47 protein-coding genes, 1 tRNA gene and 1 pseudogene (1 of these 49 cut by a window edge) are annotated in these 54,151 nt (G+C 72.5%); 30 read left to right on the top strand and 19 right to left on the bottom strand.

The genetic code is table 11. The features are described from left to right. The first annotated feature begins 130 nt into the window (after window positions 1-130). On the top strand, window positions 131-658 hold the full coding sequence (locus ACFWIA_RS09050) for a peptidylprolyl isomerase (RefSeq protein ID WP_387001906.1): 528 nt from the start codon (window positions 131-133) through the stop codon (window positions 656-658). Window positions 659-868: 210 nt separating this feature from the next. Then, on the top strand, window positions 869-1,768 hold the full coding sequence (locus ACFWIA_RS09045) for a rhomboid family intramembrane serine protease (protein ID WP_387001905.1): 900 nt from the start codon (window positions 869-871) through the stop codon (window positions 1,766-1,768). A 357-nt stretch (window positions 1,769-2,125) separates the two neighbouring features. On the opposite strand, the gene crgA is transcribed toward ACFWIA_RS09045, so the two are convergent. After that, a complete protein-coding gene (crgA, locus tag ACFWIA_RS09040) occupies window positions 2,126-2,380 on the bottom strand; it encodes a cell division protein CrgA (protein ID WP_385489228.1) in 255 nt (84 codons plus the stop codon). Window positions 2,381-2,534: 154 nt separating this feature from the next. On the opposite strand from crgA, the gene ACFWIA_RS09035 reads away from it, so the two are divergent. From ACFWIA_RS09035 to ACFWIA_RS09015, 5 genes are all read left to right on the top strand, one after another. Continuing rightward, entirely contained in the window at window positions 2,535-3,317 is a 783-nt protein-coding gene (locus ACFWIA_RS09035; protein ID WP_387001903.1) for a DUF881 domain-containing protein, read from the top strand. 263 nt (window positions 3,318-3,580) lie between these two features. Further along, window positions 3,581-3,757 (top strand): hypothetical protein, encoded by a 177-nt coding sequence (locus ACFWIA_RS09030; RefSeq protein ID WP_387001902.1) that lies wholly within the window; start codon window positions 3,581-3,583, stop codon window positions 3,755-3,757. Beyond that, window positions 3,754-4,392, top strand: coding sequence for an aminodeoxychorismate/anthranilate synthase component II (locus tag ACFWIA_RS09025; protein ID WP_387001900.1), 639 nt, complete (start codon window positions 3,754-3,756; stop codon window positions 4,390-4,392). Before ACFWIA_RS09030 ends, ACFWIA_RS09025 begins: the two co-directional genes overlap by 4 nt. Next, window positions 4,389-5,966: a class E sortase gene (locus ACFWIA_RS09020; RefSeq protein WP_387001899.1), complete on the top strand. Its 1,578-nt coding sequence runs from the start codon at window positions 4,389-4,391 to the stop codon at window positions 5,964-5,966. The genes ACFWIA_RS09025 and ACFWIA_RS09020 overlap by 4 nt, the downstream gene beginning before the upstream one ends. 32 nt (window positions 5,967-5,998) lie before the next feature. Continuing rightward, complete coding sequence (locus ACFWIA_RS09015) at window positions 5,999-6,769, top strand: class E sortase (protein WP_387001897.1); 771 nt, start codon at window positions 5,999-6,001, stop codon at window positions 6,767-6,769. 88 nt (window positions 6,770-6,857) lie between these two features. On the opposite strand, the gene pknB is transcribed toward ACFWIA_RS09015, so the two are convergent. The 6 genes from pknB to ACFWIA_RS08985 form a co-directional block, all read right to left on the bottom strand. After that, window positions 6,858-8,942 (bottom strand): Stk1 family PASTA domain-containing Ser/Thr kinase, encoded by a 2,085-nt coding sequence (gene pknB, locus ACFWIA_RS09010; protein WP_387001895.1) that lies wholly within the window; start codon window positions 8,940-8,942, stop codon window positions 6,858-6,860. Between the two features lie 169 nt (window positions 8,943-9,111). Further along, window positions 9,112-10,581, bottom strand: a complete 1,470-nt coding sequence (locus tag ACFWIA_RS09005; RefSeq protein ID WP_387001893.1) for a peptidoglycan D,D-transpeptidase FtsI family protein — start codon at window positions 10,579-10,581, stop codon at window positions 9,112-9,114. Then, complete coding sequence (locus ACFWIA_RS09000) at window positions 10,578-12,005, bottom strand: FtsW/RodA/SpoVE family cell cycle protein (protein ID WP_385489210.1); 1,428 nt, start codon at window positions 12,003-12,005, stop codon at window positions 10,578-10,580. The genes ACFWIA_RS09005 and ACFWIA_RS09000 overlap by 4 nt, the downstream gene beginning before the upstream one ends. A gap of 26 nt (window positions 12,006-12,031) precedes the next feature. Continuing rightward, window positions 12,032-13,624, bottom strand: a complete 1,593-nt coding sequence (locus tag ACFWIA_RS08995; RefSeq protein WP_387001891.1) for a Stp1/IreP family PP2C-type Ser/Thr phosphatase — start codon at window positions 13,622-13,624, stop codon at window positions 12,032-12,034. A 128-nt stretch (window positions 13,625-13,752) separates the two neighbouring features. Continuing rightward, complete coding sequence (locus ACFWIA_RS08990; RefSeq protein ID WP_385489205.1) at window positions 13,753-14,265, bottom strand: FHA domain-containing protein; 513 nt, start codon at window positions 14,263-14,265, stop codon at window positions 13,753-13,755. A 10-nt stretch (window positions 14,266-14,275) separates the two neighbouring features. Beyond that, window positions 14,276-15,151 carry an FhaA domain-containing protein gene (locus tag ACFWIA_RS08985; protein WP_387001889.1) on the bottom strand — a complete coding sequence of 292 codons (876 nt, stop codon included), beginning with the start codon at window positions 15,149-15,151 and terminating at the stop codon, window positions 14,276-14,278. Between the two features lie 753 nt (window positions 15,152-15,904). On the opposite strand from ACFWIA_RS08985, the gene ACFWIA_RS08980 reads away from it, so the two are divergent. After that, a tRNA-Leu gene (locus ACFWIA_RS08980) sits at window positions 15,905-15,988 on the top strand. A gap of 173 nt (window positions 15,989-16,161) precedes the next feature. On the opposite strand, the gene ACFWIA_RS08975 is transcribed toward ACFWIA_RS08980, so the two are convergent. Continuing rightward, complete coding sequence (locus tag ACFWIA_RS08975; RefSeq protein WP_387001887.1) at window positions 16,162-17,055, bottom strand: NAD(P)-dependent oxidoreductase; 894 nt, start codon at window positions 17,053-17,055, stop codon at window positions 16,162-16,164. Window positions 17,056-17,380: 325 nt separating this feature from the next. Between ACFWIA_RS08975 and ACFWIA_RS08970 the strand changes: the two genes are divergently transcribed. After that, window positions 17,381-18,091, top strand: coding sequence for a TetR/AcrR family transcriptional regulator (locus tag ACFWIA_RS08970; RefSeq protein WP_387001885.1), 711 nt, complete (start codon window positions 17,381-17,383; stop codon window positions 18,089-18,091). A 104-nt stretch (window positions 18,092-18,195) separates the two neighbouring features. On the opposite strand, the gene ACFWIA_RS08965 is transcribed toward ACFWIA_RS08970, so the two are convergent. Both ACFWIA_RS08965 and ACFWIA_RS08960 read right to left on the bottom strand, forming a co-directional pair. Further along, window positions 18,196-19,638 (bottom strand): MFS transporter, encoded by a 1,443-nt coding sequence (locus tag ACFWIA_RS08965; protein WP_387001884.1) that lies wholly within the window; start codon window positions 19,636-19,638, stop codon window positions 18,196-18,198. Between the two features lie 282 nt (window positions 19,639-19,920). Next, complete coding sequence (locus ACFWIA_RS08960) at window positions 19,921-22,182, bottom strand: heavy metal translocating P-type ATPase (RefSeq protein WP_387001882.1); 2,262 nt, start codon at window positions 22,180-22,182, stop codon at window positions 19,921-19,923. A 216-nt stretch (window positions 22,183-22,398) separates the two neighbouring features. Here ACFWIA_RS08960 and ACFWIA_RS08955 point away from each other — a divergent pair, with 216 nt between their 5' ends. Continuing rightward, window positions 22,399-23,379, top strand: a complete 981-nt coding sequence (locus tag ACFWIA_RS08955; protein WP_387001880.1) for a hypothetical protein — start codon at window positions 22,399-22,401, stop codon at window positions 23,377-23,379. Window positions 23,380-23,483: 104 nt separating this feature from the next. On the opposite strand, the gene ACFWIA_RS08950 is transcribed toward ACFWIA_RS08955, so the two are convergent. After that, window positions 23,484-24,143 carry an FMN-dependent NADH-azoreductase gene (locus ACFWIA_RS08950; RefSeq protein ID WP_387001879.1) on the bottom strand — a complete coding sequence of 220 codons (660 nt, stop codon included), beginning with the start codon at window positions 24,141-24,143 and terminating at the stop codon, window positions 23,484-23,486. Window positions 24,144-24,477: 334 nt separating this feature from the next. Here ACFWIA_RS08950 and ACFWIA_RS08945 point away from each other — a divergent pair, with 334 nt between their 5' ends. The 4 genes and pseudogenes from ACFWIA_RS08945 to ACFWIA_RS08930 all read left to right on the top strand — a co-directional run bounded on the left by ACFWIA_RS08945 (window position 24,478) and on the right by ACFWIA_RS08930 (window position 27,974). Next, window positions 24,478-24,810, top strand: coding sequence for a winged helix-turn-helix transcriptional regulator (locus tag ACFWIA_RS08945; protein WP_387001915.1), 333 nt, complete (start codon window positions 24,478-24,480; stop codon window positions 24,808-24,810). Window positions 24,811-24,994: 184 nt separating this feature from the next. Then, window positions 24,995-26,458: a DUF2252 domain-containing protein gene (locus tag ACFWIA_RS08940; RefSeq protein WP_387001913.1), complete on the top strand. Its 1,464-nt coding sequence runs from the start codon at window positions 24,995-24,997 to the stop codon at window positions 26,456-26,458. A 91-nt stretch (window positions 26,459-26,549) separates the two neighbouring features. After that, window positions 26,550-27,416: pseudogene (locus tag ACFWIA_RS08935) on the top strand (hypothetical protein); the annotation flags it as partial. 228 nt (window positions 27,417-27,644) lie between these two features. Next, a complete protein-coding gene (locus ACFWIA_RS08930; RefSeq protein WP_387001911.1) occupies window positions 27,645-27,974 on the top strand; it encodes a rhodanese-like domain-containing protein in 330 nt (109 codons plus the stop codon). Window positions 27,975-27,995: 21 nt separating this feature from the next. Here ACFWIA_RS08930 and ACFWIA_RS08925 read toward each other — a convergent pair whose 3' ends face one another. Genes ACFWIA_RS08925 through paaA form a run of 5 tightly spaced genes read right to left on the bottom strand, consistent with a single transcriptional unit; the run spans window position 27,996 to window position 31,672 of the window. Further along, entirely contained in the window at window positions 27,996-29,051 is a 1,056-nt protein-coding gene (locus ACFWIA_RS08925) for a 2Fe-2S iron-sulfur cluster-binding protein (protein ID WP_387001877.1), read from the bottom strand. Further along, window positions 29,051-29,635, bottom strand: a complete 585-nt coding sequence (gene paaD, locus ACFWIA_RS08920) for a 1,2-phenylacetyl-CoA epoxidase subunit PaaD (protein WP_387001874.1) — start codon at window positions 29,633-29,635, stop codon at window positions 29,051-29,053. Before paaD ends, ACFWIA_RS08925 begins: the two co-directional genes overlap by 1 nt. Further along, entirely contained in the window at window positions 29,629-30,375 is a 747-nt protein-coding gene (gene paaC / locus ACFWIA_RS08915; RefSeq protein WP_387001871.1) for a 1,2-phenylacetyl-CoA epoxidase subunit PaaC, read from the bottom strand. Before paaC ends, paaD begins: the two co-directional genes overlap by 7 nt. Then, window positions 30,372-30,662, bottom strand: a complete 291-nt coding sequence (paaB, locus tag ACFWIA_RS08910) for a 1,2-phenylacetyl-CoA epoxidase subunit PaaB (protein WP_387001869.1) — start codon at window positions 30,660-30,662, stop codon at window positions 30,372-30,374. The genes paaC and paaB overlap by 4 nt, the downstream gene beginning before the upstream one ends. Beyond that, entirely contained in the window at window positions 30,659-31,672 is a 1,014-nt protein-coding gene (gene paaA, locus ACFWIA_RS08905; RefSeq protein WP_387001866.1) for a 1,2-phenylacetyl-CoA epoxidase subunit PaaA, read from the bottom strand. The genes paaB and paaA overlap by 4 nt, the downstream gene beginning before the upstream one ends. Window positions 31,673-32,034: 362 nt before the next feature. Between paaA and ACFWIA_RS08900 the strand changes: the two genes are divergently transcribed. From ACFWIA_RS08900 to ACFWIA_RS08890, 3 genes are all read left to right on the top strand, one after another. Then, complete coding sequence (locus tag ACFWIA_RS08900; RefSeq protein WP_387001864.1) at window positions 32,035-33,402, top strand: DUF5819 family protein; 1,368 nt, start codon at window positions 32,035-32,037, stop codon at window positions 33,400-33,402. After that, window positions 33,399-34,763, top strand: coding sequence for an HTTM domain-containing protein (locus ACFWIA_RS08895; protein ID WP_387001863.1), 1,365 nt, complete (start codon window positions 33,399-33,401; stop codon window positions 34,761-34,763). Before ACFWIA_RS08900 ends, ACFWIA_RS08895 begins: the two co-directional genes overlap by 4 nt. A gap of 81 nt (window positions 34,764-34,844) precedes the next feature. Then, the gene (locus tag ACFWIA_RS08890) at window positions 34,845-35,636 is read left to right on the top strand and encodes a TrmH family RNA methyltransferase (RefSeq protein ID WP_387001861.1); all 792 of its coding nucleotides are present in this window, start codon (window positions 34,845-34,847) and stop codon (window positions 35,634-35,636) included. A 29-nt stretch (window positions 35,637-35,665) separates the two neighbouring features. Here the strand turns inward: ACFWIA_RS08890 and paaN are convergent, their stop codons facing one another. After that, window positions 35,666-37,357 carry a phenylacetic acid degradation protein PaaN gene (gene paaN, locus ACFWIA_RS08885; RefSeq protein WP_387001860.1) on the bottom strand — a complete coding sequence of 564 codons (1,692 nt, stop codon included), beginning with the start codon at window positions 37,355-37,357 and terminating at the stop codon, window positions 35,666-35,668. A gap of 146 nt (window positions 37,358-37,503) precedes the next feature. On the opposite strand from paaN, the gene ACFWIA_RS08880 reads away from it, so the two are divergent. Both ACFWIA_RS08880 and ACFWIA_RS08875 read left to right on the top strand, forming a co-directional pair. Then, on the top strand, window positions 37,504-39,018 hold the full coding sequence (locus ACFWIA_RS08880) for a 3-hydroxyacyl-CoA dehydrogenase (protein WP_387001858.1): 1,515 nt from the start codon (window positions 37,504-37,506) through the stop codon (window positions 39,016-39,018). Then, window positions 39,015-39,605 carry a TetR/AcrR family transcriptional regulator gene (locus tag ACFWIA_RS08875; protein ID WP_387001856.1) on the top strand — a complete coding sequence of 197 codons (591 nt, stop codon included), beginning with the start codon at window positions 39,015-39,017 and terminating at the stop codon, window positions 39,603-39,605. Before ACFWIA_RS08880 ends, ACFWIA_RS08875 begins: the two co-directional genes overlap by 4 nt. A gap of 15 nt (window positions 39,606-39,620) precedes the next feature. On the opposite strand, the gene ACFWIA_RS08870 is transcribed toward ACFWIA_RS08875, so the two are convergent. Next, the gene (locus ACFWIA_RS08870) at window positions 39,621-40,166 is read right to left on the bottom strand and encodes an Lrp/AsnC family transcriptional regulator (RefSeq protein ID WP_387001853.1); all 546 of its coding nucleotides are present in this window, start codon (window positions 40,164-40,166) and stop codon (window positions 39,621-39,623) included. Window positions 40,167-40,377: 211 nt separating this feature from the next. Here ACFWIA_RS08870 and pdhA point away from each other — a divergent pair, with 211 nt between their 5' ends. The 11 genes from pdhA to ACFWIA_RS08815 all read left to right on the top strand — a co-directional run bounded on the left by pdhA (window position 40,378) and on the right by ACFWIA_RS08815 (window position 54,070). After that, complete coding sequence (pdhA, locus tag ACFWIA_RS08865; protein WP_387001910.1) at window positions 40,378-41,559, top strand: pyruvate dehydrogenase (acetyl-transferring) E1 component subunit alpha; 1,182 nt, start codon at window positions 40,378-40,380, stop codon at window positions 41,557-41,559. Beyond that, window positions 41,556-42,563 carry an alpha-ketoacid dehydrogenase subunit beta gene (locus tag ACFWIA_RS08860; protein ID WP_387001850.1) on the top strand — a complete coding sequence of 336 codons (1,008 nt, stop codon included), beginning with the start codon at window positions 41,556-41,558 and terminating at the stop codon, window positions 42,561-42,563. The genes pdhA and ACFWIA_RS08860 overlap by 4 nt, the downstream gene beginning before the upstream one ends. Then, window positions 42,563-44,131: a dihydrolipoamide acetyltransferase family protein gene (locus ACFWIA_RS08855; protein WP_387001848.1), complete on the top strand. Its 1,569-nt coding sequence runs from the start codon at window positions 42,563-42,565 to the stop codon at window positions 44,129-44,131. The genes ACFWIA_RS08860 and ACFWIA_RS08855 overlap by 1 nt, the downstream gene beginning before the upstream one ends. 57 nt (window positions 44,132-44,188) lie before the next feature. Continuing rightward, a complete protein-coding gene (locus ACFWIA_RS08850; protein ID WP_387001846.1) occupies window positions 44,189-45,118 on the top strand; it encodes an NTP transferase domain-containing protein in 930 nt (309 codons plus the stop codon). After that, window positions 45,115-46,581 carry a molybdopterin molybdotransferase MoeA gene (locus ACFWIA_RS08845; RefSeq protein ID WP_387001844.1) on the top strand — a complete coding sequence of 489 codons (1,467 nt, stop codon included), beginning with the start codon at window positions 45,115-45,117 and terminating at the stop codon, window positions 46,579-46,581. Before ACFWIA_RS08850 ends, ACFWIA_RS08845 begins: the two co-directional genes overlap by 4 nt. Then, entirely contained in the window at window positions 46,569-47,651 is a 1,083-nt protein-coding gene (locus tag ACFWIA_RS08840) for a potassium channel family protein (protein WP_387001842.1), read from the top strand. Before ACFWIA_RS08845 ends, ACFWIA_RS08840 begins: the two co-directional genes overlap by 13 nt. Before the next feature lie 9 nt (window positions 47,652-47,660). Further along, window positions 47,661-48,638 (top strand): NAD(P)H-quinone oxidoreductase, encoded by a 978-nt coding sequence (locus ACFWIA_RS08835; protein ID WP_387001840.1) that lies wholly within the window; start codon window positions 47,661-47,663, stop codon window positions 48,636-48,638. A 94-nt stretch (window positions 48,639-48,732) separates the two neighbouring features. Then, window positions 48,733-49,572 (top strand): hypothetical protein, encoded by an 840-nt coding sequence (locus ACFWIA_RS08830; protein WP_387001838.1) that lies wholly within the window; start codon window positions 48,733-48,735, stop codon window positions 49,570-49,572. 145 nt (window positions 49,573-49,717) lie between these two features. Continuing rightward, on the top strand, window positions 49,718-50,251 hold the full coding sequence (locus ACFWIA_RS08825) for a bacterial proteasome activator family protein (RefSeq protein WP_387001836.1): 534 nt from the start codon (window positions 49,718-49,720) through the stop codon (window positions 50,249-50,251). Between the two features lie 254 nt (window positions 50,252-50,505). Continuing rightward, a complete protein-coding gene (locus ACFWIA_RS08820) occupies window positions 50,506-51,759 on the top strand; it encodes an NAD(P)/FAD-dependent oxidoreductase (RefSeq protein ID WP_387001834.1) in 1,254 nt (417 codons plus the stop codon). A 214-nt stretch (window positions 51,760-51,973) separates the two neighbouring features. After that, window positions 51,974-54,070 (top strand): MMPL family transporter, encoded by a 2,097-nt coding sequence (locus ACFWIA_RS08815; protein WP_387001832.1) that lies wholly within the window; start codon window positions 51,974-51,976, stop codon window positions 54,068-54,070. A 17-nt stretch (window positions 54,071-54,087) separates the two neighbouring features. On the opposite strand, the gene ACFWIA_RS08810 is transcribed toward ACFWIA_RS08815, so the two are convergent. Next, window positions 54,088-54,151, bottom strand: the final stretch of a protein-coding gene (locus ACFWIA_RS08810) for a protein kinase (protein ID WP_387001830.1). It continues 1,580 nt past the right edge of the window; the window shows 64 of its 1,644 coding nt (coding positions 1,581-1,644); its start codon lies beyond the right edge, outside the window; its stop codon occupies window positions 54,088-54,090.

The following is a 54,151-nucleotide window of genomic DNA, read 5'->3' as shown; positions in this document are numbered from 1 at the left end:
GTTCCTGTTGGTGGGGGCGTGTTTTTTTTTAACACCCCCGGGGGGCCCCCGGCGCCCCGCGGGGGGGCCCCCCCCAGGCTCCGGCTCGTGCGAGGATCGATACGTCAGAGAAGACAACGGAAGGCAGATCGTGGCCGAGCAGCTTTACGCCACTTTGAAGACCAACCAAGGCGACATCGTGGTGCGGCTCCTGCCCAACCACGCGCCCGAAACGGTCAAGAACTTCGTCGAGCTTGCCGAGGGCAAGCGGGAATGGGTCCACCCCGAGACCGGCAAGCGGTCCACCGACCGCCTCTACGATGGCACGGTCTTCCACCGGGTCATCCCCGGATTCATGATCCAGGGCGGCGACCCGCTGGGCAACGGCACCGGTGGCCCGGGTTACCAGTTCAAGGACGAGTTCCACCCGGAGCTCCAGTTCGACCGTCCGTACCTGCTGGCCATGGCGAACGCGGGCCCGGGCACCAACGGCTCGCAGTTCTTCGTGACGGTCGAGCCCACCGCCTGGCTGAACCGCAAGCACACGATCTTCGGTGAGGTCGTGGACGCTCCCAGCCAGAAGGTCGTGGACGCCATCGCGGGCACCCAGACCAACCCGCGCACGGACCGTCCGGTGAAGGACGTGGTCATCGAGTCGGTCGTCATCGAGACGCGCTGACCCGGTACACCCACTGCGGGTGACCCGGTGCCGCCAGGGCCCTGTTCGTCACTGGGGCGTGGCCGGACCGGGGAACAAACTGCCCCGCCCATCCGTCATGGAGGGCGGGGCCGTGCGTTGACCGAGTGATTTCCCGAGGGACGACCTTCCGTGGTCCACGGGCCGTGGCGGCCGCGTACGCCTTCGGACGAGTTGGATTGAGGGGACCTCATGGACCAGGCGCCAGGCGGACCGCACGGACCGCAGGGCTCGCGGGACGCCCAGAGCCCGCCCACGTGCTACCGGCACCCGGACCGGGAGACCGGTATTCGCTGCACCCGCTGTGAGCGGCCGATATGTCCGGAATGCATGATCAGTGCCTCGGTGGGTTTCCAGTGCCCCGAGTGCGTGCGGGACGGCTCCGGTACCGGGCACGCCCCCACCGCCAACCAGCCCCGCACCCTCACGGGCGCTCCCTTGGCGCAGGACCCCCGGTTGGTCACGAAGATCCTCCTGGCGATCAACGTCCTCGTCTTCATCGCCATCCAGACCAATGACCGTCTGATCAGTGATCTCTTCCTGATCGGTGCCTGGCCCGCTCCGCACTTCGCCGTGGAGGGCGTGGCGGACGGTCAGTGGTACCGGCTGGTGACGTCGATGTTCGCGCACCAGGAGGTGTGGCACATCGCGTTCAACATGTTCAGCCTGTGGTGGCTCGGCGGTCCGCTGGAGGAGGCCTTCGGTCGGGCGCGGTACCTCGCGCTGTACCTGGTCTCGGGGCTTGCGGGCAGCGCGCTCACCTATGTGCTGGTCGATCCGACCTCCGCGTCCCTGGGCGCTTCGGGTGCGATCTACGGTCTGTTCGGCGCAACCGCCGTCCTGGTCAAGCGCCTCAACTACGACATGCGCCCGGTGATCGCCCTGCTGGCGATCAACTTGATCTTCACCTTCACCATGTCCGGCATCGCCTGGCAGGCCCATGTCGGTGGTCTGATCGCGGGTGTGGCCATCGCCTACGGGATGATGCACACCGGCGGGAAGCGGCGCGCCCTCGTCCAGTGGGGGACCTGTGCGGCAGTGTTCCTCGTCGTTCTGGTCGCCGTGGTGGCGCGGACCGCTTCACTCGTCTGAGGCGGCCCGACGAACGAGGACCCGCGATGGTTGTCCACAGTGGGTGGCGGATCTTGTGCATGCTGTGGGCGAACGTCTGTGCCCCTTGCGCTGACCTGGGTTTCCCCAGCCAGCACAAGGGGCGAACGTGTTTTCGGATACCGGTAGGTCAGTCACATCGGCGTCAACACGTAAGGGGTTATCCACAGATCGTCTGACCTTTTCCCCACTGTGGAAAAACTCTGTGGATAACTCGACCCTCGGCTCGGGGTGCAGCGGTGGCCACCCGCCCTGCGAGCAGCACGAAGGGCCCCCTGGTCCGGAGGAGAGTGCCTCGCCCGGCCGGGGGCTGAGCCCGTGGAACCTGCTACGAGCGGGTCACTTCCACTGGGTGGAGACACCGAAGCCCGCGGCGATGAAGCCGAAGCCGACCACGATGTTCCAGTTGTCCAGGGCGTCGATCGGGAGCTTGCCGTCCGTGAGGTAGAAGACGACGATCCAGGCGAGACCGACGAAGAACATCGCCAGCATCAGCGGGGCGACCCAGCTGCGGTTGGTCAGCTTGATCGCGGTCGACTGCTTCGCCGTGGGCGGCGTGTAATCGGCCTTCTTGCGGATACGTGACTTCGGCACGAGGGGCTCTCCTGTCGATGCGCTGCGTGGCCGCGCGAGACGGTGGGGGCGGGCTCCGGGGCAGCGTACAAGCGAACTGCTGGGGGAAACGGATCGTTCCCCCGGGCGTCCGTTAGCGTAGTGCTTCCTCGGCGCGGTAAGGAGCAAGGGTACGTTGAGCAATTCTGCCGACTCCCCCGGTGTGCGCACCACCCCCGCTGGCAAGAAGCGTTGGCGGCCGGTGCGCGCACTCACCGCCGGCGTCTTCGCACTCGCCGGACTGCTCTTCGTGACCAGCTTCCACACCGCCAAGGGCACCAACCTCCGCACGGACGCCTCCCTGCTCAAGCTCTCCGACCTGATCAAGGAGCGCAGCCACAAGAACGGTGAGCTGGAGGAGGACAACGGATTCCTCCGCGAGGACGTGAAGGCGCGCGCCGAAGAGGGGCACCCCGGCGCCACCGACTCCGAGGAAGCCCGACTGAAGGCGCTGGAGAACCGGGCCGGTACCCGGGAACTGCGCGGCGAGGCCCTGACCGTCACGCTGAACGACGCTCCGCCCGACGCGACGCCCAAGCTCCCCGGCTACCCCGAACCGCAGCCCGATGACCTGGTGATCCACCAGCAGGACCTGCAGGCCGTGGTCAACGCCCTGTGGCAGGGCGGCGCCGAGGGCATCCGGGTGATGGACCAGCGTCTGATCTCCACCAGTGCCGTCCGCTGCGTCGGCAACACCCTGATCCTCCAGGGCCGGGTGTACTCGCCCCCCTACAAGATCACCGCGATCGGGGACACGGCCCGGCTGAAGAAGACCCTCACGGCCGCACCCGCGATCCAGAACTACATGCTGTACGTCAACGCCTACGGACTGGGCTGGAACGTCGACGAGGAGGGAACGGTGACCCTTCCCGGCTACACCGGCCCCGTGGACCTGCACCAGGCCCGCCCCGTCGAATAGCCCGGTGTTCGGTGGTCCGGTAGCCCCGCGCGGGCCGCCGGGCCACCGTGATCTACGTCCCACCGCACGGTTTCACGTGGAACATTCCCGGCACTCCCGGCCGGCCGAACAGGGCAAGCCGGTCGCTTTGTGACGCCGGGCGCGTCCGGGGCCGCGGGCACGCCCGGCCCGTGAGCGGGTTTGCACGCCAACCCCCGCTATCTCGCGCCCCGCCCCCGTAGTCTGGTGGACGCACAGGAACACCAACGGCGAGTAGGGACGGCATGTACGGCTGGATCTGGCGGCATCTGCCGGGCAATGCATGGGTGAAGGCGGTCCTGTCGCTCATCCTCGTGCTCGCGGTCGTTTACGCGCTCTTCCAGTACGTGTTTCCGTGGGCCGAGCCCCTGCTCCCCTTCAACGACGTGACCGTCGACGAGGGAAGGGCCCCCACCCAGTGAGCGCGCGGATTCTTGTAGTCGACAACTACGACAGCTTCGTCTTCAACCTCGTGCAGTACCTCTACCAGCTCGGCGCCGAGTGCGAGGTGCTCCGCAACGACGAGGTCTCCACCTCGCACGCCCAGGACGGCTTCGACGGCGTCCTGCTGTCACCGGGCCCCGGAGCCCCCGAGCAGGCCGGCGTCTGCATCGACATGGTCCGGCACTGTGCCGCCACGGGAGTGCCCGTCTTCGGGGTCTGCCTCGGCATGCAGTCGATGGCGGTGGCCTACGGCGGCGTCGTGGACCGCGCCCCCGAACTGCTGCACGGCAAGACCTCGCTGGTCGAGCACGCCGGACAGGGCGTCTTCGCCGGACTGCCCTCCCCGTTCACCGCGACCCGCTACCACTCGCTCGCGGCCGAGCCCGCGACCGTGCCGGACGAGCTGGAGGTCACGGCCCGTACCCACGACGGCATCATCATGGGGCTGCGCCACCGTGAACTGCCCGTCGAAGGCGTGCAGTTCCATCCCGAGTCGGTGCTCACCGAACACGGGCACCGGATGCTCGCCAACTGGCTCGTCGCGTGCGGGTACGGCGATGCCGTGGCCAGATCGGTGGGGCTCGCCCCGGTGGTGGGCAGGGCCTCCGCGTGACAGCGGTGCGGCCCGAGCGGGACTCGGGACCGGGAGACCCGGGGAACCCGCCGCCGCCCGGGCCCGCCGCTCCGTACCAGGACCCCGCGTACGGGCACCTGCCGTACGAGGTGCCCGGCGGGTTCGAGCGGGCCGTGCAAGGGCTCGCCGACCCGCTGAACGATCCCCTGCCCGGCCAGGACCCGCCCGCCGGCTGGCAACCCGGGGCCCCGGGCATGCCCGGCGAGTGGTACGACCCGCAGGGCTACGCCCGCAACTGGCACGGGTCGACCGGAGCCGCTCCCCAGCCGCAGCCCCCCGCACCGAACGGACCGTACGGACCGAACGGATACGGGTACGGGGACGGTTCCGGCCCGGGCGGGGCCGGGTACGCAGGCGCCGGGGGCCCGTCGTACGCGACCGCGCCGCCCGACGGACGGCCCCGGCAGACGCCGTACCCTCCGGCCGCTCAGGGCGCCCCGTACCGAGCCCCCGCCGCGAACGCGTACCCGACCGTGGGGCCCGGTCCGCTGCCCCCGGAGCGCCCCGGACCGCACGGCGGCCCGTCCCGTCCGTACCCGCCGCCCGCCGGCACCCACGGACCGCCCGGGCCCGGGCGGGGCTTCGCAGCCCCCACGGCCCGCCCTGGGGCCGCGACGGGCGCCGGACCCACGGGGACGCCACCGCACGGCTCCGCGGTCTTCACCGGCCCGTCTGACGTCCTCCAGGGCCCGCGCCCCGGCCGTCGACCCCGCGGCACGGACGACGCGTACGACCACTACGCCGGCGCCAACGACCGCGAGGCTTCCGGGGACTTCGACGGGTACCCCGCAGACCACGAGAAGCACGAGGACCCCGCGGACCACGACGACGAGGCGCCGCTGTCCCGGGTGGAGGCGCGCCGTGCGGCCCGCGCGCGGAAACCGACGGTCGGGGTGTTGGTCAGCCGGGGCCTCGGCGAAATCTTCATCACCGTCGGCCTCCTCATGCTGCTGTTCGTCACCTACCAGCTCTGGTGGACCAACATCCGGGCGCAGGCGCAGGCGGACGGAGCGGCGAACCAGATCCAGGAGGACTGGGCCAAGGGCAAGCGGGCCCCGGGGTCCTTCGAACCCGGACAGGGCTTCGCCCTCATGCACATCCCCACCCTCGACGTGGTCGTGCCCGTCGCCGAGGGCATCGACAAGAAGAAGGTCCTCGACCGGGGCCTGGTCGGCCACTACGCCGAGGGCAGTCTGAAGACCGCGATGCCCGAGGACAAGACGGGCAACTTCGCCGTCGCCGGTCACCGCAACACCCACGGCGAGCCGTTCCGCTACATCAACCGGTTGAAGCCCGGTGACCCGATCGTGGTCGAGACGCAGGACACGTACTTCGTCTACGAGATGGCGAGCATCCTCCAGCAGACCCCGCCGAGCAATGTCGCCGTCCTCGAACCGATCCCGCCCGGGTCGGGCTTCACCGCTCCTGGCCGATACCTCACACTGACGACGTGCACCCCCGAGTTCACCAGCAAGTACCGGATGATCGTGTGGGGCAAGATGGCTGAAGAACGACCGCGCTCGGAGGGGAAGCCGGACGCGCTCGTCAGCTGAGGCGAACGGACGGACAGACGGGGCTCGATGCAGTGGTAGCGACGACAGAACCGCACGGGCCCGCCGAGGGGGACGCCGCGCAGGACGGGGCGCAACCAGCAGCCGCGGCGCCGCGGGGCCGCGGACGCGGCAGGCTCGCCCTCGCCGTCAGCGTCTTCGGTGAACTCCTGATCACCGCCGGCGTGGTGCTCGGCCTCTTCGTGGCGTACTCGCTGTGGTGGACCAACGTCGTCGCCGACCGGGAGGCCGACAAGCAGGGCGACCGGGTCCGGGACACCTGGGCCGACGACCGCCCGGGCGGCCCCGGCGCCCTGGACACCAAGGACGGCATCGGCTTCCTGCACGTGCCGTCGATGAACGGCCGGGAAGAAATACTGATCAGGAAGGGCACCGCGACCGACCTCCTCAACGACGGGGTCGCGGGTTACTACACCAAGCCGGTCAAGTCGGCCCTGCCGCAGGACCCGAAGGGCAACTTCTCGCTCGCCGCGCACCGCGACGGCCACGGGGCGAAGTTCCACGACATCCACAAGATCGAGAAGGGCGACCCGATCGTCTTCGAGTCCAAGGACACCTGGTACGTCTACCGGGTGTACGCGACGCTGCCGCAGACCTCGAAGTACAACGTGGAGGTCCTCGACCCGATCCCCGAGGAGTCCGGCGCGAAGAAGGCCGGGCGGTACATCACGCTCACCACCTGCACCCCGAAGTACACGTCCACGTACCGGTACGTCGTGTGGGGCGAACTGGAGCGGACCGAGAAGGTCGACGCCGAGCGCACTCCCCCCGCCGAGCTGCGCTGACGTCCCGCCTGCCGGCCCCGTACGACCGTGGTCCCGGTCCCCGCTCGTGCAGCGGGGACCGGGACCACGGTCGTCGTCCGGTGGGGCGTCAGTTCCGGCGTCCGCCGATGATGCCGCCGTAGAAGCCGGCCTCGTCGGCGTCGCCCTGGTCGCCGTCGCCTCCGTTGCCCCCGTTTCCGTTGCCTCCGTTGCCGGGGTTGCCGTTGGCGTTGCCGGCGGCGGTCTGGATCTGGACCTGGGTGCCCTCGTCGACCGGACTGCCCGCGGGCGGGTTGGTGAAGACCACGATCGCGCTGTCGTCCTGCGCGCCGCCGATCTGGCCGACCTGGAGCTTGGCGTTCGTCAGCTCCTGCTTCGCCTCGCCGAGGGTCTTGCCGGTCAGGTTCGGCACCTGCACCTGCTGCGGCTCCTCCTCTTCCTCTTCTTCCTCCGGGGGAGCCTTGGCGATCTGGAGGGTGACCGTGGAGCCCGGGGCGGCCGGCGTGTTGGCCGTCGGGGACTGGCTGAAGACCTGGCCGGGCTCGCCGTTCGTCGTCTCGACCTCCGTGCAGGTGCCCACCAGATCGCTGTCCTGGAGCTGCTGCTTGGCCGCGTCACAGGTCTGGCCGGTGAGGTCCGGCACGGCCACCCGCTCCTTGGCCTTGGCCACGGTCAGGGTGATCTTGGTGCCCTTCTCGACCTCCTTGCCGGAGGTCGGGTCCTGCTCCAGGACGGTGCCGACGGGCTCCTCGGACTGCTTGAACTTCGGGACGACGTCGAACTCGTAGTCGTCGCCCTGGAGCTTGTCGGTCGCCGCGTCCAGGTCGTCGCCGATGACGTTCGGCACGGCGACCTTGGGGGCGCCCGTGGAGACGGTCAGCGTGACGGTGGACGCACGGTCGACCTCGGTACCGGTGGCCGGGTCCTGGGCGCAGACGCTGTCGCGCGGCTGGTCCTCGCACGCCTTGCGGGTCACCGCCAGCTTGACGTGGCCGATGTCCGCCATCTTCTCGGCGTCCGTCAGCTCCTGTCCGACGAAGTTCGGCACCTTGACCGGGCCTTCGTCGCCCGATCCGCTGGTGAACCACTTGCCGATCAGGATCGCGCCGACCAGCACCAGGGCGCCCGCCACGGCCAGCAGCACCGTGGAGCCGTTGCCCTTCTTCTGCCGGCGGCGGTCCGGGCGCTCGTCGTAGCCGTAGCCGGGGTCGTCCGCGTGGACGGGGGGCAGCATCGTGGTCGCCGCGCCGCCGTCCTGGGGGCGCAGGGCCGTGGTCGCCTGGTCGTCGCCGTAACCGGGCCCGTACCCGCCGCCGTATCCGACGGCGCCCAGGGCGGCGGTCGCCGCGACCGGCTGGCCGTCCAGACACGCCTCGATGTCGGCGCGCATCTCGTCGGCCGACTGGTAGCGGTAGTCGGGGTCCTTGACCAGCGCCTTCAGGACGATCGCGTCCATCTCGGGCGTGATCTCCGGGTCGAAGACGCTCGGCGGCTGGGCCTCCTCGCGCACGTGCTGGTACGCCACCGCCACCGGGGAGTCCCCGATGAACGGCGGACGGACGGTCAGCAGCTCGTAGAGCAGACAGCCCGTGGAGTACAGGTCGGAGCGGGCGTCGACGGTCTCGCCCTTGGCCTGCTCCGGGGAGAGGTACTGCGCGGTGCCGATGACGGCCGAGGTCTGCGTCATCGTCATGCCGGCGTCACCCATCGCACGGGCGATGCCGAAGTCCATCACCTTGACCTGCCCGGTGCGCGTCAGCATGACGTTCGCGGGCTTGATGTCGCGGTGGACGATCTGGTTGCGGTGCGAGTACTCCAGGGCCTGGAGGATGCCGATGGTCATCTCCATGGACCGCTCGGGCAGCAGCTTGCGGCCCGAGTGCAGCAACTCCCGCAGGGTGGAGCCGTCGACGTACTCCATCACGATGTACGGGATGGAGATGTTGTCGATGTAGTCCTCGCCGGTGTCGTAGACCGCGACGATCGCCGGATGGTTGAGCGAGGCGGCCGACTGGGCCTCACGGCGGAACCGGGCCTGGAACGACGGATCGCGGGCCAGGTCGGCCCGCAGCGTCTTCACGGCTACGGTGCGGCCGAGCCGGGTGTCGTGCGCGAGGTGCACCTCGGCCATGCCACCGCGGCCGAGCACCTGGCCCAGCTCGTACCGGCCGCCGAGGCGACGCGGCTCTTCCATAGCTATTCCAGCCCTCTCCGTCGGTCCCGACCGTACCGGCGTACGGTCCGGCGGTGTGCTGTCCGAGGCTTACCGTACCCGGATCGTCCTACCTGCCTCGGCCGCGTACCCCACCCGATACAGGACCGGTACCGCAACGTGCACCGATGTGACGGCAACGTGTCCGGGGTCACTTCTTGCTGTCGACGACCGCCTGCATCACTGCCTTCGCGATGGGGGCGGCGAGGCCACCGCCCGAGATGTCGCCCCGGCTGGCGTCGCTGTCCTCCACGACCACCGCGACGGCGACCGGGGAACCGGAGTCCGTCTTGGCGTACGAGATGAACCAGGCGTACGGCTTCTCGCTGTTGTCCACGCCGTGCTGGGCGGTGCCCGTCTTGCCGCCGACCTTGACGCCGTTGATCTTCGCGTTGCGGCCGGTGCCGCTGTCGACGACCGTCTCCATCATGGACTGGAGCTTCTGGGCGTTCTCCTCGGACAGCGGCCGGCTCATCTCGTTCGGCTCGTGCTTCTCGATGACGTTGAGGTCCGGCGCCTGGAGCGAGTCCACCATGTACGGCTGCATCAGCTTGCCGTCGTTGGCGACCGCGGCGGCCACCATGGCCATCTGGAGCGGCGTCGTGGCGGTCTCGAACTGGCCGATCGAGCTGAGCGCGGTCTGCGGGGCGTCCATCTCCGTCGGCCACACCGAGGCGCTGGAGCGTACGGGGACGAACTGCTCGGAGTTGAAGCCGAACTTCTCCGCCGTCTCCTTCATCTTGTCCTTGCCGAGGTCGGCGCCGGCCTTGCCGAAGACGGTGTTGCAGGACACCCGCAGCGCCTCGCGCAGCGTGGCGTTCTTGCAGGGCAGCGGGCCGTCGTTCTTCAGCTCGGTCCGGGTGTTCGGCATGACCCAGGGCAGCGGCGTCTCGGTCTTGTCGTCCGGGTTGCCGACCAGCCCGTGCTCCAGCGCCGCCGCCGCGGTGACGACCTTGAACGTCGAACCGGGCGGGTAGGTCTCGCGCAGCGCCCGGTTCAGCATCGGGTCGTCGGGGTTCTTGGCCTTCTGGAGCTTCTGCCAGGCGGGGGTGTCCGTCTTGGTGGAGTTCCCGGCGAAGGACGACGGGTCGTACGAGGGCGTCGAGGCCAGCGCCAGGATCGCCCCGGTGCTCGGGTCGATCGCGGCGACCGCGCCCTTCTTGCTGCCGAGCCCCTCGAACGCGGCCTTCTGGGCGGCGCCGTTGAGGGTGGTCACGACATTGCCGCCCTCCTTCTTCTCACCCGTGATCATGTCCAGGGTGCGGCGGAAGAACAGCCGGTCGTCGTTGCCGGTGAGGATGCCGTCCTCGACGGACTCCAACAGGTTCGCTCCGAACGCCTGCGAGGCGTACCCGGTCACCGGGGCCCACATGGGGCCGTTCTTGTAGGTGCGCTTGTAGGCGTAGTCGCTGCCGTTGGTCTTCGCCGAACCGGTGATCGACTTGCCGTCCACGATGATGTCGCCCCGCGGCTGGGCGTACCGCTCGATGGTGATCCGGCGGTTCTTGGAGTTCTCCTGGAGGTCGCCCGCCTCGACGTACTGGAGCCAGTTGTCGCGGATGAGCAGGGTGAGGATCAGCAGGCCGCAGAAGATCGCGATTCGGCGCACGGGCTTGTTCACGGGCGGACCACCTGGGTCATCTCGGCGTCGGGGTTCGAAGCGGGCATCGGTGCGGGTCGGCGGGCGGTGTCGCTGATCCGGATGAGGATGCCGATCAGCGCCCAGTTGGCGATCACGGACGATCCGCCGTTGGCGACGAACGGCATCGTCATGCCGGTCAGCGGGATGAGCCCCATCACGCCGCCCGCGACGACGAAGACCTGGAGGGCGAAGGCGCCGGACAGGCCGACGGCGAGCAGCTTGCCGAACGGGTCGCGCGCGGCGAGCGCGGTGCGCAGCCCCCGCTCGATGATCAGCCCGTAGAGCAGCAGGATCGCCATGGCGCCCGCGAGCCCGAGCTCCTCGCCGAAGGTGGCGAAGATGAAGTCGGAGTTGGCCGCGAAGCCGATCAGGTCCGAGTTGCCCTGGCCGAGTCCGGTGCCGAGCACCCCGCCGGAGCCGAACGACATGACCGACTGGGCGATCTGGGTACAGGCGCCGGAGTCGTCGTAACAGCCGAAGGGGTCCAGCCAGGCGTCCACCCGGGACTGGACGTGGCCCGCGAAGGAGGCGACGCCGACCGCGCCCGCGGCCGACATGCCGAGGCCGATCACGATCCAGCTGGTCCGCTCGGTGGCCACGTACAGCATGATCACGAACATGCCGAAGAACAGCAGCGAGGTACCGAGGTCGTTCTCGAAGATCAGGACGAGCAGGCTGACGGCCCAGATGGTGAGGATGGGGCCCAGGTCCCGGCCGCGCGGCAGGTAGAGCCCCATGAACCGGCGGCTGGCGAGGGCCAGCGCATCGCGTTTCACCATGAGGTAGCCGGAGAAGAACACCGCGATCACGATCTTCGCGAACTCGCCCGGCTGGATGGAGAATCCGGCGACGCTGATCCAGATCTTCGCGCCGAACACGTCCCGGCCGAGCCCCGGCACCAGCGGCAGCAGCAGCAGCACCAGCGCCGCGGCCATCGAGATGTACGTGTACCGCTGGAGGATGCGGTGGTCCTTCAGCAGCAGCAGCACGCCGACGAACAGCGCGATGCCGATCGCGGAGTACAGCAGCTGCCGCGGGGCCGCCGCGACGAACTCCTGCCCGCGGCCCTCCGCCAGCGCGTGCAGCCGTGGTGACTGGTCGAGCCGCCAGATCACCACGAGCCCGAGTCCGTTGAGCAGCGTCGCGAGCGGTAGCAGCAGCGGGTCGGCGTAGGCGGCGAACTTCCGCACCACCAGGTGGCCCACCGCGGCGAGCAGCCCGAGGCCGATGCCGTAGCCGAGCACGCCGGTCGGGATCTCGCCGTCGATGGCCAGACCCACGTTGATGTAGGCGAACACCGGGATGACCACCGCGAAGACCAGCATGCCCAGTTCGGTGTTGCGGCGGCTGGGCGCGCCGATGGCCCCGATGGTCGAGGTGTTCGTCGTCGAGTTACTGCTCATGGTGTGACAGGGCCCCTCACGGCTGCTTACTGCTTACCGCACAGCGAGACCAGCTTCCGCTCCTCGTCGGAGAAGCTGGGGCCGGGTGTGGGTGTGGGCGTGGAACTGGGCTTGCGGCTCTCGCTCGCACCGGGCGTCGGCGTGGGGGCCTGCTTCATGCTCGCGGGCCGCGCCCCGCCCCCGCCGGTCCCTTCCGGGGCGGTGGTCTGCCGGGGAGCGGCCGGTGGGGCCGACTCCTTCGGGGCGCCGGTGGTGCCGCCCGCCTCGCCCTCGCCGGGCTTCGCGTTCGCGCGCTCGGCACTGCGGCGCTCGGCGTCCTTCTCGCAGGCGGACGCCTGGGTGGCGAGTTCGTTGATCTTGTCGGTCGCCTGGGCGAGACCGCCCTCGGCGATCGTCGCCTCCACCTGCTTGCGCTGGTAGGGCGGGAGGTACTTGAGTTCGATCTCGGGGTGGTCCTTCTGGACCTTCGACAGGCTCACCCACGCGAGGTCCTGGCTGATGCCCCGGTACAGCGCGACGTGCTGGCCCTTGGTGCCGACGTAGTACTGCGTCTGCGTCCAGCGGTACCCGCCGTACAGCGCTCCGCCCGTCACGGCGAGCGCGAGGACCAGGAACAACGAGGTCTTCAGCCATCGGCGACCGCCGCGCTTCTTGGTGAGGTCGTCGTCGGCGTACGTGCCGAACTCCCCGTCCGGTGCGTAGCCGTCGCCGCTGCCGGGGGGCCCGAACTCGCCGCCCCGGCCGCCTCCCTGGCCGGGCACCGGCCGCCCGAGGCCGGAGGCACGGCCGGCCGGGGTCTGCATCGCACTGCCCTCGTGGAGCTGGTGCTGGTTCTCGGCGACCGCGCCGACCACGACGGGGGTGTCGGACAGGCTGACGGCCAGGGTGTCGTTGCTGTCGATGTCGAGGACGTCGGCGACGATCACGGTGATGTTGTCGGGGCCGCCGCCGCGCAGGGCGAGCTGGATCAGCTCCTGCACGGTCTCCTGGGGGCCCTGGTAGCTGGCGAGCGTCTCCTCCATCGTCTGGTGGGAGACGACGCCGGAGAGCCCGTCGGAGCAGATCAGGTACCGGTCGCCGGCCCGGACCTCACGGATCGACAGGTCCGGTTCGACGTGGTCACCGCTGCCGAGCGCGCGCATCAGCAGCGAACGCTGCGGGTGCGTGGTGGCTTCCTCCTCGGTGATCCGGCCCTCGTCCACGAGCCGTTGCACCCAGGTGTGGTCCTGGGTGATCTGGGTGAGGACCCCGTCCCGCAGCAGATACGCCCGGGAGTCGCCGACGTGCACCAGACCGAGGCGCTGCCCCGTCCACAGCAGGGCGGTGAGCGTGGTGCCCATGCCCTCCAGCTGCGGGTCCTCCTCGACCATCATCCGGAGCTGGTCGTTGGCGCGCTGCACGGCCGTGCCGAGCGAGGTGAGGATGTCCGATCCGGGCACGTCGTCGTCGAGCGTGACCAGCGTCGAGATCACCTCGGACGAGGCGACCTCGCCGGCGGCCTGGCCGCCCATGCCGTCGGCGATCGCGAGGAGCCGGGGACCCGCGTAACCGGAGTCCTCGTTGCCCTCTCGGATCATCCCCTTGTGCGATCCGGCGGCGAAGCGCAGTGACAGACTCATGCGCACCTCGCCCGTCGGCTCCGGGTACCTCCGCACCGTGCCCACCCTCCGGTCGGGAGCCCACCGGTGGCCGTCGTCGGTACCGCTCCGGCCCGCTCGCTCCGCTGGCGCTCATTCATGACGTAGTACTACTTCCGCAGCTCGATGACGGTCTTGCCGATGCGGATCGGCGAGCCCAGCGGAACCGGGGTCGGGGTCGTCAGCCGCGCCCGGTCGAGATAGGTGCCGTTGGTGGACCCGAGGTCCTCCACGATCCACTGGCCGTCACGGTCGGGATAGATCCTGGCATGCCGGCTGGAGGCGTAGTCGTCGTCCAGCACGATCGTGGAGTCGTGGGCCCGGCCCAGCGTGATCGTCTGCCCCTGGAGGGCGACCGTGGTGCCCGTGAGGGTGCCCTCGGAGACGACGAGCTTGGTGGGGGCGCCGCGCCGCTGGCGTCCGCCGCCCTGCTGGCCGCGCTGTTGCGGAGGCGCGGCCTGGCGGGCGGTCTGCTGGGCCCGTCCGCTGTCGCGGCGCGCACCGCGCTGGGTCACGCGCGTACCGAACAGGTCGCTGCGGATGACCTGGACGGCCACGATCACGAACAGCCACAGAACGGCCAGGAAACCCAGCCGCATGACCGTCAGGGTCAGCTCTGACATTGCCCCCGCTTCACCCTTCGGCTTGCCGATAAATGATGGTGGTGCTGCCCACGACGATCCGCGAGCCGTCGCGGAGCGTAGCGCGGGTGGTGTGCTGCCCGTCCACCACGATGCCGTTGGTGGACCCGAGATCCTGGATCGTCGAGGGCGTTCCGGTCCGGATCTCACAGTGCCGGCGGGACACGCCGGGGTCGTCGATCCGCACGTCGGCTTCGGTGCTGCGGCCGAGCACCAGCGTCGAGCGGGAGATCTGGTGGCGGGTGCCGTTGACCTCGATCCAGTGCCGCGTCTGGGCTCCCGGCGGCGGGCCGGGGCGGTGCTCCGGTCCGCCGCCGCCGGGGCGGCCGGGGGGAGCGGAAGGCATGGGAGGGGCGCCGGTGGGCTGGTTCGGATAGCCGTACCCGCCGCCGGGACCGCCGGGGCCGCCACCAGGGCCGCCACCAGGGCCGCCGCCGGGGCGGCCGGACGGGGCCGGCGCCGCCGGGGCCGGTCCGCCGCCGGCCTGGGAGGTGCTGGAGGCGAGGGTGCGGCTGCGCACCCGGTACAGGCCGGTGTCGAGGTCCTCGGCCTTCTCCAGGTGGACCTTGATCGGTCCCATGAAGGTGTACCGCTGCTGCTTGGCGTAGTCGCGGACCATCCCGGACAGTTCGTCGCCGAGCTGGCCCGAGTACGGACTCAGGCGCTCGTAGTCCGGGGTGCTCAGTTCCACGATGAAGTCATTGGGGACGACGGTCCGGTCGCGGTTCCAGATCGTCGCGTTGTTGTCGCACTCGCGCTGGAGCGCGCCGGCGATCTCCACGGGCTGGACCTCGGACTTGAAGACCTTGGCGAAGGTGCCGTTGACCAGACCTTCGAGGCGCTGCTCGAACTTCTTCAGGACTCCCATGGGGCACCTCCTCCTTCGCTGTCGTCCTGGTACTGCTTACTGATCGTATCCACGCGTCGGTCGATCGGCTGGTTCCCCCTGCTCTCGCAGGCCCACGAGTGTCGACCTTCACAACACCGCCCCGTGGTGGGCCGGTGATCCGTCCGTGAACGGTCGCCCCGCGCCGGTCCCCTTCCGATACCCCTTCCCCGCCGTGTCCGTGCCATGGCCCCTCGACAACGTGTTCCCAGGGGGATCGTAGAGGGGCCCCCGAGTCAGTGTCCCGCACACGGCGAGCACTCCGGTCCATACCGGTGGGACGGAGTACGCCTGGTGCCAGGTTGAGACAGGGTGGGGACCGCGGCGGTGCCGTGTGACGTCCTCCCCTCCCCAAGAACGCTCGGGTGCGGGGGTGCGTTCCATGTCCTTCGGTGTTCCTCGGGGTTCCTTGGCGATGGCGTTCCTCGGTGATCTGCCCTGTACGTTCCCCGCGGGCGCGCCGGTGCATGCGGGCGGTCGGCGCGTCGGGTACGGGGGCCGTGCCCGCGCAGGGACGTTCCGTGCCCCCGCGAAGCCCGTCCGGTGACCGCGCGGGCACGCTCCGCAGCGCTGCCCGGGAGGGTGACCTCGCAGGTGGGGGGCGTTGCGCGGTGGGGGCGCGGGGTGTCGGGGTGCGCCGTATATATGGATGTGAACGCACCCTCCCCAGCGTGCTAATCTTCTGCATGTCGGAAGGCGCCGCACCACCAGTGAGGCGCCGGAGACAACACCCACGCGCGGGTGGCGGAATAGGCAGACGCGCTGGATTCAGGTTCCAGTGCCCGAAAGGGCGTGGGGGTTCAACTCCCCCCTCGCGCACAGCAGGAGCACCGTTGAACGGTGCCTCCGCAGAACGACGGAACGGTCGTCATCGTGATCACGATGACGACCGTTCTGCTTTGTCCGGGCACCTGCGCCGCCGGGCCGCGAATCCGGAGCGCGCGTCCTCGTGGTTCCGGATCCACGACCCGTCCGGTCCGTCGTGCGGAGGGTCAGACGGTGGGCTTGCGGAACTGGTCGATCATCGCTGCGTAACTGTCGTCGGCACGGCCGTCCGCCGTCGCACGTGCGGCCAGCTTCAGGAAGAAGCTCGGCAGCTCGGTACTGACGCCTAGCGCCTCGGTCTCCTGGAGCAGGTGCTCCATCCCGCCCTGGTGGACGGCGAGGGTGGCGTCGTCGGCCGGGTACCCGCCCTCGTCGATCTGCTGTGCGTACGCGGCGACGTAGCCGCTCGTCACCTTGATCGCGGTGCTGGCCAGGGGCGCGAAGGTCGTCGCCCTGACGTTCGCGGCGCCCAGCAGTGCGGCGCCCTGGAGGAAGCCGTTCAGCACGCTCCACATGATGCCCAGCACCGACATGTCGTAGAGGGCGGACAGGCCGTGGTCCTCGTCGAGGTAGACGGTTCCGGTCTCGCTGAGTGCCGTCAGGGTGGACCGGTGCTCTGCGAAGGCGGTCTGCGGGCCGGAGTACAACAGCACGGCGTCGGCGGTACCGATGGCGTGGGGGAGGGCGAGCACCGCGCCGTCGAGGTAGGTGCTGCCGAACTCGGCCGCCCACCGGGCGGCTTCACGTGCTCGGGCGGAACCGGACGTGGTCAGGTTGACGAGGGTGCGGCCGGCCAAGGAGGGCCCGATCGGGTCCAGCAACGCGTGCACGGCGTCGTAGTCCGAGACGCAGACGACGACGAGCGGGCTCGCCTCGACCGCGCTCTGGACCGAGTCGGCGAGGGTGGCGCCGCCGGCGACGAGGTCGTCGGCCTTGGCTGCCGAGCGGTTCCAGACGGTGGTCGGGTGACCGTTCGTCAAGAAGGCCGTGGCCAGTGCACGGCCCATCAGTCCGAGGCCGATGACGGTGACGGGCGGTCGCGGGGCGGGAAGCGGGGACACGTGTGCTCCTGTGCATCTCGTGCGGCGTGGGCCGCGACGGGTGGGGCGGGGCCGCCGTTCCGGGCGGCGTTTCAGGGGTGCTCCGGGTGCCTCGGGCGAAGAAGCCGACGATGCGGCGGATGCGGTCCCCGGAGAACTCGACGAAGTCGTGGCCGGTGGTGCCGTGCCTTGTTGCGCCGGCGGTGGACTCCCGTCTGTTGCGGGCGGCAACCCTTTTCCGGGCAGGGTCTCCCTGGATTCCCTCGGCCCTATATGGCGTCTCATTCTTAAACGGCGTTTAGTTGTTGCACGACGTAGATTAGACCAACTCTGTAGACTGTCAAGCGTGAGCGACCCCACGACGAGCCGTCGCGACCGGCTGCGAGCCCAGACCAGCGCCGAGATCAAGGCGATCGCCATGCAGCTCATGGCGGACGGCGGACCGAGCGCGATCTCCCTACGTGCGATCGCCCGGGAGATGGGCATGACGGCCAGTGCGATCTACAGCTACTTCGCCACCCGTGATGACCTGATCACGACGCTCATCGGCGACGTCTACACCTCGGCGGTCGATGCCGCCGAGGCCGCCCGCGACGCGGTGCCGGAATCCGATCCGGGCGCCCGGATCATGGCCTGGGTCCAGGCCATGCGGGCGTGGGCGTTGGCCAACCCCGAAGGCTTCCGACTGATCTACGGCGACCCGGTGCCCGGTTACCGTCCGCCCGACGACGGCCCCGGCCAACAAGCCGAACGGCGCGCCTGTAGCGCCCTGCTCGGCCTCGTCGACGCGGCCTGGCCGACGGCCCGGGGGCGTCGGTCCGAGGGTCGTGCCTACGACTGGGCCGACTTCCACCCGGATCTGGTGGCCCACGTCCGCGAGGACTTTCCGGACCTGCCACCGGCCGGCGTCGCGATGACGCTCAGCGTGTGGGGCCGCATGCACGGGCTCTTGGCCCTGGAGATCTACGGCCATCTGCGCACCTTCATCCACGACCCGGCCACCGTCTACCACGACGAGATGTACGACTTCACCGCCTCTCTCGGTCTCGTTTCGTGACGGCGGTCCACGGCGGTCCACGGCGGTGCGCGCACGGGGGAGCCCCGGCGGTGAGGTGAGTCACCGCCGGGGCTCCCCCGGTGCCCGCGCTCGCGCCGGGCGGTTCAGACGCCGGTGCGCACCTCCGGGCCGACCGCGGAGTCGTCGGTGGACGCCGGTGCCCCGGTGCCCCGGCCGCGCATCAGCAGCGCGGTGAGGGCGGCGCCGGCCGCGGCGACGGCGGCGGCCCCCAGGAACGCGGAGCTGAAGCCGTCGGTCAGCGCGGGCAGGTTGCCCAGTTCGCCCGCGCCCTGGGAGGTGGCGAGCGCGGTGAGCGCGGCCAGTCCGAGGGCGGAGCCCACCTGGTAGGTGGTGTTGACGATGCCCGAGGCCAGTCCGGCCTGCTCCTGCGGCACCCCGGAGATCGCCGACATCATCGCCGGGATGTAGGCCAGCGACATGCCCGTCGCCGCGACCAGCGAGGCGGGCAGCACGTCCACCAGGAAGGTGCCGGTGGGCTCGACGGCTGACAGCCACAGCAGGCCGCCGGCCAGGACCAGCAGACCGCTCACGATCAGCGGCTTGGCCCCGAAGCGCCCCAGCAGCCGTGCGGTGATCAGCGTCATGAAGACCATCAGCAGACCCGTCATGGGCAGCAGCGCGGCCCCGCTGGCGAACGCCCCGTAACCCAGGACCTGCTGGAGGTACAGGTTGAGGAAGTACCACATGGGAATCCAGGCGGCGCCCAGCAGTGCCATCGACAGGTTGGAGATGCCGAGGCCGGGGGTGCGCCAGACGCCCAGCGGCATCAGGGGCGTCCGGACGGACCGCTGCACCAGGAGGAAGAGGGCCAGGAGCGCGGCGGCGCCGATCAGCTCCAGGACGGTCTCCGTCGAGCCCCAACCCACCTCGGGGGCGCGGACGATCGCGAAGACGGCGAGCGCCAGGCCCGCGGTGACGAACACCGCGCCGAGGACGTCCACCGAGCCGCGGCGGCCGGCGACGGAGGGCAGGATGCCGGTGGCGAGCAGGGTCGCGATGCCGATCGGGACGTAGATGATGAAGATCCAGGGCCAGCTGGCCCACTCGGTGAAGACGCCGCCGAGGAACACTCCGGCGGTGCCGCCGGCCGGGGCCGCCGCGCCGTAGAGGGCGAGTGCCTTGCCCAGCTCCTTGGTGTTGTGGCCGAAGAGCATCATCAGCAGGGTCATCGACGCCGGTGCGATCAGCGCACCGCCGACGCCCTGCACCGCGCGGCCCACGATCTCGACCCAGGCGGTGCTCGCCGCGGCGGCCACCACCGATCCGGCGATGAGGACGACCCAGCCGGAGACGAAGACCCGGCGGGCCCCCAGCAGGTCGGACAGGCGTCCGCCCAGCAGGAGCAGACCGCCGAAGGCGATGACGTAGGAGTTGAAGACCCACTGGAGGTCCCCCTGGGAGAAGCCCAGGTCACGCTGCATCTCGGGGAGCGCCACTCCGATGATGGAGGTGTCCATGATCACCATGAACTGGGCGGTGGCCAGCACGAGAAGCGCCCACCAGCGCCGTGGGTTGACAGTTGACATGGGTCTGCCCCTTCACTCGGTTAGGTACCCCAGGGGGGTATCTCTGAGGCTTTTGACAATATACCCCCCCGAGGTATTCCGGAAGGGTGGGGGAGGCATCGGTTCCGCACGGTGCGCGGACGGTTCGCGGGGGCCGGTCGGAGGGGCTACGGGGAGCGGTGCTCGTAGCGGTGCCGGTCGGGCGGGGCCGGCGGGTGCGAGGGGGTTGCGCGGGGCCGCGGGCATGCGGAGGGCCCCCGTTCCGGTCGGAACGGGGGCCCTCGGTGGGGTGGGACGGCTGGGTCAGCTCGCGGCGCGGAAGCTCCGCAGACGCAGGCTGTTGCCGACCACGAAGACCGAGGAGAACGCCATCGCAGCGCCCGCGATCATCGGGTTGAGCAGGCCCGCGGCGGCCAGCGGCAGGGCGCCCACGTTGTAGGCGAACGCCCAGAACAGGTTGGACTTGATGGTGCCGAGGGTCTTTCGGGACAGCCGGATCGCGTCGGCCGCCGACCGCAGGTCCCCGCGGACCAGGGTCAGGTCACCGGCCTCGATCGCGGCGTCGGTGCCCGTGCCCATCGCCAGACCCAGATCGGCCTGGGCGAGCGCGGCGGCGTCGTTCACGCCGTCCCCGACCATCGCCACCGAACGGCCCTCGCCCTGGAGACGCTTGACCACGGCGACCTTGTCCTCCGGCATGACCTCCGAGATGACCTCGTCGATGCCGACCTCGCGGGCCACCGACTCGGCGACCGCCTTGTTGTCACCGGTCAGCAGGATCGGCGTCAGGCCCAGGGCGCGCAGGCGGCGCACCGCCTCGGCGCTGGTGTCCTTGATCGCGTCCGCGACCTCCAGCACCGCGCGGGCCTGACCGTCCCAGGCGACCGCGATGGCGGTCCGTCCGGCGGCCTCGGCCTCCTCCTTGGCCCGCTTCAGGTCCGCGGGGAGCTCCATCGCCCACTCGGCGAGCAGCCGTTCGCGACCGACCAGGACCGCGTGGCCCTCGACGATGCCCTGGACGCCCAGGCCGGGCACGTTGGCGAAGTCCTCGGGGACCGGCAGCGGCCCGGCCTTCTCCTCGGCGCCGGTGGCGACGGCCCGGGCGATGGGGTGCTCGGAGGAGTGCTCCAGGGCGCCCGCCAGGCGCAGCACCTCGGTCTCGTCCTGGCCCTCGGCGGTGTGGGTGCGCAGCAGGGTCATCCGGCCGGTGGTGACCGTTCCGGTCTTGTCCAGGACGATCGTGTCGACCTTGCGGGTGGTCTCCAGGACCTCGGGGCCCTTGATGAGGATGCCGAGCTGGGCTCCCCGGCCGGTGCCGACCATCAGCGCGGTCGGGGTGGCCAGGCCCAGGGCGCACGGGCAGGCGATGATCAGTACGGCGACCGCCGCCGTGAACGCGGCCGTCATGCCGGCGCCGTTGCCGAGCCAGAAGCCGAGCGTGCCCAGGGCGAGGGCGATGACCACGGGGACGAACACGGCCGAGATGCGGTCCGCGAGGCGCTGCGCCGCGGCCTTGCCGTTCTGCGCGTCCTCGACGAGCTGGGCGATCCGGGCGAGCTGGGTGTCGGAGCCGACCCGGGTGGCCTCGACGACCAGCCGTCCGCCGGCGTTGAGCGTGGCGCCGGCGACCGCGTCGCCGACCTTGACCTCGACCGGGACGGACTCGCCGGTCAGCATGGACGCGTCCACCGCGGAGGCGCCCTCCACCACGGTGCCGTCGGTGGCGATCTTCTCGCCGGGACGGACCAGGAACCGGTCGCCGACCGCGAGCTGGTCGGTGGGGATCAGCTCCTCGCGGCCGTCGCGCAGGACGGTGACCTCCTTGGCGCCCAGCTCCATCAGGGACCGCAGGGCCGCGCCCGCCTTGCGCTTGGAGCGGGCCTCGAAGAAGCGTCCGGCCAGGATGAACGCGGTCACTCCGGCCGCGGTCTCCAGGTAGATGTTGGCCGCGCCGTCACCGCGGGCGATCGTCAGCTCGAAGGGGTGCGTCATGCCCGGTTGGCCGGCGGTGCCGAAGAACAGCGCCCACAGGGACCAGAGCAGGGCGGCGATGGTGCCCACCGAGATCAGCGTGTCCATGGTGGCGGCGCCGTGCTTGGCGTTGGTCCAGGCGGCCCGGTGGAAGGGCCAGGCGGCGTAGACGACGACCGGGGCGGCCAGCGTCAGCGACAGCCACTGCCAGTACTCGAACTGGAAGGCGGGGACCATCGCCATCGCGATGACCGGGACGGACAGCAGGACCGCGGTCACCAGGCGCTGGCGCAGCGGGCGCAGTTCGTCGTCCTCCGCGTCCGTCGCGCTCCGGGCGGTGCCCGGGCTGCCCGCTGCGGCGGGCGGCGGGGGCGGTGCGGCCGTGTAGCCGGTCGCTTCGACCGTGGCGATCAGGGCCTCGACGTCGACCGCGCCGGAGTAGGTGACCTTGGCCTTCTCGGTGGCGTAGTTGACGGTCGCCTCGACGCCCTCCATCCGGTTGAGCTTCTTCTCGATGCGGGCGGCGCACGAGGCGCAGGTCATGCCGCCGATGGCCAGCTCGACCTGTTCGGTCGGGGCGAGCGTGCTGCTCATCACTGCTCCTCGGTAGTCGGCCCTGGGCGGAGGGCTGTCTGATGCTTTCCAAGATACCCTGTGGGGGTATCTGCGTCGAGTCCATGTATACCCCCACCCCCTATCGAAGGCAAGGTTTCCCCGGGAGTGGAAATATACCCCCTAGGGGTATAGATTGCAGGGGTGGGGCAGCGGCTAGGCGCCCACGCCCGTCGACGCCACGAGGAGCAGTAGCCAATGAACACCGCAGTGAGGATCACCGCATACGCCGCAGTGCTGGCGGCGGCCTTCGGCACGGCCTTCGGGGTGGGCACCGGCATCGACCCGGTGAATCCCGAGCCCGCGTCCCACAGCAAGCACGGGTCGTCCACCGTGGAAGCCGGCGGGTCCGGCGGGTCCGGTACCGGTGGGGCGGGGGACGCGGAGGCGCGGCCCGGGGGGCTCCAGGTCTCCGAGAAGGGGTACGCCTTCGAGCTGAAGACCCCGCGGATCGCCGCCGGGCGCGAGACCGACCTGGCGTTCGTGATCCGGGACGGGAAGGGCGGGGCGCTCACCTCCTTCGCGCGGGACCACGGCAAGGAGCTCCACCTCATCCTCGCCTCGCGCGATCTGAACACGTACCGGCACCTGCACCCCGAACGGGCCGCCGACGGCACCTGGAGCACGCCGGTGAAGCTGCCCGCGGCCGGGGACTACCGGCTCTTCGCGGACTTCACGCCCGGCGACGGCAAGACCGGGAACCTGACCCTCGGCCGGGACCTCGCGGTCTCGGGCGCGTACCGGCCCGGCGAGGCGCCCGCACCCTCCCGGACGACCACCGTGGACGGTTACACGGTCACCCTGGCGGGCGGGTTGCGGCCGGGGTCCGCCGAGGAGCTGCGGCTGAAGGTCAGCAAGGGCGGTCGGGACGTCACCGACCTCCAGCCCTACCTGGGGTCGTACGGCCACCTGGTGGCGCTGCGCGCCGGTGACCTCGCCTACCTGCACGTCCACCCGAACGGCGAGCCCGGCGACGGGGTGACGAAGCCGGGCCCGGAGGTGTCGTTCACCGCCACGGCGCCCAGCGCGGGGACGTACCGGCTGTTCCTCGACTTCCAGCACGAGGGCGAGGTGCGCACGGCCGCGTTCACGGTGCGGGCCGGCGGCGCCGGGGAGCCGGCCGGCACGGCCGGTACCGAGCAGCCCGCGAAGCCCGAAGGTGACGGACACAGCCACTGACCCGGACGGAAACGCCGGTGGGGTACGGAGCGACCGCTCCGTACCCCACCGGCGTTCTGCTGTCCGTGCGTCAGCGCACCGGACCGTCCCTGACCGTCAGTGCGTCACGCGGCGGACGTGACGAGTCGGTCGGCGAGGGACTTCGCCTTGAGGTCCGCCTCCTCCAGCGCCCGCTCGCGGGAGGCGTCGGCGAGCGGGATCAGCTCGGACATGGCCGGGTTGGAACGCGCCAGCGTCAGCTCCGGGACGATGAAGTCGACCTCCAGCGAGAGCATCTCGGTCAGCACGGCGCCCAGGTAGTTCTGCACGTACTCGAAGGGCTCCCGGGGGGTGCCCGGGGCGTACGAGCCGCCGCGGCTGGCGACGACCGTGACGTGCTTGCCCTTCAGCGTCGACTCGGGGCCCGCGGTGCGTCCCGGGAGGATCACCTGGTCGAGCCACGCCTTGAGGGTCGAGGGGATCGAGAAGTTGTACATGGGGGCGCCGATCAGCACGGCGTCCGCGGCCTCCAGCTCCTCCACCAGGGCGATCCGGCCGGCGAACGCGGTGACCTGCTCGGCGGAGTGCGTCGACGGGTCGGCGAACCCGGCGGAGGCGGCGACCACGTCGAGGTGCGGCACGGGGGTCGCGGCCAGGTCGCGGTAGACGACCGAGCTGTTCGGGTGCTGTGCCTCCCAGGCCTCGCGGAAGGCGCCGGTCACGGTGCGCGAGGTCGATCCCGCGGACGGGAAGAGGGACGAATCCAGGTGCAGGAGGGTGGCCATTCAGGTCTCCAAATCGGGTGACGGGCAGCCTGCCGGTACCCGTGGGGCACACGGCGCCGGATGCCGCACGGGGGTGCTGAGGACTGCTCTTCCTTTCGCAGCTATTAGTAACACAGCTACTTACTTTTTTTCATCCCCCGAGGTGGCGGGCAGTACCCTGGACGGCATGGCGGCCCCGGAGAGCAACGCAATGGACGTGGCGACGGACGTGACGGGCGGGACGGACGTGACGGACGTCTCCACGCGTCCCGCGGCGACACCCCGCGACACGGACGGCGGTGCCGGACGCGTCGTGCGCCACGGTCCCGGAACGTGCGCCACGGTGGACGGCGGGATGACCCGGGTGTTCGGCCTGCTGGGGAAGCGCTGGACCGGGCTGATCATCGCCGTGCTCCTGGACGGCCCCGTCCACTTCTCCGAACTGCGCCGGGCGATCCCCGGGATCAGCGAACGGATGCTGTCGGACCGGCTCAGCGAACTGGCCGGCGAGGGCCTCGTCCTGCGGGAGGTCGTGGAGGGCCCCCCGCTACGCGTGGCGTACCGGCTGACGGAGTCCGGAACCGCCCTCAAACCCGCGCTCGCCGCGCTCGGACTGTGGGCCGAGACCTATCTGCCCGAGAAGGCCCAGGCGTGTCGGGAGCAGATCGTGCCCGAAGACCAGCGCTGAGCCGCGCGGAGGACGGGTACCGTTTCGGCCCATCGGTGTGCGTGGGGCACGCCGGTGCGAAGCGGTGCAGGAGGGGGACGTAGTGGCTGAGGATCTGGTGGCAGTGCGGTCCGGGGCGGGCGCGGTGCCCGGGGGCGACACCGACGGGACGGGTACGGGGGTGGGTGCGGGTCCGCGGTTCACGGTGGACGGCGCGCTCGCCGCGGAGGCCGCGCCGGGCGTGCCGCGGTCCGTGCGGCTGCCGAGGGTGCGGGGGTTCGCCGACGCGTTCCCCGGCGCGGCAGGGCCCGCCGGGCAGGACGCGCCGAACGCCTCCGTGAAGGACGCCGGCAAGGCGCTGCGCACCCGTGTTCCCCGCGGTGCGCACGCCCGTCTGGAGCTCGACGCCGGGCGCCCCGACGCGGTCGCCGCGGTCGAGGAGTCCAGCGCGGGCCGGCTGCCGGAGCTGGCCCCGATCCGGGTCGGCAGGATGGCCGCGAGCCCGTTCGCGTTCCTGCGCGGAGCCGCCGGACTCATGGCGTACGACCTCGCGCGCACCCCCGCGACCGGAGTCGGCGCCCAGCTCTGCGGTGACGCGCACGCGGCGAACTTCGGTCTGTACGGGGACGCCCGCGGTGAACTCGTCATCGACCTCAACGACTTCGACGAGACGGTGCACGGCCCCTGGGAGTGGGACCTCAAGCGGCTCGCCACCTCCCTCGTCCTGGCCGGCCGGGAGACGGGCGCCAAGGACGACACCTGCCGGCGGGCCGCCTTCGACGCGGTCGGCGCCTACCGGCGGACGATGCGCCTGCTGGCGAGGCTCCCGGCGCTGGACGCCTGGAACGCCATCGCCGACGAGGAACTCGTCTCCCACGCCGACGCCCAGGACCTCGCCGGCACCCTGCGCAAGGTCGGCGAGAAGGCCCGCAACAACACCAGCGGCCGGTTCGCCGCGAAGGCGACGGAAGCCGTACGGGGCGGCGGCCGGCAGTTCGTCGACGCCCCGCCCGTGCTGCGCCGGGTCCCGGACGCCGAGGCGGCGGCCGTCGCTGCCTCCCTCGCGCAGTACGTGGACACCGTCGCCGAGGACCGGGTGCCGCTGCTCGCCCGGTACAGCATCCAGGACGTGGCGTTCCGGGTCGTCGGCACCGGCAGCGTCGGCACCCGCTCGTACGTCGTGCTGCTCCTGGACCACCGGGGGGAGCCGCTGGTCCTCCAGGTCAAGGAGGCCCGCCCCTCCGCGCTCGTCCCGCACCTGGTGACCGCCGGGTTCGCCGCGCCCCCCGCCGGGCACGAGGGTCGCCGGGTGGTGTTGGGGCAGAAGCGCATGCAGGTGGTCAGCGACATGCTCCTCGGCTGGACCACCGTGGACGAACGCCCCTACCAGGTGCGCCAGTTCCGCAACCGCAAGGGCAGTGTCGACCCCGCGGCCCTCGCCCCGGACCAGTTGGACGACTACGGCCGCATGACGGGCGCCCTGCTGGCCCGGGCCCATGCGCACAGCGCCGACCCCCGGGTGCTGGCCGGCTACTGCGGCAAGAACGACGAGTTCGACGCGGCGGTGGCCGCCTTCGCGGTCGCCTACGCGGACCGTACGGAGGCGGACCACGCGGTGCTGGTGAAGGCGGTGCGGGGCGGCAGGATCGCCGCGGAGACGGGCGTGTGACCCGACGGCCGTCCCCGGTGCCCGGCCGGGCCCGGCGGGGAGATGCGACGAGGGCGGCCGTGCGGTGCGGCCGGTGGCCTAGGGTGGTCGGGTGACGAGTCCCGAAGCCGAGGGCGCTGAGCCTGTCGAGGCCCCTGAGCCCACCGAGCCCACTGGGCCCGGTGGTCCTGCCGAGCCCGTCGCCGCGCGTCCCGAGGCGCGGCTGGAACGTGCCGTGCGGGTCGCCGAGCAGGCGTTGATCGAGTACGAGATCGCGGTCGAGACGTTCCGCATCGAGGTCGACAACTTCTCCCGGCTGCACCACCAGAAGCTGGGCCCGATGTACACGCGGCTCGACGAACTGGACGCGCGGATCGCGGAGGCGCGGGCCACCCTCAGCGGTGCCGCCGAGGACCGTCGCCTCGCGGACGAGGCATGGGCCCGGGTGATGCCGATGCCCGCCGTGGAGGAGCTGTTCCAGGGCTGGCTGTCCGGGGACGGACTGTCCCCCGAGGCGGAGGCGATGCTCACCGAGCAGCCGGTGCGTCCGCCGGACCGGGTCCGGCCCAGCGAGGGGGCCCGGAAGCTGTTCCGGGAACTGGCCCGCAAGGCGCACCCCGACCTCGCCCAGGACGAGCCCGAACGCCAGCGGCGCGAGGAGTTCATCACCCGGGTCAACACGGCCTACTCCCGGGGCGACGAGGCCCTGCTGCGGGAGCTGGCCGAGGAGTGGGCGGCCGGCCCCGTGCCGCCCGAGTGGCAGCCGACCCGGAGCGAGGAGCTGTACGCCCGGCTGGAGTGGCTGTCCCAGCGCAAGGAACTGCTGACCGTCGTCGCCAGCGAACTGGAGGACGGCGCGATCGGCGCGATGCTGCGGATGGCCCCCGACGACCCGGACGGCCTGCTGGACGAGATCGCCGAGCAACTGCTCGCCCAGGTCAGCCAGCGGGAGGGCGAACTGGCGGAGCTGGTGGCCCAGCTCGCCGAGCGCGGACTCGATGCGGCGGCCATCTCGGAAAGGACGATCCCGGTACCCGGTGTGGACCCCGCGGACCTGCCGAAGCACCGGTCCCGGACCCAGCCCCACCAGGGTTCCCACCCCGTGCCGGAACCGCCGGCCGAACCCCGGGACTGAGCCCCCGGCCCGGGCCGACGCCCGGCCGGCGGCGGGTCGGGTAGCGTCATGGGCATGCATTTCGGATCTGGTGTGCCCACGGTCGGTGTCCCCGACCTCGCGGACGGTGACTTCCTGCTGGACGTCCGTGAGGCCGACGAGTGGGAGGCGGGGCACGCGCACGGAGCCCTGCACATCCCGATGAGCGAGTTCGTCGCCCGTTACGGGGAGCTGACCGAGGCCGCTCCGCAAGACGGTCGGGTGCACGTCATCTGTCGTTCGGGCGGACGCTCGGCCCAGGTCACGGCGTACCTGGTGAACCAGGGACTGGACGCGGTGAACGTCGAGGGCGGCATGCAGTTCTGGGAGGCCGTGGGCCGTCCCGTGGTCACCCCGCAGGGTCAGCCGGGCACCGTGGTCTGACACGTCCCGTCCGTCGAGGTCTCAGCGGTCGAAGTCCAGCTCCACTTCCTCCGTCACCGGACGGGACTGGCAGGCCAGGACGAACCCGGCGCCCGTCTCTTCCGGCTCCAGCGCGAAGTTGCGGTCCATGGTGACCTCGCCGGAGACCAGGAACGCCCGGCAGGTGCCGCACACCCCGCCCTTGCAGGCGTAGGGGGCGTCGGGGCGGTTGCGCAGGACCGTGTCGAGCAGCGTCTCGCCCCCGCGGGCCGGCCAGCTCCCGGCCCGCCCGTCCAGATGCGCGGTGACCTTGCTGTGCGCGGGCGGTGCGGTGGTGGACGCGGGCGGTGCGGCGTCCACGTGGAACACCTCCTCGTGGATGCGCTGCCGTTCCACACCGAGGTCGCGCAGCGCCCGCTCGGCGCCCTCCACCAGCCCCAGCGGCCCGCACAGGAACCAGCCCGCCACCCGCTCCACCGGCAGCAGTGCGGGCAACAGCGCGGTCAGCCGCTCGCGGTCGAGCCGGCCGGCCGGAAGCCCGGTGCGCCGTTCCTCCCGGGACAGCGCCGTCACCAGCTGGAACCGGTCCGGGTAACGGTCCTTGAGGTCCGCCACCTCGTCCAGGAACATCGTCGACGCGGTCGTCCGGTCGCCCCGCAGCAGACAGAACCGGGCCTCGGGTTCCCGGGCGAGCAGCGTGTGGGCGATGGACAGCACCGGGGTGATGCCGCTGCCGGCGACGACCGCCGCGTACTGCCCGGGGGCGGGCTCCAGGGTGAAGCGGCCCGCCGGGGTCATCGCCTCCAGCTCGTCGCCGACCGCGACCTCCTCCAGCGCGTACGTCGAGAAGGCGCCGCCGTCGACCAGGCGCACGCCCACCCGTAGCGTCCGCGGGCCCGTCGGACCGGGGGCCGGCGAACAGATGGAGTACGTACGGCGCACCTCGGTGCCGTTGACGACGCGGCGCAGCGCCAGGTGTTGACCGGGGGCGTGCCGGTAGGCGGTGCGCAGCTCCGGGGGAACGGCGAGGGTGAGGGCCACCGAGTCGTCGGTGAGCCGGTCGACCGCGGCGACCCGGAGCGGGTGGAAGCGGGCCATCACAGTTCCTTGAAGTGGTCGAAGGGCTCCGCGCAGGCACGGCAGCGGCGCAGTGCCTTGCACGCCGTGGACGAGAACCGGCTGAGCAGTTCGGTGTCGGGGGAGCCGCAGCGGGGGCAGGCCACGGGGGCGAGGCCGGTCGGGTGCGGGTCGGGGCGCGCGGACGTCGTGCGGGTGGGGCCCAGCGCCACCGTCACGGGGCCCGCGGCGGGGTGGGTGCGCGGTGGGGCGATGCCGAACGCGGCGAGCTTGCGGCGGCCCTCGTCGGTGATGTCGTCGGTGCTCCAGGCGGGGGCCAGCACGGACCGGACGGTGACCTCGGGGACGCCGTGTTCGTGCAGGGCCCGTTCGATGTCGGCCGCCATCGCTTCCACGGCGGGGCAGCCGGTGTACGTGGGGGTGAGGTCGACCTCGACGCGGCCCGGGCCGAGCAGCCGCACCGCGCGCAGTACGCCCAGCTCGGTGAGGGTGAGCACGGGCAGTTCGGGGTCGGGCACCGCGCCGGCGACGAGCCGCAGCCGTTCCTCCAGTGCGGTGTCCGCACCGGCCGCGGGGCTCCGGGCGCCGCCGGCCGCCCTCACCATGACGCCCCCGGGTGGCTGCGGTGCAGGTGCTGCATCTCGGCCAGCATCCGTCCGAAGGGTTCGGTGTGCACGCCCTGCCGTCCGCCGCCCGCGCTCCAGGCGCCCGAGGACGGGCCCTCGGGCAGATCGAGCGTGGCCGCGCGCAGGACGGCGCCCACCGATTCCCGCCAGGCGGTCCGCAGCGCGGCCCCGTCGAGGTCGAGGCCGGGCAGCGGCGCGAACATCTCCCCGGTGTACCGCCACAGTGCGGTGGTCGCCCGCCGCATGCGGCGGTGGCTCTCCTCGGTGCCGTCGCCCAGGCGCAGGGTCCACTGCTCGGCGTGGTCCTGGTGGTACGCCACCTCCTTCACGGCCTTCGCCGCCAGTGGTGCGAACTCCGTCGACCCGTCGGCCAGCGCGCCGTAGAGCAGCCGTTGGTACGTCGAGAAGTACAGCTGCCGCACGACGGTGTGGGCGAAGTCGCCGTTCGGCTGCTCGACCAACTGGAGGTTGCGGAAGGCCCGTTCCTCGCGCAGGTACGCCAACTCGTCCTCGTCGCCGACCATCGACAGCAGGACCCGGGCCTGACCGAGGAGGTCCAGGGCGATGTTCGCGAGGGCCACCTCCTCCTCCAGCACGGGGGCGTTGCCGGCCCATTCGCCGAGGCGGTGGGAGAGGACCAGGGCGTCGTCACCCAGGGCCAGCGCGGTGGCGGCCGGTGCCGGGGTGCTGCCCGGGGCGTGCGGGACGGGGGGCGTCACAGGTGCTGCACCCCTTCCGGGATCTCGTAGAAGGTCGGGTGCCGGTAGGGCTTGTCGGCCGAGGGCGCGAAGAACGGGTCCTTCTCGTCCGGGGAGGAAGCGGTGATCGCGGTGGAGGGCACCACCCAGAGGGAGACCCCTTCGCCGCGCCGGGTGTAGAGGTCGCGCGCGTTGCGCAGGGCCAGCTCCGCGTCCGGGGCGTGCAGGCTGCCGGCATGGGTGTGGGACAGCCCGCGCCGGGACCGTACGAAGACCTCCCACAGGGGCCAGTCCGTCGGGTCGTTCATGCCGTCGCCCTTCCGTCCGCGCCGGTGCGCCGCTTGTGGGCGTGGGCCGCCGCCGCTTCCCTGACCCAGGCGCCCTCCTCGTGGGCCCGGCGGCGCCGGGTGATCCGCTCCTCGTTGCAGGGGCCGTTGCCCTTCAGGACCTCGCGGAACTCCTGCCAGTCGATCGCGCCGTGGTCGTGCCGGCCCCGCTCCTCGTTCCACCGCAGGTCGGGGTCGGGCAGCGTCAGGCCCAGCGACTCGGCCTGGGGCACGCAGATGTCCACGAAGCGCTGGCGCAGTTCGTCGTTGGAGTGGCGCTTGATCTTCCACGCCATGGACTGCGCCGAGTGCGTCGACTCGTCGTCCGGCGGGCCGAACATCATCAGCGACGGCCACCACCAGCGGTCCACCGCGTCCTGGGCCATCGCGTGCTGCGCCTCGGTGCCCCGGCTGAGGGCGAGCAGCAGTTCGTACCCCTGGCGCTGGTGGAAGGACTCCTCCTTGCAGACCCGGACCATCGCCCGGGCGTAGGGGCCGTAGGAGCAGCGGCACAGCGGGACCTGGTTGGTGATCGCGGCGCCGTCCACGAGCCAGCCGATGGCACCGACGTCGGCCCAGGTCAGGGTGGGGTAGTTGAAGATCGAGGAGTACTTCTGCCGGCCCGAGTGGAGCTTGTCGAGCAGGTCGTCGCGGCTGGCGCCGAGGGTTTCCGCCGCGCCGTAGAGGTACAGGCCGTGCCCGGCCTCGTCCTGCACCTTGGCCATCAGGATCGCCTTGCGGCGCAGGGAGGGGGCGCGGGTGATCCAGTTCGCCTCCGGTTGCATGCCGATGATCTCGGAGTGGGCGTGCTGGGCGATCTGGCGGACCAGGGTGGCGCGATAGGCGTCCGGCATCCAGTCCCGCGGTTCGATCCGCTCGTCCGCGGCCACCGTGGCGTCGAAGGCCGCTTCGTACAGGGCGGTGCGCTCCGCGTCGGCCCGGACGCCCGTGGGCTCCCCGCCGGGCGTCCGTCGTGCCGCTGCTGTCGTCATGCCCACCCCTCCTGAGCCGACCGATCGTTCGGTCCGTTACGTCCATGGTGAGACCCAGCCCGTAGGGTGTCAACCCTGTGGATAACTCCATGACGCTGTGCCGGGCGGGCGGCCCTGAGTACCGTTCCGGTGCGGAGGCGCGGGGCGGCGCGGCAGTTCGGACAGGGAGTGGGGAGCGGGGCGGTATGGACGCGTACGACAACGGGGTGCGGGGCGCCGGGGCGGCGGGGGGCGACGGTGCTGCTGCGCCGCCGGCTCCCGGGCCGTCGGCGGCTCAGGGCCCACCAGGCGCTGGGGGCCCGCCGGTCGCCGGTCCACCGGGTGCGGCGGGGGCGGTCCCCGCGGAGCCGCGGGGGGAGGACGTGTCCGCCGGGCCACCCGCCGCGGAGGTGCCGGGTACGGACCCGTCGGCCGGGAATCCGCTGGTCGAGGACCTGCCCGCCGCGGGTACGGCGGTCGACGGCCCGCCGGCCGCGGACGCACCACCTGTGACCCCGTCGGCCGGGGACGCGTCGTCCGTGACCCCTTCGGTTCGGGAGCTGCCGTCCGGGGACGCGTCGGCCGCGGACCCGCCGGCCGCTGGTCCTCCGGCCGGGGACCCTTCGGCCGGGGACGGGTCGGCGGCCGGGGACCCCCTGTCCGGCCACGAGTCGAAGGGCAACCTGCCGGCCGCAGGCGCACGGGTTTCCGGTACGCCGTCCGAGGACGCGTCGGCCGTTGTTGCGCCGTCCGTGCGTCCTCAGGCCGCGGGCAAGTCGGTCTCCGGTCCGCCGGCCGGGGATGAGTCGACGGGGGACCTGCCGGCCGCGGGCGCGCCGGTTTCCGGTAGGCCGTCCGGGGACGGGTCGGCCGCTGGTGCGCCGGCCGGGGACCCTTCGACCGGGTGGCCGCTCGTCCGGGGCCTGCCGTCGGCGGCCGGTCCGCCGTCCGGGGATGTACGCGTCAAGGGCGCACCCGCCGGGAACCCACCGGCCGAGGACGGGGAGCCGCAGGGTGGCGGACCACCTGCCGGGAACCCGCCCGCGGGACCGCGGGCGGGGATAGCGGGGCTGCCCCTGGGGCAGCAGCTCACCGCCGCGCTCGCCCTCGCGCTGGCCGCCCTCGCCGTCGCCGCGCACCTCGGGCTGTCGTTCCTGCACGTCGCGCCGTCGAACACGATGACCAAGCAGTACGCCGACGCCATCGACGCGTGGATCTACCCCGAGTTCGAACAGAATTGGAAGCTGTTCGCCCCGAACCCGTTGCAGCAGAACGTGGCCGTGCACGCCCGCGCGCAAGTGCGTGACGAGGACGGTCAGCGTCGTACCACCGACTGGGTCGACCTCTCCGCGCTCGACGGCGAGGCCATCAAGGGCAACCTGCTGCCCAGCCACACCGAGCAGAACGAACTGCGCCGGGCCTGGGACTTCTTCGTCGGTTCGCACGACGCCCAGAACCAGCCCAACGGACTGCGCGGCACCCTTTCCGGGGAGTACGTGCGCCGCATCGTCGTGATGCGGCTCGAACGGCTCCAGGACGAGGAGCGCGACGGTCGGGGCGGCACCGTCGAAAGGATCCAGGTGCGCGGCGCCACCACCAACGTCGCACCACCGCCGTGGAGCGGTGAGACCGTCGATCTGAACCCGAACTACCGGCAGTTGCCCTGGTGGTCGGTGACCGAGGACGACAGGCCGTTGGACGCTGCGGGCGACACCCGGGCGCGGTCCGACCGTACGGAGGAGACCCCGTGAGCGGGACCGGTAGCGCGCTCGCGCGCGGCATCGACCGGGTCACGGGCAGCGCCCTCGGCCCCCATCAGACGGCGATCGTCCGGATCGGGTTCTCGCTCACCTGGCTGCTGTACCTGCTGTGGGAACTCCCGCACCGCCACCAGCTGTACGGACCCGACGGGCCGTGGAGCTGGAGCATGGCCCAGGACTGGACCGCCGACAACGGTGCGTTCACGGCCCTGATGTGGTTCGACGGGGACCTCTGGTTCGAGCTCGTCTACGGGCTCGCCGTGCTGTCCAGTGCGCTGTTGCTGCTGGGCTGGCGCACCCGCACCATGTCCGTGCTGTTCATGATCGGCGTGTTGTCGCTCCAGAACCGCAGCGTCTTCATAGGGGACGGCGGGGACAACGTCATCCATCTGATGGCGCTCTACCTGGTGCTCACCCGCTGCGGGCAGGTGTGGTCCCTGGACGCCCGTCGCGAGCGGCGGTCGTCCGCGGCGCTCGCCCGGGGCGAACGGGTCCGCGAGGACCGGGTGGGCCCGGTCCTGTGGTGGGTGCTGGGCGTCGCACTGTCCGCTCTCACGTTCAGCGGCGAACTCGGGTGGGTCTGGCTGATCTTCTTCTGGGGCCTGTGGCTCGGGCTGGCCCTGTGGTGGGCCTTCGACCGGAAGGGTCCCGACCGTCTGAATCCGAACCGCCGACTGCTGGACGTCCTCGCCAACGTCGTCCACAACGCCGGACTGTTCGTGATCATGGCGGAGGCCTGTCTGATCTACGCCACCGCCGGCTGGTACAAGGTGCAGGGCTCGCGCTGGCAGGACGGCACGGCGGTCTACTACCCCTTGCACCTCGACTACTTCTCGCCCTGGCCGGCGCTCTCCGACCTGATGACGCAGTCCGGCACGTTCGTCATGCTGGTCACCTACGGCACGGTCATCGTGCAGGTCGCCTTCCCGTTCACGCTGTTCAACCGCAAGGTGAAGAACGTCCTGCTCGCGGTCATGATCATGGAGCACTCGGTGATCGCGGTGACCCTGGGGCTGCCGTTCTTCTCCCTCGCCATGATCGCCGCGGACGCCGTCTTCCTGCCGACCTCGTTCCTGCGGAGGCTCGGCCGCGCGGTGACCCGGCTGTGGGAGCGGGTGCTCGGGGTGTTCCGCCGGGGCAAGGCGCCGGGGTCGCGGGGCCGCGACGGCACACCCGGTGCCGAGGCCGAACCCGGACCCGGCCCCGTACCGGTTGCCGTGCCGGGGCAGCGGGCCGGGGAGGCGGGGCGTCCCGTACCGGCGGAGCCCGTGGGGGTCGGCGGGGACGGGCCCGTGCGCCTCGGCAAGGACCTGCCCGGGGACGGCGCGCCGCCCGTGCGGGGCCCGCGGTAGCCGGGAGGCGCCCGCGGTGGTCGTCGTCCGCCCGGGGCCGGGCCGCTGGGCTCCGCCCCGGGCGCACGTAGGCTGACCGGCATGAACCCGACGGGAGCCCAGCACACCGGCGACGCCGACCGGGCGGTGAGCGCCTGGCGGGGGCTCGCCGACGGTGCCGTACTGCTCGACGGGTTCCACGCCGTGAAGCACGCCCTGCGCTTCGAGGCGCGGGTGCCGCTCGTCCTGGCCGCCGACCGGGGCGCGGTGCTCGCCCTCGCGGACGAACTGGCGCCCGATGTGGTCGCGCCGCTCGACGCGCTCCTGGTGGAGGTGCCCGAGGAGGGCCTGCGCGCCTTGGTGCCCCGGCTCCACCCCACCGGCGTGGCCGCGCTGGCGGTGCGCCCGGCCCGGGACCGCAACCTCGCCGCCCTGGCCCGGCGGCCCCGCACCACCCCCGTCATCGTGCTCGACCAGCCGCGCAACCTCGGCAACGCCGGGGCCGTGATCCGGCTCGCCGCGGGTTTCGGGGCGACCGGGGTGGTCACCACGGGCACCCTGGACCCCTGGCACCCCACGGTGGTGCGCGGCGGCGCCGGGCTCCACTTCGCCACCGCCGTGGAGCGCGTGGACGAGGTCGCCGACCTGCCCGAGGGGCCCCTCTTCGCGTTGGACGCCGAGGGGGAGGACATCCACGGCGTCGTCCTGCCGGACGACGCCGTCCTCGCCTTCGGCTCCGAACGCAGCGGGCTGTCCGCCCCGTTGCGGGCCCGGGCCGACCGCTTGCTGTCGCTCCCGATGAACCCGCGGGTCTCCAGCTACAACCTCGCGACCAGCGTGGCCATGACGTTGTTCCACTGGTCGGCCCGGCGGGGAGCCCCGGCCGGCCCCTGAGCACCCGCCGGGAGGGGCAGCGGGAGGCGTCAGACCGTGCCCCGCACCTCCACCACCCGGAAGCGGTTGGCCACGAACGCCCCGTCGCACAGGGCCGCGTTCGCCGCGGGGTTGCCGCCCGAACCGTGGAAGTCGGAGAAGGCGGCCGTCTGGTTGACGTACACCCCGCCGGTGAGGTTGAGCGAGAGCTGTGCGGATTCCTCCAGGCAGACCTCCTCGACGTCCCGGGCCACCTCCGGCGAGGTGGTGTACGCCCCGACCGTCATCGCGCCCTGCTCGCGCACGGTGCGGCGGAGCAGTTCCAGGGAGGCGGCCGTCGAGTCCGTGGCCACGACGAAGGACACCGGGCCGAAGCACTCGCTGAGGTACGCGGCCCCGTCGTCCGGCTTGCCACCGTCCAGCGTGACGATGCTCGGGGTGCGGACCACGGCGTCCGGGTACTCGGGATGGGTGAGCGCCCGGGAGGCGAGGGCCACCTCGCCCAGCTCCGGGGCGGCTTCGAGGCGGGCCCGTACCGCCGGGTTGACCAGGGCCCCCAGCAGGGCGTTGGCCCGGGCGTCGTCGCCGAGGAGGCCGTCGACGGCGGCCGACAGGTCGGCCACCACCTCCGCATAGGTCTTGTGGCCCGCGTCGGTGCCGATGCCCCCGCGGGGGATCAGCAGGTTCTGCGGGGTGGTGCACATCTGGCCGCTGTACAGGGACAGCGAGAAGGCCAGGTTGGACAGCATCCCCCGGTAGTCGTCGGTGGAGTCGATGACGACCGTGTTGACGCCCGCCTTCTCCGTGTACACCTGGGCCTGCCGGGCGTGGGCCTCCAGCCAGTCGCCGAACTCCGTGGACCCCGTGTAGTCGATGATCCTGACCTCGGGGCGCAGGGCCAGGGTCTTCGCCAGGCCCTCGCCGGGGCGTTCGGCGGCGAGCGCGACGAGGTTCGGGTCGAAGCCCGCGTCGGCGAGGACCGCACGGGCCACCTGCACGGTGAGCGCCAGCGGCAGCACCGCGCGCGGATGGGGTTTGACGAGGACGGCGTTGCCCGTGGCGAGCGAGGCGAACAGGCCCGGATAGCCGTTCCAGGTGGGGAAGGTGTTGCAGCCGATCACCAGGGCGACCCCGCGGCCGACCGGGGTGAACCGCTTGGCGAGGGTCAGCGGCTCCCGCTTGCCCTGGGGCTTGGTCCACTCGGCGGAACCCGGGGTGCGGACCTGCTCGGCGTAGGCGTAGGCGACCGCTTCGAGGCCGCGGTCCTGGGCGTGCGGGCCGCCCGCCTGGAAGGCCATCGGGAACGCCTGCCCGCTGGTGTGCATGACGGCGTGCGCGAACTCGTGGGAGCGGGCGTTGATCCGGGCGATGACCTCCAGACAGACCGCGGCGCGCAGCTCGGGGCCGGCCGCCCGCCAGGCCGGCAGGGCGCTGCGCATCGCGGGGATGAGGACGTCCGGGTCGGGGTGGGGGTAGCTGACGTCCAGCGCCGGGCCGTAGGGCGAGGTCTCGCCGCCCACCCAGTCGTCGGTGCCGGGCTGGTCGAGGTCGAGCCGGGTGCCGAGGACGGCGTCGAAGGCCGCCCGGCCCTCCGGCGGGCCCAGGCTGCCGTCCTCGCCGTACGCCTTGGGGTGCTCGGGGTGCGGGGACCAGTACGCGCGGGTGGCGATCGCTTCCAGGGCCCGGTCCAGCACGGGTCGGTGGGCGGCGATCAACGGGTGCGCGGTGGGTGCGGCGGACATGGACCAACTCCTCCTCGGGCCGGGTCCCGGTGGGGCCGGCGAGCTGGGCAGGAACGGGCGGACACAGCTAGAGTAACCGAACGATCGGTCGGTACAAGGGGGTCCGGCGAAGCTGTGGACAACCTCGTGAGGGAGGATCTGCCAGCATGACAGCAATCGACCTCAGCAGCCCCGTGGCCGTGGTGGGCGCCGGCACCATGGGACAGGGCATCGCCCAGGTCGCGTTGACCGCCGGGCACCCCGTGCGCCTCCACGACGCCGCACCGGGCCGGGCCGCGTCCGCCGCGGCGGCGATCGGCGGCCGGCTGGACCGACTGGTGGCCAAGGGCCGGCTCGGCGCCGCCGAGCGGGACGCCGCGCTGGCCCGGCTGGAGCCCGTCGACGCGCTCGCCGACCTCGCCGGCTCGGGGCTGGTGGTCGAAGCCGTGCTGGAACGGTTGGACGTCAAACAGCGGCTGCTGGGCGAGCTCGAAGACGTCGTCGACGACGACTGCCTGCTCGCCACCAACACCTCCTCCCTCTCCGTGACCGCCGTCGCCGGGGCGCTGCGGGTGCCCGGGCGCTGCGTGGGCCTGCACTTCTTCAACCCGGCGCCGCTGCTCCCGCTGGTGGAGGTGGTCTCCGGGGCCGCCACCGACTTCTCGTCCGCCACCCGTGCGTACGAACTGGCCCGTGGCTGGGGCAAGACCCCGGTGGCCTGCGCGGACACCCCCGGGTTCATCGTCAACCGGATCGCCCGGCCCTTCTACGCCGAGGCGTTCGCCGTCCACGAGTACCAGGGCGCCGACCCGGCCACCATCGACGCGGTGCTGCGGGAGAGCGGCGGCTTCCGGATGGGCGCCTTCGAACTCACCGACCTGATCGGCCAGGACGTCAACGAGGCCGTCACCCACGCGGTGTGGGAGGCGTTCTTCCGGGACGTGAAGTTCGCCCCGTCGCTCGCCCAGCGGCGCCTGGTCGCATCGGGCGCCCTCGGCCGCAAGACGGGCCGCGGCTGGTACGCGTACGGGGACGGGGCCGAACAGCCCGAACCCCACACGGCGGACCCGGCCCCCGCGCCCGCGCACGTGGTCGTCGAGGGCGACCTAGGTCCCGCCGGCGCGCTGTTGGACCTGATACGCGGGGCGGGCATCCCCGTGCGCGAGGAGGACGAGGACCACGGCACCCGGTTGATCCTGCCCGGCGGCGGTCAACTCGCCCTGGCCGACGGACAGACCTCCGTGGAGTTCCGGGACGTCGTCTACTTCGACCTCGCCCTCGACTACCGCAAGGCGACCCGGATCGCGTTGGCCGCCTCCCAGGACACCGCGCCGCGCACCCTGCGGGAGGCCACCGGGCTGTTCCAGGCCCTGGGCAAGGACGTGAGCGTCATCGGGGACGTGCCCGGGATGATCGTCGCCCGTACGGTGGCCCGGTTGATCGACCTCGCGATGGACGCCGTGGCCCGGGGCGTCGCCACCGAGGAGGACGTCGACACCGCCATGCGACTCGGCGTCAACTACCCCCTGGGGCCCTTCGAGTGGAGCCGCCGGCTCGGCCGGAGCTGGGCCCACTCGCTCCTGGACGACCTGCACCTGCGCGACCCTTCGGGGCGCTACGCCCCTTCGCTGGCGCTCTACCGCCACGCCTACGCCTCCGAGAAGCGGGAGCCCGCCTCATGACCGCCGTGAAGCGCGACACGTACACCCCCGAGTCCCTGCTCGCCGTGGCGGTGACCGTCTTCAACGAGCGGGGCTACGACGGCACCTCCATGGAGCACCTGTCCAAGGCGGCGGGGATCTCCAAGTCGTCCATCTACCACCACGTGAGCGGCAAGGAGGAGCTGCTGAAGCGGGCCGTCAGCCGGGCCCTGGACCGCCTGTTCGGCATCCTCGACGAGGAACGCGCGTGCGGGGGGCGCGCGGTGGAGCGCCTGGAGCACGTCACCCGGCGCATGGTGGAGGTGCTGATAGACGAACTGCCGTACGTGACGCTGCTGCTGCGGGTGCGCGGCAACACCGACACCGAACGGTGGGCCCTGGAGCGCCGGCGGGAGTTCGACCACCGGGTGTCCGAGCTGCTGCGGGCCGCCGCGGCCGACGGGGACGTGCGCGGGGACGTCGACGTCAGGCTGGCCACCCGGCTGGTCTTCGGGACGATCAACTCGATCGTGGAGTGGTACCGGCCGGACGGCCGTGTCCACGGTGACCAGGAGGTCTGCGAGGCGGTCGTCCGCCTGGTCTTCGAGGGCCTGCGCCACGAGCGCTGACCGGCCCGGCAGCGGTCACGGCTCGGGGTCGAGGTGGTCCTCCTCGAACACCAGCAGCGTCCGGGTGCTCAGCACCTCGGGGATGGACTGGAGCCGGGTGAGGACCAGCTCGCGCAGCGCCCGGTTGTCGGCCGAGTGGACCAGCAGCAGTACGTCGAAGTCGCCGCTGACCAGGGCGATGTGCGCGGCCCCCGGCAGCGCGCGCAACTGCTCGCGGACCGTGCGCCAGGAGTTCTGGACGATCTTCAGCGTGATGTACGCGGAGGCCCCCTGCCCCGCCCGTTCGTGGTCGACACGGGCGCCGAAGCCCCGGATGACCCCGTCGTCGATGAGCCGGTTGATGCGGGCGTAGGCGTTGGCCCGGGAGACGTGGACCCGCTCGGCGACCGACCGTATGGAGGCGCGTCCGTCGGCCTGGAGGATCTGGAGGATGTCCCGGTCGATCGCGTCCAGGGGGCGGGCCGGCAACTCGGGGAGCGCGAACGGCGTACCGCCGAGGTTCCCCGGATCTTCGGTCCCGCCCTCGCCCTCGGGCCCGTCGACCATTCGTTCAGGTGCCATGTCCCCCCGCCTCCCTACCATGGACGTACTGCGTCCATCCCAGGCTGTGGAGAACCGTTTGTCCACAGGCTGGGAGGGCCTGTAGCCAAAATGTGCCGCTGACCGAACAATCGGTAGGTGAGGCGCGCACCCCGTCGGCGCCTCAGCCGCTCCCCCCGAGGAGCCCCGTCGACGAGGAGGTGCACGTGTGAAGAGGCACAGCACACCGGTCATGGACCAGCACGGGACGTACGTCCCCCACCCGCCCCCCGCTTGGACCCCGCGCACCGACCCCGCCCCGCTGCTGCCCGACGCCGAGCCGTACCGGGTGCTCGGCACCCCGGCGGCCCGTCGCACGGACGCGGCCCTGCTGCGCACGCTCCACGCCCAGCTGGTCAGGGGCCGCCGCTACAACACCCAGGCGACCGCGCTGACCAAGCAGGGCCGGCTCGCCGTCTATCCGTCGAGCACCGGGCAGGAGGCGTGCGAGATCGCCGCGGCCCTCGCCCTCGAAGAGCGCGACTGGCTGTTCCCCAGCTACCGCGACACGCTCGCCGTGATCGCCCGGGGCGTCGACCCGGTGGAGACGCTGACCCTGCTGCGCGGCGACTGGCACACCGGCTACGACCCCCACGTGCACCGGGTCGCACCGCTCAGCACGCCCCTCGCGACCCAACTGCCGCACGCCGTGGGCCTGGCGCACGCGGCCCGGCTCAAGGGCGACGACGTGGTGGCGCTGGCGATGGTCGGCGACGGCGGCACCAGCGAGGGCGACTTCCACGAGGCCCTGAACTTCGCCGCGGTCTGGGGCGTCCCGGTCGTCTTCCTGGTCCAGAACAACGGCTTCGCGATCTCCGTGCCGCTGGCCAAGCAGACCGCCGCCCCCTCCCTGGCGCACAAGGCCGTCGGGTACGGGATGCGCGGCCGACTGGTGGACGGCAACGACGTCCTCGCCGTGCACGAGGTCCTCACCGATGCGGTCGCCCGGGCGCGCAACGGCGAGGGGCCGACCCTGGTGGAGGCCATCACGTACCGCGTCGAGCCGCACACCAACGCCGATGACGCGGGCCGCTACCGCGCGGCCTCCGACGTCGACGTCTGGCGCGCCCACGACCCCGTCGACCTGATCGAGGCGGAGCTGACCGCGCGCGGACTGCTCGACGAGGACGCCCTGCGGGCCGTCCGCGAGGACGCCGAGGAGATGGCGGCCGATCTGCGGGCCCGGATGAACCGGGACCCCGCACTCGACCCGATGGACCTGTTCGCGCACGTCTACGGCGAACCGACCCCCCAGCTGCGCGAACAGGCCGCCCAACTGCGCGCCGAGCTCGCCGCCGGCAGCGACGAGCCCGCCGCCGACACCGCTGGTACTGGCCGCCGGCACGGGTACGGGCACGAGGGGACCGCACGATGAGCGCCACCGTCACCGCGAAACCCGCGACCATGGCCCAGGCCCTCGGGCGCGCCCTGCGGGACGCCCTGGCCGAGGACCCGGCCGTGCACGTCATGGGCGAGGACGTCGGCGCCCTCGGCGGGGTCTTCCGGATCACCGACGGCCTCGCCGCCGAGTTCGGCGAGGAACGCTGCACGGACACCCCGCTCGCCGAGGCCGGCATCCTGGGCACCGCCGTCGGGATGGCCATGTACGGGCTGCGCCCCGTCGTGGAGATGCAGTTCGACGCGTTCGCCTACCCCGCGTTCGAACAGCTCGTCTCGCACGTCGCCCGGATGCGCAACCGGACCCGCGGCGCCCTGCCGTTGCCGCTGACCGTCCGGGTGCCCTACGGCGGCGGCATCGGCGGCGTGGAGCACCACAGCGACTCCTCCGAGGCGTACTACATGGCCACCCCCGGACTGCACGTCGTGACCCCCGCGACCGTCGCCGACGCGTACGGACTGCTGCGCGCCTCCATCGCCTCCGACGACCCGGTGCTCTTCCTGGAGCCCAAGCGGCTCTACTGGTCCAAGGCCGATTGGAACCCGGACCGCCCCGCAGCCGTTGACCCCCTGGGACGCGCGGTGGTGCGGCGCACGGGTCGCGACGCCACGCTCCTGACGTACGGGCCGTCCGTCCCCGTCTGCCTGGAGGCGGCCGAGGCGGCGACGGCGGAGGGCTGGGACCTGGAGGTGGTGGACCTGCGTTCGCTGGTGCCGTTCGACGACGCGACGGTCTGCGCATCCGTGCGCAGGACGGGTCGCGCCCTCGTGGTGCACGAGGCGAACGGCTTCGGCGGACCGGGCGGCGAGATCGCGGCGCGGGTCACCGAGCGCTGCTTCCATTACCTTGAGGCCCCAGTACTGCGTGTGGCCGGGTTCGACATCCCGTATCCGCCGCCGATGCTCGAACGGCACCACCTGCCGGGCGTCGACCGGATCCTGGATGCCGTGGCCCGGCTTCAGTGGGAGGCGGAGGGCTGATGGCACAGGTGCTGGAATTCAAGTTGCCGGACCTAGGAGAAGGGCTGACGGAGGCGGAGATAGTCCGCTGGCTCGTCGAGGTCGGTGACGTCGTCGCCGTGGACCAACCCGTCGTCGAGGTGGAGACCGCCAAGGCGATGGTCGAGGTGCCCTGCCCGTACGGGGGCGTGGTCACCGCCCGCTTCGGCGAGGAGGGCACGGAACTGCCCGTCGGTGCTCCGCTGATCACCGTCGCGGTGGGCGCCAAGGCCACCGAGGTCGTGCCCGCGGGCGCCACGGACGACCCGCACGGCACCGGCCCCCAAGGCCCCGACGGTCCGCCCGGCCCGCACGACACCGATCCGAGCGGCACCGCACGGACCACTGCCGGTTCCGCAGGTTTCGCCGGCTCCGTCGGTTCGGCCGGCTCCCCGGGCGGTGCTCCCGCCGCGCCGTCGGGTGACACGGCCTCGGGCAACGTGCTCGTCGGCTACGGCACGGCCGCTGCGCCCGCGCGCCGTCGCCGGGTCCGCCGCGGCGCCCTCGCCTCCGCCGGGTCCACCCCGACGCCCCTTCCGGCGGCGCGCGGCGAGGGTCCGGCACCCGTGATCTCGCCGCTGGTGCGCAAGCTCGCCCGGGAGCACGGCATCGACCTCGCCGAGCTGGCCGGATCGGGGCCCGACGGGCTCATCCTCCGCGCGGACGTGGAGTACGCCCTCGCCGCGCGGACGCACCTGCGCGCCGTACCGGGCCAGGAACCGGCCCCCGCCGCGGGCATCCCCACCCCGCCGCGGTCCCCCGCCGCGCCGGCCCCGACCCGGGCGACCACCCCGGCGGCGCCCGCGATTCCGCCCGCCGCGGCCTCCGCCGAGCGCCGGCCGTCGGCCGTCGGCGCGTCTGGTGGCACGCGTATCCCCCTGCGGGGCGTGCGCGGCGCGGTCGCCGACAAACTGGCACGCAGCCGCCGTGAGATACCCGAGGCGACCGTCTGGGTCGACGCCGACGCCACGGAGCTGCTGCGGGCGCGCACCGCGATGAACGCGGCGGGCGGGCCCCGGATCTCCCTGCTCGCCCTGTTGGCCCGGATCTGTGTGGCGGGACTCGCCCGGCACCCCGAGCTGAACGCCACCGTCGACCCGGACGCCCGTGAGATCGTCCAGTTCGACGCCGTCCACCTGGGCTTCGCCGCGCAGACCCCGCGCGGGCTGGTCGTCCCCGTCGTCAAGGACGCCCACACCCGCGGCGCGGAGTCCCTGAGCACCGAGGTCGCCCGACTCGCCGACCGGGCCCGCGAGGGCGCCCTCAGCCCGGCGGAACTCACCGGCGGCACGTTCACCCTCAACAACTACGGCGTCTTCGGCGTCGACGGCTCCACACCGATCATCAACCATCCGGAAGCGGCCATGCTCGGCGTCGGCCGGATCATTCCGCGGCCCTGGGTCCACGAAGGGGAACTGGCGGTCCGCCAGGTCGTCGAGCTGACCCTGACCTTCGACCACCGGGTCTGCGACGGCGGTACGGCCGGCGGTTTCCTGCGGTACGTCGCCGACTGCGTGGAACAGCCCGCGGTGCTGCTGCGCACCCTCTGAGCACGCGGACCGAACCCCCGGGGCGGCACGGCTGTGGCCAACGCCCATACTCGGGGGATGACCGCGCACGACGGCGCGCACGACGCCGTGGTCCTCGCCGGCGGCGCCGCCCGCCGTCTCGACGGGGCCGACAAACCAGGGATACGGGTGGGTGGCCGCACGCTGCTCGACCGGGTCCTCGCGGCCTGCGCGGGCGCCCGGACCACCGTGGTCGTCGCGGACCGGCGCCGCACCGAGCGCCCCGTGCGGTGGGCCCGGGAGGAACCCCCCGGACAGGGCCCCGTCGCGGCGCTCGACGCCGGACTGCGCCAGGTCACCGCCCCGGTGACCGTCGTGCTCTCGGCGGACCTGCCGTTCCTCACCGCGGGCACCGTCCGGGCCCTGGTCGCCGCGCTGGCCGCGGGAGCCGCCGAAGCCGTCCTGCTCACCGACGCCGACGACCGCGTGCAGCCGCTGGTCGCCGCCTATCGGACCGACCCCCTGCGCCGGGCGCTCGACGGCCTCGCCGGCCGCCACGGGAGCCTGGCCGGGCTCCCCCTGCGCGCCCTCGTTCCGCAGCTGACGGTGACCACCCTCGCCGACCCCGTCGCCTCCTTCGACTGCGACACCTGGGAGGACATCGCCTCGGCACGGGCACGGATCAGGGAGCATGGGCGCGTGCTGGACGAATGGATGACTGCGGTCAAGGACGAGCTCGGCCTCGACCTCGACGTCGACACCGCGCTGTTGCTGGACCTCGCCCGGGACGCCGCCCACGGGGTGGCGCGACCCGCGGCGCCCCTGACGACGTTCCTCGTCGGCTATGCGGCGGCACGGGCCGGCGGAGGACCCGAAGCGGTCGCCGCGGCGGCCCGCCGCGCCGCGGAACTGGCCGCCCGTTGGGCGGCGGAGCCCCCTGAACGGCCCGCCGTCCCCGAACGGCCCGCCGCCGACCGGTCCGCCTCCCCGGCCCCGGCCGCCGAGACCGTCCACCCGGACGCGCCATGACCACACCGCCATCGGACGACCATCTCGCCCTGTACGAGGCCCTGACCCGTCAGCCCCTGCTCCCCGATCCAGCGCCGCCGGAACCCGGGCACCCCGAGGAACCCGGCCGCGTACGGGGGGAACGACATCCGCGAGCCACCGCCCCCGAGGCCACAGCCGGTGACGCCGCCGACCCGAGCACCCCCGTCCGTACCTCCGCCCGTGCCGACCCCCCTACCCACGGCGGACCCCCGCACCCGATCGACCCCCACACCACCGCCTGGCCCGACGCACGGCGCACCGCCGAGTCGGCGGGCACCACGGCCCGCCGGGCGAACGCCCCGGTCAGCGTTCCGCTGCACTCGGCCGCCGGCATGGTCCTCGCCACCCCGCTGACCGCCCTGACGGACCTCCCGTCGTTCGACACCTCCGCCATGGACGGCTGGGCGGTGTCCGGCCCCCCGCCCTGGAGCGTCCGGGACGACGGACTCCTCGCCGGGACGACACCGTCCCCGCGCCTCAGCGACGGCGAAGCCGTACGGATCGCCACCGGCGCCCGCGTCCCCCCGGACACCACCGCCGTCGTCCGCACCGAACACGCCCGTACCGACCACCACGGACGGCTCCACCCGGACCGGGCGGTCCCGCAGGGCCAGGACATCCGCCCCCGCGCCCAGGAGTGCCGTCGGGACGACCCGCTGCTCCCGCCCGGGACCCTCGTGACCCCGGTCGTCGTCGGTCTGGCCGCCGCCGCGGGGTACGACATGCTCACCGTGGTCCCGCGGCCCACCGTGGACGTCCTCGTCCTCGGTGACGAACTGCTGCGCCGGGGACTCCCCCACGACGGCCTGATCCGTGATGCGCTCGGCCCGCTGCTGCCCCCGTGGCTCAGCGCGCTCGGCGCCGAAGTCACCATCGTCCGCCACCTCGGCGACGACGCGACCGGCCTGTACGGGGCCGTGGCCGGCTCCACCGCCGATCTGGTGGTCACCACTGGAGGAACCGCCGCGGGTCCGGTCGACCATGTGCACGCCGTTCTGGAGCGACTCGGTGCGGTGCTCCTGGTGGACGGCGTGCGGGTGCGCCCCGGCCACCCGATGCTGCTCGCCCGACTGGGCACCCCCACCCTCCGTACCCGGTTCCTGGTCGGTCTGCCCGGCAATCCGCTCGCCGCGGTGTCCGGTCTGCTGACCCTCGCCGAGCCCCTGATCCGCACCCTGGCGGGACGCACCCCTCCGGAGCCCTACCCGGCACCGGTACGGGAGGAGGTGGCGGGACACCGGAACGACACCCGGCTCGTTCCCGTGGCCCTGCGCGATGACACCGCCGTACCACTGCACTACACCGGACCGGCGATGCTGCGGGGCATCGCCGCGGCTGACGGACTGGCGGTGGTACCGCCCGGGGGGGCCCGTGCGGGGCAGGAGTTGGAGATCCTCGACCTTCCCTGGTCCATGTCCGCACTTGGGGTGTGTTTCACGTGAAACTTCCAGGCCAAGACGCGATCGCGCGTCAGGCCGATGAACATCTGGTCACCGGGCGCATCAAGTTGCCCAAGCGGGTGGTCGAACGCCCGCTGCTCCAGGTCGCCAAGCGCGTGCTGATGGCGCTCCTGGTGCTCGTCAGCACGGCCCTCATCGTCTACTTCGACCGTGAGGGCTACGGAGACAACTCCGATGACTCGGTCGACCTGCTCGACGCGTTCTACTACGCCACCGTCACCCTCTCCACCACCGGATACGGCGACATCACTCCGGTGAGCGACGGGGCGCGGCTCATCAACATCCTGGTCATCACCCCCTTGCGGGTGGTGTTCCTGATCATCCTGGTCGGTACGACCCTGGAGGTGCTCACCGAGCGCACCAGGGAGGAGTGGCGGCTCAGCCGCTGGAGGTCCAACTTGCGTGACCACACCGTCGTCGTGGGCTTCGGCACCAAGGGGCGCTCGGCGGTCCAGACCGTCTGCGCGACGGGGCTGAGCAAGGACCAGGTGGTGATCGTCGACCCGAGCAGCAAGGTCATCGAGGTGGCCACCGCGGAAGGGTTCGTCGGGGTGATCGGTGACGCCACCCGCAGTGACGTCCTGTTGCGGGCCGAGTTGCAGAAGGCACGTCAGATCATCATCGCCACCCAACGCGACGACACGGCGGTGCTGGTGACGCTCACCGCCCGCCAGCTGAACCGTGCGGCGAAGATCGTGGCGGCGGTCCGCGAGGAGGAGAACGCTCCGCTGCTGCGCCAGTCCGGCGCCGATGCGGTCATCACCAGCGCCAGCGCGGCCGGGCGGCTGCTCGGTCTCTCGGTGCTCAGCCCCAGCGCGGGACGGGTCATGGAGGACCTGATCCACCAGGGCAGCGGCCTCGACATCGTGGAACGACCGGTCATAAAGGCGGAGGTGGGGCTGACCGCCCGGGAGACCGAGGACCTGGTGGTGAGCGTCGTCCGGGGACACCGGGTACTCGGTTACGACGATCCCGCCATCGGCAAGCTCCAGTTGACGGACCGGCTCATCACCATCGCCCGGGCTTCGGCCCGGACCGCGGGGCCGCAGTAGCCTCGCGCCATGCATGCGATCAGTGTTGCCGAGGCCGGTGGTCCCGAAGTGCTCACCTGGGGGGAGGTGCCGGACCCCGTCCCCGCTGAGGGCGAGGTCCTGATCGAGGTGGTGGCCAGCGCCGTCAACCGGGCCGACCTGTTGCAGCGGCGCGGTCTGTACGACCCGCCGCCCGGTGCCTCGCCCCATCCCGGGCTGGAGTGTTCCGGGCGGATCGCCGCCCTGGGGCCCGGGGTCGCGGGATGGTCCGTCGGCGACGAGGTGTGCGCCCTGCTGTCCGGCGGCGGTTACGCGGAGCAGGTCGCGGTGCCGGTCGGCCAGCTGCTGCCCCGCCCCGGGAACGTCTCCCTGGTGGAGGCCGCCGCGCTGCCCGAGGTCGCCTGCACGGTCTGGTCGAACCTGTTCCAGGCGGCGCACCTGCGACCCGCCGAAACGGTGCTGATCCACGGCGGGGCCAGCGGGATCGGGACGCTCGCGATCCAACTCGCCAAGGCGGTGGGGGCACGGGTCGCCGTGACCGCGGGCAGTGCCGAGAAGCTGCGCCGCTGCGCCGAACTGGGCGCGGACGTGCTGATCCACTACCGCGAGCAGGACTTCGTCGAGGAGGTCCGACGGGCCACCGGGGGCGCGGGGGCCGATGTGGTGCTCGACATCGTCGGGGCCGCGTACCTGGAGCGGAACGTGCAGGTGCTGGCGGTGAACGGTCGGCTGGTGATCATCGGTTTGCAGGGCGGGGCGAAGGCCGAACTGAACCTCGGGGCGCTGCTGGCCAAGCGGGGAGCGGTCGCGGCGACCTCGTTGCGGGGGCGCCCCGCGGCGGAGAAGGCCACGATCGTCGCCGCGGTGCGGGAACACGTCTGGCCGCTGGTCGCGTCCGGACGGGTGCGGCCCGTCATGGACCGGAGCCTGCCGATGCGGGACGCCGCGGCGGCCCACCGGGTGCTGGAGGACGGCGACAACATCGGAAAGGTGCTGCTCACCGTGTGACCGTGCACCCCGGACGGACCCCTCCGGGGTGCCGGCGCCCCGGGCCCGTGTGAGGGTGGGCCGCGGGGATGGCTCTGTCCGGAGGGCGGTCGCAGTGGCTGCGTGGCTGGGTGCGTTCGGCGGGACCGCCGCGGTCCTGACGGCGCTGCTCCTGGGACCGGTGGGCTCCGGTCCGGCGCGCGCACTGGCGGCCCCCGGACCAGCAGTCCCCGCGTCCTCCTCCGGGTCCGCGGCGCCGACCGGCAGTGCCGCCGGCCCCTCCCGTGCACCGACCCCCGCCCCGGAGAGCGCCGGCGGTGGCGCGGGCCGTCCGCGTCCGGCGCGGCCCCCGGACCAGCGGCCCCAGGACCAGCCGCCCCCGCGCGATCCGCCCCCGCGCGATCCGGCCGGGCCGCCCGCCGCGCCGACGCCGGGCGGGCGCTCCGACAGCACCCCGGCCGGTACGGGGGACAGCGGGGCGGGCCCGGGTGGCCGCCCCGGCCCGGCGCACGCGTCCTCGCCCGCGGCCGGGAGCCCCGCCGCGGCACCCTCCCGCACCCGGGCCCCCGCCCCGGAGGAGTCCCGCGCCGGCAGCCGGCACGGTGAGGGGCGTCCCCGTCCCGGTCGGCCCGAGGGCGAACCGCCCCGGCGCGACCCGAGCGCGGTACCCACCGCACCCACCCCGGACGCCCACCGGGACGGACCGGTGAACGGTCGGCCGGACCCGGACACCGGCTCCGACTTCGGTGCGGACCTCGGGACGGCGGACCCCGGATTCGACTCCGAAGTGGACTCCGAGGCCGGCGAGGCCGCCGGGCGGGCCATGGACGACGCGCCACGGGTCCCGCCCGCCCCTTCGCACGGGCCGGCCTCCCAGGTCCTCTCCCTGGGCAGCGGGCTGCTGCTGATGGGGCTGGGCCTCGGCTACCTGGGCTGGCGGCTGCGGCAGTCCTGACGGCGACCGCCACCGCCGGACGGGGGCCGGCGCGGTGCGCGACGCCCCCCGTCCGACGGTGGCCCGCCCGGCCCCGACGGACGGAACGATCACGATCCACGGGGTACCACTCCGGACGGGTGCCCCGGTGCGCGACAATGAGCCCATGGAGATGCCGAGGAACGAACGGTCGCCGGAGAGCCCCCAGGTCCTGGTCGTGGGCCAGGACGGAATGGCTCTCGGCGGCGGAGACGAGGACTCCCGCGAGGTGCCGGTGACGGAGATGGTGGAGCAGCCGGCCAAGGTCATGCGCATCGGCAGCATGATCAAGCAGCTCCTCGAAGAGGTGCGGGCCGCCCCCCTCGACGACGCGAGCCGGCAGCGCCTCAAGGAGATCCACGCCAGCTCCGTGAAGGAGCTGGAGGACGGGCTCGCCCCGGAGCTGGTGGACGAGCTGGAGCGGCTGTCGCTGCCCTTCACGGACGAGGCGACGCCGAGCGACGCGGAGCTGCGGATCGCCCAGGCCCAGTTGGTCGGTTGGCTGGAGGGCCTGTTCCACGGCATCCAGACCACGCTGTTCGCCCAGCAGATGGCGGCCCGCGCCCAGCTCGAACAGATGCGGCGGGCCCTGCCGCCGGGCGTCGGCGGCGACGAGGACCACGGCCACTCGGGCGGCCGGACCGGCGGGCCCTACCTGTAGGCCCGGCCCTTGCGATGCCCCGCCGAGCGTCGGCTCGGCGGGGCATCGTGCTGCGAAGCGGCGGGTGCGGGGCGGGCCCGCCACCGTTCCCCGGCCCTGAGCCACCTGCCACCGGCACCGAGCGCCTTCGGAGGAACCTCGCCCTTCCGCATCCATGGACCGCCGCCCGCGGGAAGAAGCGGAGAGGACGAATCCATGACGAGGGCCGAGCCCGGTCGTGACCGCGCAGCGGCTCGGAGGAAGAGCGGCGATCCATGGCTGCGACGAACGAAGCGCCCCCCGACGCGGTGGTGGTCGGAGCGGGGCTCGCCGGGCTGGCGTGCGCGGGGGACCTGCTGCGGGCCGGGCTGAGGGTCCGGGTGGTGGAGGCGTCGGACGGCGTGGGCGGTCGGATGCGGTCCGACCGGCACGAGGGCTTCGTCATCGACCGCGGCTTCCAGGTGTTCAACACGTCCTACCCCCAGGTGAAACGGCGGCTGGCCCTGCGCGCCCTGGAACTGCGTCCCTTCACCGCGGGGGTGTTGGTGCACACCGAGCGGGGCCGCCTCCGCTTCACCGATCCCACCCGTGCACCCCACCGGCTCGGCGACCTCCGCCCCGGGCGCCTCGGTTCCGCGCGGGACCTCCTGGCGCTGGGGATGCTCACGGCACGGGACGCCCTCGGGCCGGTCCAGCCGGTCAAGCGCGCCGAGGACCGCACCACGAGGACCGCGCTCTCGGCGGCGGGTTTCTCCGAGGAGTTCGTCGAGCGGTTCTTCCGGCCCTTCCTGTCGGGCGTGTTCCTGGAGGACGAGTTGGAGACCTCCAGCCGCTTCTTCCATCTGGTGTGGCGCAGCATGGTGCGGGGCACGCTCTGTCTTCCCGCCCGGGGCATCGGTGCGGTGCCCGCCCGGCTCGCGGCGGGGCTACCGGCCGGGGTGGTGTCGTGGGACCGTCCGGTGGAACGGCTCACCGACGACGGAGTGCTGCTCGCGTCGGGGCAGGAGATCACCGCGCCCGCCGTGGTGGTGGCGACCGGTCCCGAAGCCGCCGCCTCGCTGCTCCCCGGGCTCGTGGTACCGGCCTCGCGCGTGGTCACGACCTACTACCACGCCACGGACGGCCGCTCTCCGCTGGGCGAGCCGACCCTGTTGATCGACTCCGGGCGCCGGTTCCTCCACACCTGCGTACTGAGCGAGGTCCAGCCGGGGTACGCGCCCGCCGGCCGTCATCTGATCGCGACCTCCGCGCTCGGCACCGACGAGCCGGGGCGCGAAGCCCTCCTGAGGGCGGCACTGGCCGAGGTCTACGGCACCGCAACCGACGGCTGGGAGCTCCTGACCGTACGCACGGTCCCCGATGCGCTGCCCGCCATGCCGCCTCCGCAGCCACTCAGCCGTACGGCGCGGGCGGGCCCGGGGCGTTACGTCTGCGGCGACCACCGGGCCACCGGCTCGGTGCAGGGTGCGCTGGCCTCGGGTGCCAGGGCGGCGCGGACCGTGCTCCGGGACCTCGCGTCCTCGCGCTGACGCCGCACCCGCGCAGGAGTGCCTGATCCTCCTGAACTAGGGTGACGCCCGGTGCATCCGGAAAGACGGCACCGCGGGAATCCCGATCATCGGATGGTTCGACGCCATGCGGTGATGCAGACCGGCCGGGGAACCCTCGGCCCGGACGGATTCGGTTCTCTCTCAGGGCCCGGGCGGTCTTCGAGGCAAGTGAACGTGATCACTCGGAGCACGCATGTCCACCACACCGCGCAGGGCCCGTTGGCTGGTCCCCGTGGCCCTGCTCCTCGCCTGGCTCGCGATCGGCGGCGGGCTGGGCCCCTTCGCCGGGAAGCTGGGTGAGGTCGCCACCAACGACCAGGCCGCCTTCCTGCCGCGGAGTGCGGAGTCGACGCGGGTCATCACGGAGCAGCGGGCCTTCCAGCAGCGGGAGACGGTGCCCGCCCTCGTGGTGTGGACCGCCGACGACGGCGGTCGCCTGGACGGGGCGCAGCGCGCCGCGGCCACCCGGGCGCTGGCCTCCGTCGCCGGCGAGCCCGGTGTGCAGGGACGGCCCTCCCCCGCACTGCCCTCGCGCGACGGTCGGGCGCTCCAGGGGATCGTGCAACTCGGCCCCGACCTCGGAGACGGGCTGGAGAGCACCCTCGACCGGGTGCGGAAGGCCGCCGGGGGCGTGCCCGGTGCCACGGTGGAGTTGGCGGGGCCGGCCGCTGCGCAGGCGGACCTGTCGGACGCCTTCGCCGGGATCGACGGGCTGTTGTTGGGAGTGGCCCTCGCGGCGGTGCTGGTGATCTTGTTGTTGGTGTACCGGAGCGTGCTGCTGCCGCTGGTCATCATCGTGGGGTCGGTGTTCGCGCTGGGTCTGGCGTGCGCCGTGGTGTACTTCCTCGCCGATCGCGGGGTGGTGCGGGTGGACGGTCAGGTCCAGGGCATCCTGTCGATCCTGGTGATCGGTGCGGCGACGGACTACGCCCTGTTGTTGACCGCGCGCTACCGCGAGGAACTCGCCCGCACGACGGACCGGTTCCTTGCCGTGCGGGCCGCGCTGCGGCAGTCCACGGGGGCGATCGTCGCGAGTGCGGCCACGGTCGCGCTGGGGCTGTTGGCGTTGCTGCTGAGCGACCTCACCAACAACCGCGCGCTCGGACCCGTCGGCGCCATCGGGATCGTCTGTGCGGTGCTGAGCGCCCTGACCTTCCTGCCGGCGGTGCTGGTGCTGCTCGGCCGGGCCGCGTACTGGCCGGCCGCGCCCCCCTCGGCGGAGTCGGCCGCGAGCCCGTCGGGGATCTGGCCCCGGGTGGCCGCCTTGGTCGACCGGGCGCCCCGCCGGGTGTGGTCCCTCTCGCTGGCGGGCCTGCTGGTCTGCGCCGCCTTCGCCCCCGCGCTCACGTCGAAGGGGGTGCCGCTGGACGAGATCTTCGTCAAGGACGCGCCGTCCGTCTCCGCGCAGCGCACCCTCGCCCGGCACTTCCCGGGCGGGTCGGGCAATCCGGCGGTCGTCATCGCCGCCGCGGACCGGGCCGAGCAGGTGGTGGCGGCGGCGGGTCGTACCCCCGGGGTGGCCTCCGTCGCGGCGGTGACGGAGTCGGGGCGCCCCGGCGGTGGTCCGCCGCTCGTCGTCGACGGTCGGGTGCGCATCGACGTCACCCTCCAGGACGCGGCGGACAGCGATGCGGCGAAGGACGCGGTGGCCCGGCTGCGCACGTCGCTGCACGCCGTGCCCGAGGCGGCGGCGCTCGTGGGCGGCTACACGGCCCAGCAGTACGACACCCAGGTCACCGCGGAACGGGACCGCACGGTCATCGTTCCCGTCGTCCTGGTCATCATCTTGATCATCCTGATGGGGCTGTTGCGTTCGTTGGTGATGCCGCTCCTGTTGGTGTCCACCGTGGCGCTGAACTTCCTGGCCACCCTCGGTGTCTCGGCGCTGGTCTTCGAGCACGTCTGGGGATTCGCCGGCACCGACTCGTCCGTACCGCTCTACGGTTTCGTGTTCCTGGTGGCGCTCGGCGTGGACTACAACATCTTCCTGATGTCCCGGGTACGGGAGGAGTCCCTGCGCCACGGGGTGCGCGCGGGAGTGCTGAAGGGGCTCGTCGCGACCGGCGGAGTGATCACCTCCGCGGGAGTGGTGCTGGCGGCGACGTTCGCCGCGCTCGGGGTGATCCCGCTCGCCTTCCTCGTCCAGATCGCCTTCATCGTGGCCTTCGGGGTGCTGCTCGACACCTTGGTGGTGCGCTCGCTGCTCGTCCCCGCACTGGTGCGGGACATCGGCCCCGCCTCCTGGTGGCCGGGGGTGTTGAGCCGGCGCCCGGCCGGGCGGGACACCTGACGTACGGGTCCGGGACCCTACTGCGCGGGGTTGCCGGTGGAGACGTCGAGCTGGATGGTCGGCGGGTTCTCGGGGTCGAAG

This window comes from Streptomyces sp. NPDC127068 (genome assembly GCF_042724695.1).
GTDB lineage: Bacteria > Actinomycetota > Actinomycetes > Streptomycetales > Streptomycetaceae > Streptomyces.
The sequence above is the reverse complement of the archived record's forward strand: the minus strand, read 5'-3'. Positions and strand labels throughout refer to the sequence as shown.

Bases quoted from the DNA above. Each gene is read 5' to 3' on its own strand.
- ACFWIA_RS09045 (WP_387001905.1), top strand. From the start codon at position 869: ATGGACCAGGCGCCAGGCGGACCGCACGGACCGCAGGGCTCGCGGGAC.
- ACFWIA_RS09030 (WP_387001902.1), top strand. From the start codon at position 3,581: ATGTACGGCTGGATCTGGCGGCATCTGCCGGGCAATGCATGGGTGAAG.
- pknB (WP_387001895.1), bottom strand. From the start codon at position 8,942: ATGGAAGAGCCGCGTCGCCTCGGCGGCCGGTACGAGCTGGGCCAGGTG.
- ACFWIA_RS09000 (WP_385489210.1), bottom strand. From the start codon at position 12,005: ATGAGCAGTAACTCGACGACGAACACCTCGACCATCGGGGCCATCGGC.
- ACFWIA_RS08995 (WP_387001891.1), bottom strand. From the start codon at position 13,624: ATGAGTCTGTCACTGCGCTTCGCCGCCGGATCGCACAAGGGGATGATC.
- ACFWIA_RS08990 (WP_385489205.1), bottom strand. From the start codon at position 14,265: ATGTCAGAGCTGACCCTGACGGTCATGCGGCTGGGTTTCCTGGCCGTT.
- ACFWIA_RS08985 (WP_387001889.1), bottom strand. From the start codon at position 15,151: ATGGGAGTCCTGAAGAAGTTCGAGCAGCGCCTCGAAGGTCTGGTCAAC.
- ACFWIA_RS08965 (WP_387001884.1), bottom strand. From the start codon at position 19,638: ATGTCAACTGTCAACCCACGGCGCTGGTGGGCGCTTCTCGTGCTGGCC.
- ACFWIA_RS08960 (WP_387001882.1), bottom strand. From the start codon at position 22,182: ATGAGCAGCACGCTCGCCCCGACCGAACAGGTCGAGCTGGCCATCGGC.
- ACFWIA_RS08955 (WP_387001880.1), top strand. From the start codon at position 22,399: ATGAACACCGCAGTGAGGATCACCGCATACGCCGCAGTGCTGGCGGCG.
- ACFWIA_RS08950 (WP_387001879.1), bottom strand. From the start codon at position 24,143: ATGGCCACCCTCCTGCACCTGGATTCGTCCCTCTTCCCGTCCGCGGGA.
- ACFWIA_RS08945 (WP_387001915.1), top strand. From the start codon at position 24,478: ATGACCCGGGTGTTCGGCCTGCTGGGGAAGCGCTGGACCGGGCTGATC.
- ACFWIA_RS08925 (WP_387001877.1), bottom strand. From the start codon at position 29,051: ATGGCCCGCTTCCACCCGCTCCGGGTCGCCGCGGTCGACCGGCTCACC.
- paaD (WP_387001874.1), bottom strand. From the start codon at position 29,635: ATGGTGAGGGCGGCCGGCGGCGCCCGGAGCCCCGCGGCCGGTGCGGAC.
- paaB (WP_387001869.1), bottom strand. From the start codon at position 30,662: ATGAACGACCCGACGGACTGGCCCCTGTGGGAGGTCTTCGTACGGTCC.
- paaA (WP_387001866.1), bottom strand. From the start codon at position 31,672: ATGACGACAGCAGCGGCACGACGGACGCCCGGCGGGGAGCCCACGGGC.
- ACFWIA_RS08890 (WP_387001861.1), top strand. From the start codon at position 34,845: ATGAACCCGACGGGAGCCCAGCACACCGGCGACGCCGACCGGGCGGTG.
- paaN (WP_387001860.1), bottom strand. From the start codon at position 37,357: ATGTCCGCCGCACCCACCGCGCACCCGTTGATCGCCGCCCACCGACCC.
- ACFWIA_RS08880 (WP_387001858.1), top strand. From the start codon at position 37,504: ATGACAGCAATCGACCTCAGCAGCCCCGTGGCCGTGGTGGGCGCCGGC.
- ACFWIA_RS08875 (WP_387001856.1), top strand. From the start codon at position 39,015: ATGACCGCCGTGAAGCGCGACACGTACACCCCCGAGTCCCTGCTCGCC.
- ACFWIA_RS08870 (WP_387001853.1), bottom strand. From the start codon at position 40,166: ATGGCACCTGAACGAATGGTCGACGGGCCCGAGGGCGAGGGCGGGACC.
- pdhA (WP_387001910.1), top strand. From the start codon at position 40,378: ATGGACCAGCACGGGACGTACGTCCCCCACCCGCCCCCCGCTTGGACC.
- ACFWIA_RS08860 (WP_387001850.1), top strand. From the start codon at position 41,556: ATGAGCGCCACCGTCACCGCGAAACCCGCGACCATGGCCCAGGCCCTC.
- ACFWIA_RS08855 (WP_387001848.1), top strand. From the start codon at position 42,563: ATGGCACAGGTGCTGGAATTCAAGTTGCCGGACCTAGGAGAAGGGCTG.
- ACFWIA_RS08850 (WP_387001846.1), top strand. From the start codon at position 44,189: ATGACCGCGCACGACGGCGCGCACGACGCCGTGGTCCTCGCCGGCGGC.
- ACFWIA_RS08845 (WP_387001844.1), top strand. From the start codon at position 45,115: ATGACCACACCGCCATCGGACGACCATCTCGCCCTGTACGAGGCCCTG.
- ACFWIA_RS08835 (WP_387001840.1), top strand. From the start codon at position 47,661: ATGCATGCGATCAGTGTTGCCGAGGCCGGTGGTCCCGAAGTGCTCACC.
- ACFWIA_RS08825 (WP_387001836.1), top strand. From the start codon at position 49,718: ATGGAGATGCCGAGGAACGAACGGTCGCCGGAGAGCCCCCAGGTCCTG.
- ACFWIA_RS08820 (WP_387001834.1), top strand. From the start codon at position 50,506: ATGGCTGCGACGAACGAAGCGCCCCCCGACGCGGTGGTGGTCGGAGCG.
- ACFWIA_RS08815 (WP_387001832.1), top strand. From the start codon at position 51,974: ATGTCCACCACACCGCGCAGGGCCCGTTGGCTGGTCCCCGTGGCCCTG.